The sequence below is a fragment of the Natrarchaeobius oligotrophus genome (genome assembly GCF_003841465.1).
GTDB classification, from domain to species: Archaea; Halobacteriota; Halobacteria; order Halobacteriales; family Natrialbaceae; genus Natrarchaeobius; species Natrarchaeobius oligotrophus.
Window position 1 is genome coordinate 448,999 of record NZ_REFZ01000001.1, and the last position, 55,745, is coordinate 504,743.

The 55,745-nt window shown below is 64.5% G+C and carries 56 protein-coding genes, 1 tRNA gene and 4 pseudogenes (2 of these 61 only partly in view); 33 read left to right on the forward strand and 28 right to left on the reverse strand.

From position 1 onward, the window contains the following. On the forward strand, positions 1-1,237 hold the 3' portion of the coding sequence (locus EA472_RS02255; protein ID WP_124189879.1) for an LVIVD repeat-containing protein. The gene continues 323 nt to the left of window position 1, outside the view; 1,237 of the gene's 1,560 nt are visible here — the last part of the coding sequence; its start codon lies off the left edge, out of view; the stop codon is at positions 1,235-1,237. 73 nt (positions 1,238-1,310) lie between these two features. Further along, positions 1,311-1,676: a NifU family protein gene (locus tag EA472_RS02260; protein ID WP_124189880.1), complete on the forward strand. Its 366-nt coding sequence runs from the start codon at positions 1,311-1,313 to the stop codon at positions 1,674-1,676. A gap of 204 nt (positions 1,677-1,880) precedes the next feature. On the opposite strand, the gene EA472_RS02265 is transcribed toward EA472_RS02260, so the two are convergent. Further along, positions 1,881-2,447: a hypothetical protein gene (locus EA472_RS02265; RefSeq protein WP_124189881.1), complete on the reverse strand. Its 567-nt coding sequence runs from the start codon at positions 2,445-2,447 to the stop codon at positions 1,881-1,883. Positions 2,448-2,666: 219 nt separating this feature from the next. Between EA472_RS02265 and EA472_RS02270 the strand changes: the two genes are divergently transcribed. The 9 genes from EA472_RS02270 (at position 2,667) to EA472_RS02310 (ending at position 9,907) form a co-directional block, all read left to right on the forward strand. Continuing rightward, the gene (locus EA472_RS02270) at positions 2,667-3,254 is read left to right on the forward strand and encodes an amino acid-binding protein (protein ID WP_207891105.1); all 588 of its coding nucleotides are present in this window, start codon (positions 2,667-2,669) and stop codon (positions 3,252-3,254) included. Continuing rightward, positions 3,251-4,198 carry a homoserine dehydrogenase gene (locus EA472_RS02275; protein ID WP_124189883.1) on the forward strand — a complete coding sequence of 316 codons (948 nt, stop codon included), beginning with the start codon at positions 3,251-3,253 and terminating at the stop codon, positions 4,196-4,198. The genes EA472_RS02270 and EA472_RS02275 overlap by 4 nt, the downstream gene beginning before the upstream one ends. A 255-nt stretch (positions 4,199-4,453) precedes the next feature. Beyond that, entirely contained in the window at positions 4,454-5,716 is a 1,263-nt protein-coding gene (tuf, locus tag EA472_RS02280) for a translation elongation factor EF-1 subunit alpha (protein ID WP_124189884.1), read from the forward strand. After that, a complete protein-coding gene (gene rpsJ, locus EA472_RS02285; protein WP_124178671.1) occupies positions 5,717-6,028 on the forward strand; it encodes a 30S ribosomal protein S10 in 312 nt (103 codons plus the stop codon). It begins immediately after the preceding gene. Positions 6,029-6,174: 146 nt separating this feature from the next. Further along, positions 6,175-6,840 (forward strand): rhomboid family intramembrane serine protease, encoded by a 666-nt coding sequence (locus EA472_RS02290; protein WP_124189885.1) that lies wholly within the window; start codon positions 6,175-6,177, stop codon positions 6,838-6,840. Between the two features lie 155 nt (positions 6,841-6,995). Continuing rightward, positions 6,996-7,067 (forward strand) — tRNA-Ala (locus EA472_RS02295). A gap of 252 nt (positions 7,068-7,319) precedes the next feature. Further along, the gene (locus tag EA472_RS22880) at positions 7,320-7,559 is read left to right on the forward strand and encodes a DUF7563 family protein (protein WP_124189886.1); all 240 of its coding nucleotides are present in this window, start codon (positions 7,320-7,322) and stop codon (positions 7,557-7,559) included. 663 nt (positions 7,560-8,222) lie between these two features. Further along, the gene (locus EA472_RS22885) at positions 8,223-8,579 is read left to right on the forward strand and encodes a DUF7845 domain-containing protein (protein WP_124189887.1); all 357 of its coding nucleotides are present in this window, start codon (positions 8,223-8,225) and stop codon (positions 8,577-8,579) included. A 329-nt stretch (positions 8,580-8,908) separates the two neighbouring features. Further along, on the forward strand, positions 8,909-9,907 hold the full coding sequence (locus EA472_RS02310) for an IS110 family transposase (protein ID WP_124189888.1): 999 nt from the start codon (positions 8,909-8,911) through the stop codon (positions 9,905-9,907). 300 nt (positions 9,908-10,207) lie between these two features. Here the strand turns inward: EA472_RS02310 and EA472_RS02315 are convergent. Both EA472_RS02315 and EA472_RS02320 read right to left on the reverse strand, forming a co-directional pair. After that, positions 10,208-11,465 (reverse strand): annotated as a pseudogene (locus tag EA472_RS02315) (magnesium transporter). Positions 11,466-11,630: 165 nt separating this feature from the next. Further along, positions 11,631-12,489 (reverse strand): annotated as a pseudogene (locus tag EA472_RS02320) (IS5 family transposase). Between the two features lie 331 nt (positions 12,490-12,820). On the opposite strand from EA472_RS02320, the gene EA472_RS02330 reads away from it, so the two are divergent. Next, the gene (locus tag EA472_RS02330; protein WP_124189889.1) at positions 12,821-13,582 is read left to right on the forward strand and encodes a restriction endonuclease; all 762 of its coding nucleotides are present in this window, start codon (positions 12,821-12,823) and stop codon (positions 13,580-13,582) included. A gap of 382 nt (positions 13,583-13,964) precedes the next feature. On the opposite strand, the gene EA472_RS02335 is transcribed toward EA472_RS02330, so the two are convergent. Further along, complete coding sequence (locus tag EA472_RS02335; protein ID WP_124189890.1) at positions 13,965-14,783, reverse strand: TrmB family transcriptional regulator; 819 nt, start codon at positions 14,781-14,783, stop codon at positions 13,965-13,967. A 301-nt stretch (positions 14,784-15,084) separates the two neighbouring features. Then, positions 15,085-15,606, reverse strand: a complete 522-nt coding sequence (locus EA472_RS02340; RefSeq protein WP_124189891.1) for an Lrp/AsnC family transcriptional regulator — start codon at positions 15,604-15,606, stop codon at positions 15,085-15,087. A 293-nt stretch (positions 15,607-15,899) separates the two neighbouring features. Between EA472_RS02340 and EA472_RS02345 the strand changes: the two genes are divergently transcribed. Together EA472_RS02345 and EA472_RS22890 are read left to right on the forward strand one after the other, a co-directional pair. Next, complete coding sequence (locus EA472_RS02345; RefSeq protein ID WP_124189892.1) at positions 15,900-16,211, forward strand: HalOD1 output domain-containing protein; 312 nt, start codon at positions 15,900-15,902, stop codon at positions 16,209-16,211. 299 nt (positions 16,212-16,510) lie between these two features. Continuing rightward, a pseudogene (locus EA472_RS22890) lies at positions 16,511-16,765 on the forward strand (DUF7692 domain-containing protein). Between the two features lie 8 nt (positions 16,766-16,773). Here the strand turns inward: EA472_RS22890 and EA472_RS02355 are convergent. From EA472_RS02355 to EA472_RS02365, 3 genes and pseudogenes are all read right to left on the reverse strand, one after another. After that, complete coding sequence (locus EA472_RS02355) at positions 16,774-17,133, reverse strand: hypothetical protein (protein ID WP_124189893.1); 360 nt, start codon at positions 17,131-17,133, stop codon at positions 16,774-16,776. Between the two features lie 78 nt (positions 17,134-17,211). Continuing rightward, positions 17,212-17,590: pseudogene (locus EA472_RS02360) on the reverse strand (hypothetical protein). Between the two features lie 69 nt (positions 17,591-17,659). Then, on the reverse strand, positions 17,660-18,712 hold the full coding sequence (locus EA472_RS02365; RefSeq protein WP_124189894.1) for a PAS domain S-box protein: 1,053 nt from the start codon (positions 18,710-18,712) through the stop codon (positions 17,660-17,662). Positions 18,713-19,531: 819 nt separating this feature from the next. On the opposite strand from EA472_RS02365, the gene EA472_RS02370 reads away from it, so the two are divergent. Further along, positions 19,532-19,744 carry a hypothetical protein gene (locus tag EA472_RS02370; RefSeq protein WP_124189895.1) on the forward strand — a complete coding sequence of 71 codons (213 nt, stop codon included), beginning with the start codon at positions 19,532-19,534 and terminating at the stop codon, positions 19,742-19,744. Positions 19,745-19,845: 101 nt separating this feature from the next. Here EA472_RS02370 and EA472_RS02375 read toward each other — a convergent pair whose 3' ends face one another. The 5 genes from EA472_RS02375 to EA472_RS02400 all read right to left on the reverse strand — a co-directional run bounded on the left by EA472_RS02375 (position 19,846) and on the right by EA472_RS02400 (position 25,003). Beyond that, entirely contained in the window at positions 19,846-20,505 is a 660-nt protein-coding gene (locus tag EA472_RS02375) for a twin-arginine translocation signal domain-containing protein (RefSeq protein WP_124189896.1), read from the reverse strand. A 448-nt stretch (positions 20,506-20,953) separates the two neighbouring features. Further along, positions 20,954-21,781: a class I SAM-dependent methyltransferase gene (locus tag EA472_RS02385; RefSeq protein ID WP_124189897.1), complete on the reverse strand. Its 828-nt coding sequence runs from the start codon at positions 21,779-21,781 to the stop codon at positions 20,954-20,956. A 113-nt stretch (positions 21,782-21,894) separates the two neighbouring features. Next, on the reverse strand, positions 21,895-22,713 hold the full coding sequence (locus tag EA472_RS02390) for a helix-turn-helix transcriptional regulator (protein WP_124189994.1): 819 nt from the start codon (positions 22,711-22,713) through the stop codon (positions 21,895-21,897). A 243-nt stretch (positions 22,714-22,956) separates the two neighbouring features. After that, positions 22,957-24,300, reverse strand: coding sequence for an acetyl-CoA carboxylase biotin carboxylase subunit (locus EA472_RS02395; RefSeq protein ID WP_124189898.1), 1,344 nt, complete (start codon positions 24,298-24,300; stop codon positions 22,957-22,959). 178 nt (positions 24,301-24,478) lie between these two features. Continuing rightward, positions 24,479-25,003 carry an Lrp/AsnC family transcriptional regulator gene (locus EA472_RS02400; RefSeq protein ID WP_124189899.1) on the reverse strand — a complete coding sequence of 175 codons (525 nt, stop codon included), beginning with the start codon at positions 25,001-25,003 and terminating at the stop codon, positions 24,479-24,481. 224 nt (positions 25,004-25,227) lie between these two features. Between EA472_RS02400 and EA472_RS02405 the strand changes: the two genes are divergently transcribed. Beyond that, positions 25,228-25,599: a DUF7857 domain-containing protein gene (locus EA472_RS02405; protein WP_124189900.1), complete on the forward strand. Its 372-nt coding sequence runs from the start codon at positions 25,228-25,230 to the stop codon at positions 25,597-25,599. Next, the gene (locus EA472_RS02410) at positions 25,596-26,306 is read left to right on the forward strand and encodes a MinD/ParA family ATP-binding protein (protein ID WP_124189901.1); all 711 of its coding nucleotides are present in this window, start codon (positions 25,596-25,598) and stop codon (positions 26,304-26,306) included. The genes EA472_RS02405 and EA472_RS02410 overlap by 4 nt, the downstream gene beginning before the upstream one ends. A 46-nt stretch (positions 26,307-26,352) precedes the next feature. On the opposite strand, the gene EA472_RS02415 is transcribed toward EA472_RS02410, so the two are convergent. After that, positions 26,353-27,636 (reverse strand): DUF7125 family protein, encoded by a 1,284-nt coding sequence (locus tag EA472_RS02415; protein ID WP_124189902.1) that lies wholly within the window; start codon positions 27,634-27,636, stop codon positions 26,353-26,355. A gap of 132 nt (positions 27,637-27,768) precedes the next feature. Between EA472_RS02415 and EA472_RS02420 the strand changes: the two genes are divergently transcribed. Beyond that, the gene (locus tag EA472_RS02420; protein WP_124189903.1) at positions 27,769-28,035 is read left to right on the forward strand and encodes a DUF7553 family protein; all 267 of its coding nucleotides are present in this window, start codon (positions 27,769-27,771) and stop codon (positions 28,033-28,035) included. Between the two features lie 198 nt (positions 28,036-28,233). On the opposite strand, the gene thiL is transcribed toward EA472_RS02420, so the two are convergent. After that, on the reverse strand, positions 28,234-29,142 hold the full coding sequence (gene thiL, locus EA472_RS02425; protein ID WP_124189904.1) for a thiamine-phosphate kinase: 909 nt from the start codon (positions 29,140-29,142) through the stop codon (positions 28,234-28,236). A 153-nt stretch (positions 29,143-29,295) separates the two neighbouring features. Then, positions 29,296-30,432 (reverse strand): thiolase family protein, encoded by a 1,137-nt coding sequence (locus tag EA472_RS02430; RefSeq protein WP_124189905.1) that lies wholly within the window; start codon positions 30,430-30,432, stop codon positions 29,296-29,298. 167 nt (positions 30,433-30,599) lie between these two features. Here EA472_RS02430 and EA472_RS02435 point away from each other — a divergent pair, with 167 nt between their 5' ends. Next, on the forward strand, positions 30,600-31,334 hold the full coding sequence (locus EA472_RS02435; protein ID WP_124189906.1) for a DUF5806 family protein: 735 nt from the start codon (positions 30,600-30,602) through the stop codon (positions 31,332-31,334). A gap of 45 nt (positions 31,335-31,379) precedes the next feature. Here EA472_RS02435 and EA472_RS02440 read toward each other — a convergent pair whose 3' ends face one another. Next, positions 31,380-31,916: a DUF7529 family protein gene (locus EA472_RS02440; RefSeq protein WP_124189907.1), complete on the reverse strand. Its 537-nt coding sequence runs from the start codon at positions 31,914-31,916 to the stop codon at positions 31,380-31,382. A gap of 94 nt (positions 31,917-32,010) precedes the next feature. Then, positions 32,011-32,790: a lipoyl protein ligase domain-containing protein gene (locus EA472_RS02445; protein ID WP_124189908.1), complete on the reverse strand. Its 780-nt coding sequence runs from the start codon at positions 32,788-32,790 to the stop codon at positions 32,011-32,013. Between the two features lie 64 nt (positions 32,791-32,854). On the opposite strand from EA472_RS02445, the gene EA472_RS02450 reads away from it, so the two are divergent. Beyond that, positions 32,855-33,769 carry a hypothetical protein gene (locus tag EA472_RS02450; RefSeq protein ID WP_124189909.1) on the forward strand — a complete coding sequence of 305 codons (915 nt, stop codon included), beginning with the start codon at positions 32,855-32,857 and terminating at the stop codon, positions 33,767-33,769. Positions 33,770-34,548: 779 nt separating this feature from the next. Here EA472_RS02450 and EA472_RS02455 read toward each other — a convergent pair. After that, positions 34,549-35,976, reverse strand: a complete 1,428-nt coding sequence (locus EA472_RS02455) for a serpin family protein (RefSeq protein WP_124189910.1) — start codon at positions 35,974-35,976, stop codon at positions 34,549-34,551. Between the two features lie 152 nt (positions 35,977-36,128). Between EA472_RS02455 and EA472_RS02460 the strand changes: the two genes are divergently transcribed. Further along, the gene (locus EA472_RS02460) at positions 36,129-36,614 is read left to right on the forward strand and encodes a PaaI family thioesterase (RefSeq protein ID WP_124189911.1); all 486 of its coding nucleotides are present in this window, start codon (positions 36,129-36,131) and stop codon (positions 36,612-36,614) included. A gap of 87 nt (positions 36,615-36,701) precedes the next feature. Here EA472_RS02460 and EA472_RS22335 read toward each other — a convergent pair whose 3' ends face one another. Beyond that, positions 36,702-36,845: a hypothetical protein gene (locus EA472_RS22335; protein ID WP_165874793.1), complete on the reverse strand. Its 144-nt coding sequence runs from the start codon at positions 36,843-36,845 to the stop codon at positions 36,702-36,704. 106 nt (positions 36,846-36,951) lie between these two features. Then, positions 36,952-37,278, reverse strand: a complete 327-nt coding sequence (locus EA472_RS02465) for a hypothetical protein (RefSeq protein ID WP_124189912.1) — start codon at positions 37,276-37,278, stop codon at positions 36,952-36,954. A gap of 147 nt (positions 37,279-37,425) precedes the next feature. Between EA472_RS02465 and EA472_RS02470 the strand changes: the two genes are divergently transcribed. Then, positions 37,426-37,812 (forward strand): hypothetical protein, encoded by a 387-nt coding sequence (locus EA472_RS02470; RefSeq protein ID WP_124189913.1) that lies wholly within the window; start codon positions 37,426-37,428, stop codon positions 37,810-37,812. Positions 37,813-37,944: 132 nt separating this feature from the next. On the opposite strand, the gene EA472_RS02475 is transcribed toward EA472_RS02470, so the two are convergent. Then, entirely contained in the window at positions 37,945-38,352 is a 408-nt protein-coding gene (locus EA472_RS02475) for a CBS domain-containing protein (protein ID WP_124189914.1), read from the reverse strand. A 139-nt stretch (positions 38,353-38,491) separates the two neighbouring features. On the opposite strand from EA472_RS02475, the gene EA472_RS02480 reads away from it, so the two are divergent. The 5 genes from EA472_RS02480 to proS all read left to right on the forward strand — a co-directional run bounded on the left by EA472_RS02480 (position 38,492) and on the right by proS (position 47,976). After that, the gene (locus EA472_RS02480) at positions 38,492-40,846 is read left to right on the forward strand and encodes a hypothetical protein (RefSeq protein WP_243637751.1); all 2,355 of its coding nucleotides are present in this window, start codon (positions 38,492-38,494) and stop codon (positions 40,844-40,846) included. Next, the gene (locus tag EA472_RS02485; protein WP_124189915.1) at positions 40,843-41,886 is read left to right on the forward strand and encodes a PD-(D/E)XK nuclease family protein; all 1,044 of its coding nucleotides are present in this window, start codon (positions 40,843-40,845) and stop codon (positions 41,884-41,886) included. The genes EA472_RS02480 and EA472_RS02485 overlap by 4 nt, the downstream gene beginning before the upstream one ends. Beyond that, on the forward strand, positions 41,879-45,709 hold the full coding sequence (locus EA472_RS02490) for a UvrD-helicase domain-containing protein (protein ID WP_124189916.1): 3,831 nt from the start codon (positions 41,879-41,881) through the stop codon (positions 45,707-45,709). The genes EA472_RS02485 and EA472_RS02490 overlap by 8 nt, the downstream gene beginning before the upstream one ends. A 47-nt stretch (positions 45,710-45,756) precedes the next feature. Further along, entirely contained in the window at positions 45,757-46,275 is a 519-nt protein-coding gene (locus tag EA472_RS02495) for an 8-oxo-dGTP diphosphatase (protein WP_124189917.1), read from the forward strand. A 219-nt stretch (positions 46,276-46,494) separates the two neighbouring features. Continuing rightward, on the forward strand, positions 46,495-47,976 hold the full coding sequence (proS, locus tag EA472_RS02500; RefSeq protein ID WP_124189918.1) for a proline--tRNA ligase: 1,482 nt from the start codon (positions 46,495-46,497) through the stop codon (positions 47,974-47,976). Positions 47,977-48,255: 279 nt separating this feature from the next. Here proS and EA472_RS22340 read toward each other — a convergent pair whose 3' ends face one another. After that, entirely contained in the window at positions 48,256-48,429 is a 174-nt protein-coding gene (locus tag EA472_RS22340) for a hypothetical protein (protein ID WP_165874794.1), read from the reverse strand. A gap of 29 nt (positions 48,430-48,458) precedes the next feature. On the opposite strand from EA472_RS22340, the gene EA472_RS02505 reads away from it, so the two are divergent. Both EA472_RS02505 and EA472_RS02510 read left to right on the forward strand, forming a co-directional pair. Beyond that, complete coding sequence (locus EA472_RS02505) at positions 48,459-48,839, forward strand: nascent polypeptide-associated complex protein (protein WP_124189919.1); 381 nt, start codon at positions 48,459-48,461, stop codon at positions 48,837-48,839. A gap of 5 nt (positions 48,840-48,844) precedes the next feature. Then, on the forward strand, positions 48,845-49,642 hold the full coding sequence (locus tag EA472_RS02510) for a methyltransferase domain-containing protein (protein WP_394341336.1): 798 nt from the start codon (positions 48,845-48,847) through the stop codon (positions 49,640-49,642). A gap of 42 nt (positions 49,643-49,684) precedes the next feature. Here the strand turns inward: EA472_RS02510 and EA472_RS02515 are convergent, their stop codons facing one another. Next, positions 49,685-49,990: a DUF1467 domain-containing protein gene (locus EA472_RS02515; RefSeq protein ID WP_343205498.1), complete on the reverse strand. Its 306-nt coding sequence runs from the start codon at positions 49,988-49,990 to the stop codon at positions 49,685-49,687. A 375-nt stretch (positions 49,991-50,365) separates the two neighbouring features. On the opposite strand from EA472_RS02515, the gene EA472_RS02520 reads away from it, so the two are divergent. Continuing rightward, on the forward strand, positions 50,366-50,773 hold the full coding sequence (locus EA472_RS02520; protein WP_124189921.1) for a hypothetical protein: 408 nt from the start codon (positions 50,366-50,368) through the stop codon (positions 50,771-50,773). Between the two features lie 15 nt (positions 50,774-50,788). Here the strand turns inward: EA472_RS02520 and EA472_RS02525 are convergent, their stop codons facing one another. After that, positions 50,789-51,589: a mechanosensitive ion channel family protein gene (locus EA472_RS02525; RefSeq protein WP_124189922.1), complete on the reverse strand. Its 801-nt coding sequence runs from the start codon at positions 51,587-51,589 to the stop codon at positions 50,789-50,791. 366 nt (positions 51,590-51,955) lie between these two features. Here EA472_RS02525 and EA472_RS02530 point away from each other — a divergent pair, with 366 nt between their 5' ends. Next, entirely contained in the window at positions 51,956-52,186 is a 231-nt protein-coding gene (locus tag EA472_RS02530; protein ID WP_124189923.1) for a hypothetical protein, read from the forward strand. Between the two features lie 261 nt (positions 52,187-52,447). On the opposite strand, the gene EA472_RS02535 is transcribed toward EA472_RS02530, so the two are convergent. Beyond that, positions 52,448-52,756, reverse strand: coding sequence for a transcription factor S (locus tag EA472_RS02535; protein WP_124189924.1), 309 nt, complete (start codon positions 52,754-52,756; stop codon positions 52,448-52,450). Between the two features lie 170 nt (positions 52,757-52,926). Beyond that, entirely contained in the window at positions 52,927-53,184 is a 258-nt protein-coding gene (locus EA472_RS02540; protein WP_124189996.1) for a DUF5789 family protein, read from the reverse strand. Between the two features lie 117 nt (positions 53,185-53,301). On the opposite strand from EA472_RS02540, the gene EA472_RS02545 reads away from it, so the two are divergent. Continuing rightward, positions 53,302-54,591, forward strand: coding sequence for an MFS transporter (locus EA472_RS02545; RefSeq protein WP_124189925.1), 1,290 nt, complete (start codon positions 53,302-53,304; stop codon positions 54,589-54,591). 84 nt (positions 54,592-54,675) lie between these two features. Continuing rightward, a complete protein-coding gene (locus EA472_RS02550) occupies positions 54,676-55,179 on the forward strand; it encodes a DUF5797 family protein (RefSeq protein ID WP_124189926.1) in 504 nt (167 codons plus the stop codon). A 120-nt stretch (positions 55,180-55,299) separates the two neighbouring features. On the opposite strand, the gene EA472_RS02555 is transcribed toward EA472_RS02550, so the two are convergent. Then, positions 55,300-55,745, reverse strand: partial view of a DUF5787 family protein gene (locus EA472_RS02555; RefSeq protein ID WP_124189927.1) — the final stretch only. 598 nt of this gene lie beyond the right edge of the window; only the last 446 of its 1,044 coding nucleotides appear in the window; its start codon lies beyond the right edge, outside the window; it ends in the stop codon at positions 55,300-55,302.

The following is a 55,745-nucleotide window of genomic DNA, read 5'->3' on the forward strand; positions in this document are numbered from 1 at the left end:
CGGCGACGTGCTGATCGTCCCCGGTCCGGCGAATCGGGCCGCTGACTCGCTCTTTCACGGGTTCCTGCGCTACGACGTGAGCGACCCGGCCGAGCCGGAACTCCTCGGAGAGCCCACCGAAACCGGCTTCCACATCCACAACTGCTATCTCGAGGGTGACTCTCTCTACGTCGTCGCGAACGGCTCCGAGGAGAACCCGCTCGTCGTCTACGACGTCGGCGGCGACGAGGCCGCCGAGATCGGCCGCTGGTCGCTGCTCGAGCGCGAACCGGATTGGGAGGACGTCGACTGGCTGGCGCGGTACCTCCACGACGTCTACGTCCACGACGACGTCGCGTACCTCGCTCACTGGAACGCCGGCACCTACCTGCTCGACGTGAGCGATCCGTCCGCTCCCGAGTACCTCTCACACGTCGCCGACACCGACCTCGAGGAACAGCAAGGGATCGACGACGAGGAGGCGCGGCTCGGACTCCCCGGTAACGACCACTACGCCGCGGTCGACGAGGCGGGCGATCTGCTCGCCGTCGGCCGGGAGGCGTGGGCGACCGGCGGCGACGAGCCGGACGGTCCGGGCGGGATCGACCTCTACGACGTGCGCGATCCGGCCGACCCCGCGTTTCGGGCGTCCATCGACGCGCCGCGGGCGGCGGACGAACGATACTACGGGCCGCTGTGGACGACGGCCCACAACTTCGAGCTTCGCGACGGCGAACTGTACGCGTCGTGGTACCAGGGCGGCGTCACGATCCACGACGTGAGCGACCCGTCGGAACCGACGGAACTCGTCTCGTGGCGCGACCCCGAGGCCGCCGGCTTCTGGACCGCCCGCGTCGCCGATCCGGGCGAGGTCTTCGTCGCGAGCAGCACCGAAGCCATCCCCCACGGCGAGACCGACGGCGCGCTCTATACGTTCCCCATCCGCGCCGGCGAGCAGTCCGACCAGCCGTCGCTCACCGACCTCGACGAGCTGGATCTCGAGCCGGCTCGCGACGACGATGACGACGGCGGCGACGGGGGGGCGTCGACCGACGAGTCCGGCGGACAACCCGGCGACGACGGCTCGAGCGACGGCGGAGCCGTCGAATCCGGCGACGACGGCGGATCGAACGCACTCGATCCGATCCCAGGGTTCACCGCGACCGCCGGAGCGGGCGGCGTCGCCGGCGGTCTCGCCGTCCTCGAGTGGTTGCGCCGGCGCGACGACGGTCCGGGCGATGACTCGCGAGATCGGTAACGTTCAGGGTCGTTCCTGACGATTTCGGGCGTCGGACCAAACCTATTCACCGCTCGAGCACCTAATGCGGCCAATGACCGACTCCGACGCCGACCCGACGCTTCGAGAGCGGGTCGAGAACTGGCTCAGCCGCGAGATGCCGATCATCCAGATGCACGGCGGAACGAGCGCGGTCCGGGAGGCCGATCCCGAGACGGGCGAGGTCGTCATCGAGCTCGGCGGGGGCTGTTCGGGCTGTTCGGTGAGCGACGTCACGACGGGAAACATCGAGGCCGAACTCCTCACGTGGCCGGAGATCGACGAGGTCACCGTCCGCGTCCCCGACGCTCGCGAGAGCCTGGGCGGACCGGAGCAGGCCGAATCGATCATGGGAATCGATCGCACCGAGGGCGGTCGCGGCGACTGGGGCTCCTCGAATCCGGGCAAGGATCACCTCTGAGACGGATCGCCGTCGCTGTCCGGGTGTGACCGCAGATCGTTCGCGGTCGCACTGCACGACTGCGCAATCGACGCGTCGGCAAACGACTGACAGCAGTCCGCGCGACCCTCGCGCCGTCATGCGTGCTCGTCGACGTCGAAGCGGGTTCCGGGTCCGCGGCGGCTCCCGCGCCTCGAGTAGCGCCACCACCGAGGCGCGACCCCGTCAGTCGCGTTCCTCGACGTGTCGTTCGACCAGTTCGCGACAGCCGCCGGATGCCGAGACAGTGAAACGATCGCCCGCCGTCGTGTAGACGGTGACGCCGTGCAGGGCCGCGGGTTCGGGTTCGTTCGGCCCGCCCGGAGCCGTCACCGTCGCGGGCAGATCGTAGACCGTCGTCCACCGTTCTTCGTACACCTCCCCTTCGAGAACGATGTCCGCTTCCCACGAGGCCACGTCCGCGTGGCTGAAATCGGAACTCGACCCACCGAGACGGAGGCGCTTGCAGTGGTCGAACGCGACCACGATCCCGTCGCGGGCGACCACGTTCGCGTCGCCGTCGTCCACCCCGGCCGGAGTCCGTTCCGTTCCCGTCACGGGTTTCGTCTCGGTCGTCTTCGAGTCGACGGTACCGCTGGTCTCGTCACTCGGACCGTCCGGACCGACGCCGACACCGTCGAACGAGTCGTCCTCGTTCCGTGCCAGTGCAGCGCTCGTTGTACCGGCCGCGCCTACACTCGCCGCGACGGCAGCCAGGACGGCACGCCGACCGCTCGGCGACTCGCGATTCATACGCCGACCGTCCACGGTTCGGGTTATATACTCCGCGCGGATTCGCGAACGGTGAGACCGGTCGACCGAGACGAGCCGTCCGCTCGGCGGACGCGTCGCCGCATGGTGTTCGTTGACACCCACGGAGAGTTTTGGGAACGCCTATATGCTTTTACGCGTCAATTGCGGAGTCGTACACAATGACGACGCGTGGACGCCCGCAAGCAGGAGGTGACGTCGATGGTTGACGACCTCGAGGAGACCGTGACGGAGACAGACGAGAGCGGCGAGGACGAGCCGGAGACGGACGGCGGCGTTCGCGCCTACACCGTTCGACTCGAGCTCGTCGACGAACCCGGCGAGCTGCTGCGCGCGCTCGAGCCGATCGCGAACAACGGCGGCAACCTTCTCAGCATCCACCACGAACGCGGCAACATGACACCGCGCGGTCACATCCCCGTGGAGGTCGACCTCGAGAGCCCGCCGGACCGCTTCGACGACATTGTCGGAGCCCTGCGAGACGCCGGCGTCAACGTCATCCAGGCGGGCGCGGAACACTACGGCGAGGAGATCAGCGTCGTCCTGGTCGGACAGCTCGTCGAGAGCGATCTCTCGGATACGCTCTCGCGGATCGAAACCGAGATCGACGCCGTCGTCCTCGACCTCTCGCTCTCGGCACCCGAGGGGACGAAAGCCGTCTCGAGCGCGCGGGTTCGCCTCGCGATCGACTCCGGACGCTCGGACGAAGCGCTCGCGGCGATCCGGGCGATCGGCTCGGAGAAGGAACTCACCGTCGTCGAACCGCTGCTCGGAGGTGATGTCCCGTGAAACTCGCCGTGTTAGGTGCCGGCGACGTCGGCCGGTCGGTCACGGATCTCGCCGGCGAGTACGGCCACGACGTGGTCGCGCTCGCGGACTCGAGTAGCGCCGTGATCGATCCGGCCGGAATCGACGTCGAGCGCGCCCTGGAGCGAAAGGTCGGGGGCGACCCCGTCGGAACGGCCGACCCCGAGTCGGTCTTCGACGCCGACTACGACGTCCTCGTCGAGGCGACGCCGACCACCCTCGACGACGCCGAACCCGGCTTCAGCCACGTTCGGCGCGCGCTCGAGGCGGATCGCCACGCCGTGTTGGCGAACAAAGGTCCCGTCGCCGAACGGTACGACGAGCTTCGGACGCTCGCGGCCGACAGCAGGGGATCGATCCGGTTCGAGGCGACCGTCGGCGGCGCGATTCCCATCCTCTCGACGATCGAAGACGAGACGCCCCAGGCCGTGACCGCCGTGCGGGGCGTGCTCAACGGCACCGCGAACTTCATCCTCACGCGCATGGCCGCGGAGGGACTCGACTACGAGCACGTCCTCGCGGAAGCCCAGGACCTCGGCGTCGCGGAGGCGGATCCGACGTTCGACGTCGACGGCACCGACGCCGCGCTCAAGTTCGTCATCCTCGCGAACGTGCTCGCCGACGGCGGCTTCTCCCTCTCGGATGCGACGGTCGAGGGTATCCAGAACATTCCCGGAAGCGCCCTCGACCTCGCCGCCGAGGACGGCCGCACGATCCGACTCATCGGTGAAGCCTCCCGAGAGGGCGTCCGCGTCGGTCCGCGACTCGTCCCCGAAAACGGCGCGCTCGCCGTGACGGGAACGCGAAACATCGTCCAGATCGAAACGAAACACGCCGGCAGCCTCCACAACAGCGGCCGCGGCGCGGGCGGTCCGGAGACGGCGACGGCGGTGCTATCCGACGTCGGGCGGCTGGCCGAACTGTAGCGTCGGTTCGACTATCTCGGTTTCTCGCGTTCGTTCGACTCGAGGCCGTTCGCGGCCACCGTCACCGACCACCGATCGTCCGGACATCTGACAGGACGGCGACTCGAGTCGCCGCCGGCGCAACGCCGAAAAGCGTGTGTACGAGACACAAACCGCAAGCGGGCGTCGGGTTCGACTGAATACGCTTTCGAAATGGTTTTAACCGCAACGAGCCAAAGAGACCGATATAAGCGCCTCTGCGCGTGAGCTACAACAATGAGCGAACGACACCAGAACCTGGCCATCATCGGCCACGTCGACCACGGGAAGAGCACGCTCGTGGGACGACTCCTCTACGAGACGGGGAGCGTACCCGAGCACGTCATCGAACAGCACCGCGAGGAAGCGGAGGAGAAGGGCAAGGGCGGATTCGAGTTCGCCTACGTCATGGACAACCTCGCCGAGGAGCGCGAACGCGGTGTCACCATCGACATCGCCCACCAGGAGTTCTCGACCGACGAGTACGAGTTCACCATCGTCGACTGTCCGGGCCACCGCGACTTCGTCAAGAACATGATCACCGGTGCGTCCCAGGCGGACAACGCCGTCCTCGTCGTCGCGGCTGACGACGGCGTCGCGCCCCAGACCCAGGAGCACGTCTTCCTGGCCCGCACCCTGGGCATCGACGAGCTCATCATCGGTATCAACAAGATGGACGTCGTCGACTACAAGGAGGACACCTACGACGACGTCGTCGACGAGGTCACCCAGCTGCTCAACCAGGTCCAGTTCAACACGGACGACGCCGAGTTCATCCCGATCTCCGCGTTCGAAGGCGACAATATCGCCGAGGCCTCCGACAACACCCCCTGGTACGACGGCAACATCCTGCTCGACGCGCTCAACGCGCTTCCCGAGCCCGAGCCGCCGACGGACGCGCCGCTGCGGCTCCCGATCCAGGACGTCTACACCATCTCCGGTATCGGTACCGTCCCCGTCGGACGAATCGAGACCGGCGTCATGAACATCGGCGACAACGTCTCCTTCCAGCCCAGCGACGTGGGCGGCGAAGTGAAGACGATCGAGATGCACCACGAGGAGGTCCCGAAGGCCGAACCCGGCGACAACGTCGGATTCAACGTACGCGGCATCGGCAAAGACGACATCCGCCGCGGTGACGTCTGTGGCCCCGCCGACGATCCGCCGAGCGTCGCCGAGACGTTCCAGGCCCAGATCGTCGTCATGCAACACCCATCGGTCATCACGGCGGGCTACACGCCGGTCTTCCACGCGCACACGGCGCAGGTCGCCTGTACGATCGAATCCATCGACAAGAAGATGGACCCCTCGAGCGGCGAGGTCGCCGAGGAGAACCCCGACTTCATCCAGTCGGGTGACGCTGCCGTGGTCACCATCCGACCGCAAAAGCCCCTCAGCATCGAGCCGTCCAGCGAGATCCCGGAACTCGGGAGCTTCGCAATCCGCGACATGGGTCAGACCATCGCGGCCGGAAAGGTCCTCGACGTCAACGAGAAATAAATGCAGCAGGCACGCGTTCGACTCGCGGGCACGAGCCCAGACGACCTAGACGACATCTGCGACGACGTCCGCGAGATTGCGAACAACACCGGCGTCAACCTGAGCGGCCCCATCCCGCTGCCGACGAAGACCCTCGAGGTCCCGACGCGGAAGTCGCCTGACGGCGAGGGTACCGCGACGTGGGAGCACTGGGAGATGCGCGTCCACAAGCGCCTGATCGATCTGGACGCCGACGAACGCGCTCTCCGACAGCTCATGCGCATTCAGGTGCCTAACGACGTCTCCATCGAGATCGTTCTCGAGGATAACTAGATCGCTCGCGGTTTTCGCGATTTTCCGGTCGACAGCCGTCTCGAGTGACGACGCCGCTTTCGCTCCGCACACCGTCGACGGCGCGAGCGTCTCACGCGATGAGCCCACGGCGCAGGCTTTTTGCGCTCGCTCACGGAGTACCCCCCATGCCGAACCGGTCGCGGACGTCGTCGCAGGTCGGATCGGAACCGCAGTCGAGTTCCGACGCCGACTCCGGTTCCAGCGGTCCGATCCTCGAGTTGCTCGTCGTCTTCGTCGCCGTCTACGTCGCCCAGGCGGTCGCCGCGTTCGCCGGCGTCATGGCCGGCCTGTTCGTCCTCCAGCCCCCGCTCGCTGTCAACCCGTGGACGATCGTCACGAGCGTCTACGCCCACGGCGGGCCGTGGCACCTGCTTTCGAACGGCCTCGCGCTGATCGTCTTCGGCTGGCCCGTCGCTCGAGCGACGACCCGGCTCCGGTTTCACACGTTCTTTCTGGTCACCGGCGCGCTCGCGGGCGTCTCCCAGATCGTCCTGACGGAGTTCGCAGCGGCGCTGCCGCTCGTCCCCGGGACGCCGACCCCGGGCGTCCTCGGCGCCAGCGGGGCCGTCTTCGCGCTCCTGGGATACCTGATCGCCTCGAACCGGCTCTCGTCCGGTCTGGCCTCGTTCGTCGACGTCCCGCGCTGGCTGACCGTCCTCGTTTTCGCCGGCCTCGCCGCGGCGGTCACGCTCGCGACCGCCGCACCCGGCGTCGCGCTGATCGCCCACTTCACCGGCTTCCTGCTCGGTGCCGTCGCCGGCCGCGCCCGCGTGCTCAACGTCGGTCGGTGAGCCGGGGTCGTACTGGCGGTACGACGGGACGACTCGAGTGAACGTCGACAGAGACGACTCGAAACGTCGGCGAGACGTATCCGTCCGTGGGTGGTTTTCACGCTCTGCCCGCGAAACACAAGCTACAAATAGAAACCGACGGTAGGATTGCTCGAGGGCTCGTAGATCAGCGGCAGATCGCTTCCTTCGCAAGGAAGAGGCCCCGGGTTCAAATCCCGGCGAGTCCACTTCTTCACGTCGCTTCGCTCGTTCAGTCGTGGACTCGCCGAACATCGCAAACGCTTCGCGTTTGCTCAATCCCGGCGAGTCCATAGCGACACGGGCGTTTCTCGAAGCGTTCCACTAACTGGCTCGAGAGTAGCTGAAGCTGAATTTCACTTCGAAGAGTGTACCGTACAAACCCCCGCTGAGAATCGAAGGACGAACAAATCCGAATCCGCCCCGACGCCGTCTCGTGGTTTTTCCGAGGGAAAACGGGGGTGGTCGGCGTGAGTTCGTCACTTCGAATACAGGTTAGTAAAAGCACCTGTCAGCATTGGGGCACTCACGTTACCGAGCAGCTCGCCCGCGTCTTCGGTGACGATCGCGACCGCGCCCACCACTGCGGGAAGTGCGATAGCTACGCCCGACTAAGTCGAGGCTCTGCTGCCGGGCTCGAGGTCTCGATTCCCGATCCCGAGACGTCGGAAGGTCGTCACGGGGGTGAGCCGGATGCGTAAGCCGCTGTTCGTCCCTGCGAGCGAGTTATACGACGTCGGAAGTCGAACGCCGATCGTCCATCCAGCTCACCAGGCCGACGACGCCGACGTTCACCGTACCATCGAAAATCGAGATGAAACCGCGTGAGCGGCAACTCTACGAGCGGTAGTGAACGAAAAGAGGGGCCAGCTTCTACTATCCGTGATGGATTATGCCCGACTACTACTGTCACTCGTGTAAACGGAACTTCTTCACAGACGCCGAGAACGAGTACGGTACGTACGAGTTCCGTCGATGCTCGCGCTGCGGTAGTGCGAAGACGACGCTCGCACCGTAACCCGATTCCAGCCAGTCCTGGCAGCAGTTACCGCTCACTACACGCGGCTACTGACCGTTCGTTTTCAAAATCTGAGAACTCGAGCGGAAACAGAGGGGATTCGCGATGAGCCGTCTCGTCGATTCTACCGAGTGTGAGCGGTGCGACGAGCCAGTTCCCGCGACGAGTCGCCTCTGTCCGAACTGCGCTCGCGAAGCCCGCCGCGCTCGAGGTGGTCCGCTGTGAGACCGTCGCTTGCGGAGTGTCCGGTCTGCGGCGCTGGAAGCGAGAAGGTGTACCGCTGTTCGGAGTGCGGGCCGATCTCGTCGGTCGATCGAACTCCGAGGACGATCAGGAGCAGTAGCCGATGGCGAATCACGTCGAAACGACGCCCCACGAGGTTGAAGGCCGCTGGAAATGGCCAGACTGGGGTCGCGGTCCGTACGACGCACTCTCGTCGGTCATGCTCGGTCCGGCGTTCGAGGGATACCTCGAGCTGAACGTCGAGATCGACGGCGAGCCCAGGCGCGTTCGAATCGAGGCGATTCTCTCCGAGCTGAAAGCGAGCAGTTTCGAGAACGTGCACACAATCGCCGCTGAAGCCCTCGAGAAGTGGTCGAAGTCAGGAAACGATCCATCGCTACTACGACGAGCGCAGCTGACGTGGCGGACTCCTGGAGGCGGGACCGAAGTCGGGTACGTCGGACCGGTCGCCGATCGCTGAACCGGCCCTGGTAGTGACAACACTATTCCGATACTCTCGTTGTGCAAGTACAGTTGTCTTGGCCTTGTTGAAAGCCTCAGCTGGTGATAGGTTTCAGCGGCCGTGCTGACTCGATGGAAATTCTGCTATCCCATGAGAGCGTGAAACAAGTATGGGACGCAAGAAACCGAGCTGTATTCCGTGTCCAAGAACACGTGGTGCTGACTGGTTCGAGTGCGTAGGAAGCCGAGTCCTGGGCATCACAGCCCGACTGCCGCCGGGAGCGGCAGTCGGGAAAGCCCGTATAGGTGAATCTCTGTTTCACGCACCGGCGTTCCAAGGTGAGTCCAATGTTCATTGGAATCGACGTACACAAACGGTACTCACAGATCGCAGTACTGGACAAAAACGGTGAGATCGTCGAAGAGGTTCGCGTCGAAAACGCGAACCTCGACGACTTCGCCCAGCAGTACGCTGGGTCAAAAGCCGCGCTTGAAGCGACCACTAACTACTACCACATCCATGATACGCTTTCAGCGTATCTGGATGTGACCGTCGCCAACCCCGGCGAACTGAAGTTAATCTCCGACTCGGACAAGAAAACTGACCGCGTCGATGCGAAACAACTCGCTCGGATGGTTCGGTTAGGCTCAGTTCCTGAAAGCTACGTTCCAACCGACGAGGTTCGACAAGCCCGCGCACTTGTGCGCGGGCGCCAGAAGCTCGTCGAGAACCGGACCGAGTACGCGAACAAGATCCATGGCTTGTTGAGTGACCACGGGATCACTCAGGAGGTGAAACCGCTGAGCGTAGAGGGACGAGAGTTCCTGGCGGAACTCTCGCTCCCGGCCCCGTGGGATGCGTTGCTGGAGTCGTATCTGGAACTCATTCAGGTACTCACCGAGCAGATTGAGTCGTTGGAAGTGGAGATCAAGGAACGGGCTGGGTCTCTGAAGGAGACCCAGCTCCTGATGACGATTCCTGGTGTGAGTTACTTTACGGCGTTGACGATTTACGCGGAGTTAGGAGAGATTGACCGGTTTGACCGGGCCAAGGAAGTTGTTAGCTACTTCGGGTTGAACCCGATAATCCGCGAGTCTGGCGACTCGCGGTTTGAGGGAAGCATCTCGAAGCGCGGATCAGGACGAGTTCGGTGGTTGCTCGTTCAAGCGTCATACTCAGCGGTACATACGTGCGAAGACGAGTACCTCAGCCGGTTTTACAACCGGTTAGCTCGAAAAAAGAACTCGAAAACAGCGATTGTAGCAACCGCCCGGAAGCTGCTGGTTTCAATGTATCATATGCTGGACCGTGAGGAAGTATACGATCCACCAGGGGTGAGTGCCTGAGCGCCGCCGGGGCGGCGCTCATTGGCCGGTTGGTGGCAGCGTGAGTGACTGCTCTCGCAATCAAGAAGTCTCCCGCCTGATGGCTGTATCAGTAGCTATCGGTTCGCCGTTTGTCGATTCTTTGCTCAACGAGTAGAGCAAGTCTTCGTACCCCGAAAAATTATCTTGGCAAACGTGGTTTGGTCAGCCAGCAGAATTTCCATAGGTGAATAGAAAGCGCTTATCTCGCATAGAGGGCAGTCGGATTGGTGTTACCAGATTAGTCAAGCACATCTAGCGACAGGAGTTTACCAGCGGCACTTATAACAGGACCGCCTGGGCCAATCCGAGGAAGACAAAAAAAGCCTAGCACATCGGTCGCCGTAGTGATGAAGATCGTCGCAGACGTGGCTGGATCGAATCCCACCCGGTCGAGTAACAGCGGCGTAATGGCACCGAAAAAGCCTGCAATCACGAGATTTGCGACCATTGAGATGCCAATAACGCCCCCGAGTAAGAGGCCAAATTCGCCGAACGAAAAGGCGATAGCGATAACGGCGACAAGCACACCGGTAATCATCCCATTGACGGCACCGGCAACGACTTCGTTAAAGATGACACGCTTGCCGGTGTTGAGTGACACCTCACCGAGTGAAATCCCACGAACCGTGACCGCCATCGCCTGTGTACCAGCATTTCCCCCCATCCCGGCGACGACCGGCATGTATGCTGCCAAGATGGCGACAGCAGCGATGGTTGACTCGAACAACCCAACCACCGCTGCAGCCATAAACGCCGTTCCGAGGTTGAGAATCAACCACTTGTATCGTCGCCGTACCTTGGTACCTGGACCATCGAGAACGCTCTCTTCTTCAGCGACCCCGGTGAACTCGTAGAGCGTTTGCCCCCGCGCCTCTTCGAGTAGCCGCAACAAGTCCTCGGCATGAATCACTCCGAGGATGTCTTCCTCTTCATCGAGGACGGCAACGGAACGCTCGCGGTTTTGCCTGAATACCTCAAGAACTGCTTCGTCATCGCGGTCGTACCGGACGTAGGGCGTCTCTTGAACGTAGTCGCTGATCGTCTCGGTTTCAGGATCGGCTACGGACAGCGCTGCACCGGGGAGTTCGCCTTGTAATTCCCCATCGCCAGTAACAAAGATCGTCGGAACCCGTCCCCTTCTCTCTTCGAACCGACGAACGCGTTCGATCACTTCTGGGAAGTCCCGCGTTTCATCAACGGTGACGTAATCGAGGCTCATTACCCCCGCTGCACTTTCAGGGTCGAACGAGAGTAGAAAGTCGATTTTCTCGCGGCGTTCGCTATCGAGCGTCGCGAGCAGTGTCTCACGTGTTTCCTCGTCAGTGTACCCGAGAACGTCCGTCACCTCGTCCGGATCGAGCCAGTCGATAAATGTCTCCAATTCAGACCGACTCATGTCTACGATGAGATGTTCTTGCACCTCCTCCGGGAGTGCGAAGAACACGTCACGCCACTTGCTTAGTGGCAGGTCTGTGAACGGATTCGACGGCTTCGAAGCCATCGCAATCGTTTCCTGTATATCCGTCTGCTGAGTCATATGCGGAGTATATAAGCCGAGCACTAAATCACGACTGATGGCGCTATCGTAATAGGACCCTCTCAGCAGTGGCTGCTCCGGCGACACTGAACAGCCTTCGATAAACACACAAAAATGAGATTTTCGCTGCTGAATTTATCCTCTGTATTCAGCAGCTTGCTTCTCTCAGAACCCCGAACAATTATACTCCTCGCGTGAAATTTTGAGGCTCCGTTCGAGGTTGTGAACGACGCACTTGATGACGAGTTCGCGGAATTGCTTCCACCAGAGGCGTGACCGTACGAATGCCCCGAATTTCTGTTTGATCGTCGCATTGACTGTCTCGTTCATATTCCGTCGATGATAGAGATCGCTGTCCAGCCGTGCATTCCATGCCTTGTGGAGTGGGGTGAACTCACGATGCTTGATGAGTGGTCGAATATCGTGGTCACGGGCGAGTTGCCGGAGTTTCTGGTCGTCATATCCCTTGTTCACCGGTCAAGACCAAAATCGACGCTGTGTTCCGTTTCACTACCTGTGGCGCAATCTGCGTATCGTGTTTTCGTGTCGTCGTCACGTGGATGTCGAGAACGGCATTGGTCGCCGTATCGACCAATAGTGTTGTCTTCAATTGTTGTATCGTTAGGTTCGTTCGTTTCGTGTAGTGAGTTGATGCATGAGCGCGCTCAAACCCAGAGGCATCGATGCCGGTGACACCGGTGATCGGCAAGTCCGCCAGCGAGACGTTCAGCAAAACCCGCCAGACGGCCATCTCCAAGCGGCCAAATGCCTTGCAGAGTGTCGAAGGTGCGGGAATCGAATCGAGACCGAGGGCGTCACGAATGCGAGGCATCTCGATGAGTTCGTCAACGAGGTCGCGGTACGTGGTCGTTTTCTTCACTTTGAGACAGAGCAGGACGACGTGTTGCCGAAGCGTGAACCGCTTCCGTGAATAGCGTGTCGAGAATCGTGCCACAGCGCGGCGAGCCAGCACTAGAGCCCGTTCAACGAATCGAAGGAGTCGTGATTTCGGGAGAGTATCCATCACCCTCCAGCTACTCACCAGTCATGTTTGCCAGGAAGGGTTTCAACAAAGCCGTTGTCTTGAAACGATGACTTTCCAATTCTGATTGTAGTCCTCCCCTCGAGGGCGGGGGCGGCGACACGATCGTGCCGCCACGCCTGCGGGGTCGTTTCGCGCTTCGCGCGAAATTCCCCTTGGCGAGTGTCCCCGAGGGGACAGAGCCAAAAAATCACACCGCTCCCACCCCGCTTTCGCTCGCAAAACTCCAGGTGAAGCACATGAAACGTCGGTTGATTACAAGCTATCTACCACCCAAAACGTTCAAGCGGATGATGTTCCATTCCTGATTCATATGAGCAAAGGATTTCGGAAAGAGAAATACCTCTCTCACCTCCGGAAGATAGATCCATATGAATTTCAGGAATTTGTTGCCGAGCTATGGGAGTTGCAGGATTATGAGACTACGATAATTCGTGACGAAGGTATCCATATTATAGCAGAAAGAGATGAGGGTGTGATGAAGCAAGGAGTCGCAATTCAAACACGAAGACTGAGCGAAGGATACAAAGTAGATTCAGCCGATATCGCCCAGTTCATTGATGCCCGGCTGCATGACGCTGTGGAATCTGTCGTAGTGGTCACGACTACTGACTTCACTGAAGAAGCAGTCGAGAGGGCTAATCGTGAAGGAATGAAGTTAGTGAACGGAGAGAAGCTGGAAGAGCTGGTCATAGAGCTTGATGCTAGTGATCTTGTCTATAAGTATGAAGGCGAAAAAGAAACCAAACCAGCACCCGCGATATCTGATCTTCCTGCAACAGATACACTCAAGCAGGTAATGGCAGCAACAGGTGCTTGGATGGTAACTTTTGTAACCGCTCTCGTGCTCCCGTTTGTTCTTCCGGACCTTGCGTCTATACTCTTTATAATTGGATTTGGAGCAGGGCTACTCGCATGGTTTGCGATACCTGTTACTCTAAATCGTGATGCACGGAATCTCAACGCTCAAAAAGCGGGTTATCGTCCTTCTCCAACATTATGGGCGATGCTTGGTCTAATCGGAGCAGGAGTTACGTCGGTTTACTATCTCTACCGACGTTTCACAAGGGCATGACTATGCCCCTAAGGGGGCAGGGTAATTGCGCGGCGCGCAGAGCACGCGCCGTGCTAGCGAAAAGTCAGACTGGCCGATTCGAGACGATACAACAGTGCTGCTCCAGCAACAGGAGAGTATGGGACCTCGATAACGAGTGTTGTCGAGTCCGCTTAGGAGGGAAGATTAGACTATGGCCGAGCGGTAAGTACAGCCTGAGTAGTGGGTTGATAGTTCGACAGATTCGACATGAAATAAACGCGCTCGTCGTGCGGACTGTGGCCCTAATCTTCAGCATGGTCTTCGAAACCGATCAACAGTAACAGGCTCCGGAGGCCCGTGATTCCTGGTTCCGGATGGGTTGGACAGCAATACAGGCGGCGAGGCGACAGAGACGGAGTGGCTAGCTGGCCGGGTCCGCCAGGGGGAGCAAGCCTGACGTGAGGACCCGCCGGATGAGCACCACGACGCCGTTGTCCAGGCCGTTGGCGAAGACCGCCTGCTCGTGGGACTGGTCGTGGCCGTCCCGAGGGTAGAACGAGCTGACCAGCAGCTTCGTGCGATCGACGAGTAACAGGCGGCTGATCGCCACCTCACCGTCGTTCACCGGCCCCAGCAACCAGCCGAGATCGGTCTCGAACACCTGCACCGACGGCAGTTCGGATTCGAGCCGCCCGATGATGGCGTCGGTCTCCCCGCCGATGACGACGTCTGCGCCGCGGTTCATCGCCCCGTGTAGCCGGTCGAACAGCTCCTCCGTCAGGAGTTCCTCCTCGACGACCAGCAGGACGACCTCCGACTCCGCCTCGTCGAGGAGGTCGAGCGTCCGGGATTCGATGGCCTCGTGGCCGGTCAGCGACCACACCTCCTGCATCCGGTCGGCCTCCTCCAGCTCGTCAGGAATATCGAGACGGTCGAGCTGCGACTGGAGGGTGTCGATTCGCGTGTCGTACTTCTGGCGGAGCGTCTGGGTGGCCTCCTCGATGCTGACCGCGCGGAACTGCTGGGGGCTGGAGTGTTGGACTTCGACCAGTCCCTGCGTCTCCAGCACGCGGATGGCGTCGTAGACGCGGGTCCGGGGGACCTCCGAGATCTCGTTGATCTCTTTGGCCGTGCCGGCCGGGAGTTGCGTCAGCGCCAAGAAACAGCGTGCTTCGTACTCCTTGAGCCCCAGCTCCTGCAACAAACTCACCGTCTCGGATTTACGTTGCTCGGATGTCATTAGGTGGACCTGTCATGCCCGACTGCTTGAGAGGGAGTAATTCACGCTCGATCGGAATTCGGGTGACTGACTCTCCACACTTTGAGCAGGCGTCCACCTCCTCGCTGATGTACGTTATCTCATAGGTTGATTCGGCCATACCGTGGTGAGGACGTACTAGCGAATAAGCCCTTTCTCTCGCAAAATTGGTATATTTGAAAAATCCAACCTGCACCAGTTATCGGTGGATATATTGAATCCCGAAGGTGGGTCGAGAGCCTATAGGTGCGACTAGATTTGAAAATTTCAAGCAGTTCCCCGACTACCCTTGATCGGTGGCCGACCCGTCGTCGGTGTCGTCGTCCTGATCCGCGTCTGGGCCCGTCCGTGGATAGAAGTGGTCCCATGACTGGACCTGCGTCTCGGAGATAATTTCGGAGCTGTTGATCGTCATGCCCAAGTTCGCCAGGTCGTTGCGGATCTCTTCGATCTCCCTGACCGTGCCGGCGACGACCTCGACGTGGACATTCCGTTCGCCCCCAAGCAAATCGCGGGTGGTCACCACACCCCGAACGTCGAGGATCTGTTCCGCCAGCGTTTCCACCTCATTCGGGTTGACCGTGCAAACGAACATGACGTGGAGGGGGTAGCCCGCTTGTTCGTAGTTGATCTCGGGGTGATAGCCCCGGATCACGCCCTGGTCTTTGAGTTTGTCGAGGCGATTCCGGACCGTCGTTGAGGTCACGTCCACCTTCTCGGCGATCTCAGTATCGGTCTGGCGGGCGTTGAGTTGGAGTTGGTGTAGGATGCGCCGGTCCACGTCGTCAATCGGGTTGTCGTCCATACCGCGTCCTTAGACGGGGCGACTGAAAAGTCCGCACGGGACCTCAGTAAGAGATTGAAGCAGTCTGTCCGATAATTCCGCAGGTTTACTGACCGGCTGATTCAGCAGAGATGTCCGCAACAAACGTAGCCAGTTTGCTGTATTCACTCTCTAACTCGGTCACATCACTTCTGATACTATCTCGGTAGTTCTCATTACTGTTGCTGCATAGAGGGCGCATGCGTGAGGCAATCTGCGGGGGGAAACATCGGCCAATGCAGGAAATAAATTGATTAGCCGATGCCGTTACTCAGATGATCACACTAGCTTTATCCACAGGTATGATGATGGGGGATACTGACACTGGGAAGGAGATGATCGGCAAATCTAACTACAGTTGGTCGAACACAGCGCCGAGTATTGCCGTCATCGACGCCATTGCCGCCATCGAAAATGTTAAATCAAGCGATCTTGAGGGCTCGCTTGATGCCCCTCTGTTCAACTATATCGATCCCGAAGCGCTTGATAGGCTCATCACCAGTGACAGTCAGATCAAGGTTTCATTTACGTTCGATGAATATTACGTTCTGATTGACAGAGACGGGCTGTCGGTCAGTTACGATTAAGATCCCAATCTTAGTGATCAATTTGCACATGTAGTTATCAGGGCGTTCAGTCAACCACTGAGTGAATAGAAGATGGTGAATCACTGTTTCGATCCAACCCCCAGGGGTTGGGTGTCGACAAAACCGGTTTCCCGAATATGCACACGAGACGCGAGACGTCGTGTGCATATCAAAGGTGAATTCGGTCTGGGTGTCAGTGTTCTTCTCCGTTGATCCGAGGGGGTCGGTCGATTTTGGGGCGAAATGGGCCGTTCAGTAAGTCGAAAAAAACTCGGATTACGGGGGTCGTGTGGACGAGCATGCGAATCAGAACCGACGGCGATTACGCGTATCGGCGAAATGCTATCGAACGAGTAGTGGCGTTCTACGACTGTAACAAGACGAAAGCTGTCGTGAGTGCCTGGGACGATATTCCTCATCTCGTTCGGGCTGCATCCCAGATCCTCGAGTAGGACGACCTCACGCTCGAGCAGCGACGGGAGATCGCAGAAACGCTATCGACGCGAGCAGTGACCTTCGAGGTCGAGACCGAGATCGTCGTCGACACCGATTAGAGATGAGACTACGATTCGTCGTATTTCCAATTTCGACCGTTCTCAGGATGATTTGGTGACCGATACCGAAAGCCAGAGAGAGCATTTGAATACGTCACCCATGATCCATCACGGATATGTTCCATAGCACAGCGACCTCTATCGCAATCAACCATCATTCGGTATTCCTTTCCACTTTTTGTCGAGAGATAGACGACTGTCTTGTCCTTCCGTTGATCAGCGTCGCTTTTGCTTGTTCGAGAAATTCGTTCAACATACTCGATCTCGAATGGTTCTGTTCGTTGGAGGGTGTAGATGCTGCCACCTTCTTCAATAACAGCGAGATCGTCGTACATTTCTTCCGGAGTCTTTGGATTATTTGCTTCCATTTTGATGCCAATTTCGTTAGAAGTGTTACACGTAAATATCCATCACATATCTAACTAGTAAGATTGTGAGAAAGTAAGTCAAAAAATCGATTCGATCGAGATTTTTGCCTGTTCAGTCTCGCGGTGATCGCCCCCGCCGTGCCAGCGGAGCAGCGAAAGAGTGTTCGAGCGATCCATCTTGTCGCGAAGGATCGTCAACCCGGATCGGCCGTGCGGTCGGTAGACGACGAAACAGTACCAGCCGTCGTGACGTCGGAGCTTTTCGTGGTACTGGCGATAGGTTTTGAGGTTCCCCGGCTGGCCGTCGGAGTGCTCGAGCATGGTGCTCTTGATTTCGACGGGCGTTCCGTTCTGAAAGCGAGCATCGTGCCACCAGCTCAAGGGTGAACCGCCGCTTCTTCACCATTCGCTTCTCACAGATCGTCCCGAAGTGGTTCGCTCGCTTTGAGCGATTCACGCGGACCACGCGCGACGCGCGCCGATATATCAGAACGATAGCAGAGAATCGGTCAGTGGGGAGGACGGTTTACTGCGTCCCATCTGCGGATAGGCTGGCAGTCGGAAGTGAGATTTGAACGAGGTTTCCACGAGGTTCGTTCTCTTTGAAGGAGAGCGCTCCACCAAGTGAATCAACGCACCATTTCATCACCCACAGACCGACGCCGGAGCCGTGATACGTACTGCTTGCCTTCGTCTCGTCGTCTAAGACATCTACTTCAATATCTGGAATCGGAGGTCCGTTATCTGCGATTTGAACCACCCCCTGGTTGTTCTCCGGGTCGTTTCCTATCATCAGTGTGACTTCTGGCACCTCCTGATCGGTATGCTCAATTGCGTTCTCGATAGCATTGTCGATCGCGTACTGGAGTCCGTTATCAGCGATCACCCAGACGTCGGATGGCGCATCAACTGTCAAATCAACTTCCGAGTAGTCCCTACGAAACTTCGCGGCACGTGTTTGGACGACGGAGCGCAGGTTGGTAGGTTCACGCTGGGTCGCACCCGGTTTGACGATGTTCTCGATCTGATCGAGGGAGTCACTGAGCGTTCCGACCTCGGTAGCGATATCCGAGATCGTTTCAATTTCTTCTTCGAGCTGGTCGTTTTCGATGGCGGTTTTGACCCGATCCGCATACCCCACGAGTAGGTTCATGTCGTTTCGAAGATTATGCCGAATAACGCGATTCAAGAGGTGAAGTAACTGTTCGCGAACTCGATATTCGGTGATATCGGTTATCTGCCCGATCACGTATACGCTTTCGTCGATCGTCGTACGACTCAGGTGGACAGTGACCCATCGAAATTCTCCGTTTTCCCGTTCGATCTGTAGCTCGAAGGACCGTGGTTCTCCACCTGCAGCAGTCCGAATTTGATGACGAATTTCGTCTTTGTCGACCCCTACTGAGACGGCTGTGAAATCCTCGAAGGTCATCCTTCGAAGTTCTTCTTTGGAATACCCGAACAGTTGTTCTACTCGATCGTTCGCATCGAGAAGGTAGTCTGTTTCAGGATCATGCAACGTAACTCCAATAGTGAGACTATCCAACACGGATGTCAGACGTGGGTTTTCACTTCCCATTTTCGCACACATATCCATAGATAGACGTATCATCGATATACTTACTGCCAATAATATTTGGGAGTTCGACTATTATGGGATATTATTCCGCGGTGGTATCTGTCTCCGATGCTATGATGGTGCTTTCGTTCGGGTAACCTCCAGGTGTTACGCGCCGACAGCCTAGATCTCTCAGATCTGTATGCGAGACGCGAGCCGCCGTGGGCATATCGGATCGATATTCGGTCTTTGGATCGACGCTTCTCTGCTGTCCGAAGACCTGTCCAGTTTTGGATCGACGGAGGCCGATCGGAGAACCGAAAAAACGAGAATTTCGGGACTCGTGCGTGCGAGACTGCAAATTCGAACCGGCGGCGAGAACGTAAATCGCCGAAGCCGGTGGGTAGCGAGCGAGTATCTAGCTCCGTCTCACCCCCGTACGCACTCTTCCTTCACTAGACACCAGTAATTATATTATTATCCAGAACAACCATCAGAATGGAAGCCATCGCGCTCCAAAAGCGCAGCCGTGGGGGCATACGGACGAAATGCCCCGGGTGGTCATGACACCCGAGACGGTGGCTTCCAAATCGTCGCGATTTGGCCTGCCATGCTTTCGTTACCGCTACCGAGACAAAAAGGTCTCGCACGACAGCCGAGTATCGCCATCGAACAGCCACAGCGCCGTCCCAGCGGCCGCTCAGCCGCGACTCGAGCCTCGCTCGATTCGAGCCAGCTCCGAGCCCCGCCAAACTCGAGTCGATCCCGGGCCCCGCTCGACTCCCGTCCGCCTCGAGTTACCCGACTCCGGAGCCAACCACGGCCGAGGGGCCAGCGCCGATGAGTTCCAGAACCGACGCCGCCGGGAGCGCCGACGACCTCGCCGACCCCGTCTGCGACCGCTGTGGCGAGCCGATTCCGAACGATCGGGTGATCCGCCTCTCGAGCGAGCCCTGTCCCGCGCTCGAACGGCGGTACGTCGCCGTCACGAAACCGTACTGTCCCGACTGCGTCGCCGCCGTCGGCATGCTCGCGCTCGAGGGCGAGAGCTGAGTACGGGCCGCTGTCCGGTACGTCGCGCCTCGAGATCGCGCGGCGGGGACGGGCTCGATCGAGCGGTCGCTCCCCGATCGACGACGGAACGGGAGCGTCCGTTACTCGTCGTTCTCTCCGTCGTCCATCTCTTCGCCGTTGTCTTCCTCGTCGTCCATCTCGCCGTTCTCTTCTTCGTCGTCCGTCTCCTCTTCGTCGTCCGTCTCCTCGCCGTTTTCGGAGATCTCGATCGTACCGCGCATCGTGGTCTCGTGGGGTCGACAGACGTACTCGGCGATCTCGTCGGTCGCCTCGAACTCGATGAACTGGTCGTCGCCGCCTTCGTCGGATTCGTCGGTCTCGTAGTCGTCGACGACCTCGTCGTCTTCGTCGACCAGCTCGATGTTGTGAACGCTTCCGTCGCCTTCCTCCCAGCCGATTTCGTACTCCTCTCCCTCCTGCAGGGCGAGCGTCGGATTCTCCTCGTCCGCGATCTCGTCGGGCTCGATGCCCACCCAGCCCGGCGTCTGGGCGTCGAGTTCGATTCGGGTACCGGGCTCGATGACCGCTTCCTCGTCGTCCGGTTCGTCGTCAGGTTCCGGTTCCTCGTCGTCGGGTTCCGGTTCCTCGTCGTCTTCCGGTTCGTCGTCAGGTTCCGGTTCCTCGTCGTCAGGTTCCGGCTCTTCTTCGTCGTCGGGACAGCCAGCGAGGAGTGCCGCCGCTCCGACGCCGCCCGTGGCTTTGAGGAGACGTCGGCGGGTCGTGTGATCGAACCTCCACATGTCTGTTACGTAGGAATTGCGGGACCGAAAGTGATACACCAGCGATTGACGGCACGTCGCCGTTAATCGCCGCTTTCAGAGACGAACGTCCGTCACGACTCGAGTCGAACGATCGATTACGGCGACCAACGTCTCACTACACGCTGGACGCCATCGCGCTTGCGCCCGCACTCGAGTGCGATGACGTCCAGCGACGGCTGTACCGTCGCGTATCGTCGATTGCACCCCGTGTGTGAATTCGGCTGTTGTCCCGGCGAATCTATCGGCGATCGTCACCCGGGGCCAATCGGTACGAGTTCGTCTCCGTCCGGGCGACGAACGCGCGTCAGACGTACGGCGTGAAGAGCATCTCCCTGCGTGCTCGCAAACGCTGACGCGAAAAGTATCGGTTTTCGATGCCCGTCGGATACGGGACGCGGAATTCGCGAGGTCGCACCGGTCGCCACTGCTACCGGGTTGCGGCGACGAGGTACGACTCCAGTGGCGAAACGATTCCGTCGTCGTCGGTGTACCGATGCAACGCTTCCGCAACGTCGTGAACCAGTTCGTCCCGTACCGCTCGGTCGACGCCAGCGATCGGTTCGGCTAGCGGCGAGCTTGCTGCCTCGCGGCGAACGAACTCCGTGGCCGACGGATAGCGTACGGAACCGATGTCGATGGTGACCGATACGTCGTCGAATCCCGCATCCTGAACGAGCGTTCGCAGCTCCTCGCCGTTCCAATCGGGAAACGGAGAGCGCATCATAGCCCCGGCCTCGTCACCGACGTGTCGCTCTAACGCGTCGGCCAGTATCACGTACGCGGGCTGGTAATCGAGCGGCCGCCAGACGCTTAGTGCGACGCGCCCACCCGCCGTGAGGACGCGGTCCATCTCTTCGACGACAGCGCCGGGATCGTCGAAGAACTGGAGCGCTTGTTGACAGCAGACGACGTCGAAGGCTTCCTCGGGGAACGGGAGATCGACCGCGTCGCCCTGTCGCCACTCGATCGAGGGATTGCTGTCGGCAGCGGTTTCCTCCGCCACTGCGAGCATTCCGTCGTTGATGTCGAGGCCCACGACGGATCCACTCGTACCGACGCGGGATGCAACCCGACGCGCCACGACGCCGGTCCCGCAGGCAACGTCCAGGACTCGGTCTCCCTCGCGTATACCGGCAGTTTCGACGAGCTGGTCGGCCCGTGGCGCGAAAATCGGCGGCACAAGATACCGTTCGTAGGCTTGGGAGGCGTTCTGTTCGAGCTGCCAGCCGGTCGGTCGATTTGCGTGATTACTCACGTGAACTCACCACGAAAGCAGAGACGCCGCGAACGTATCTATAAATGTCTAGTGAAATATTTCACGCCGTGAACGCGCGGTCGTCGAGACGAATGCGGAGCGGGTGGAGCCGTTCAGTGGAGCGATTCGTCCGAGCGCAGATCGACTGTGTCGTCGAGCGGTCGAGCCTCGTCTCGGAACCGTTCGTAGTAGGACTCCGCCCACGTACGCATCTCGTCGCTTCCGGTATCAACGAGCGACTGCAACGTCCCTGTTGTCGGATCGTAACAGCAGATGCTGACCCGGTCGTCGAACAGGCAGATGCCACACCGGTCGTCGAGTGGGAGCTCATCGTGTAGCAAGACCGTGTAGTTGGGCCGTGCCGCCATCTCCACGACGGTTTCTTCGTCCCACAGGATGAGCTCTTCCAAAACGGTGGTTGGGTAGATGTAGTTACACTCCAAGCCACTTCGAATCTGGTCGAAAAACGGCTCCAAGTTCCCCGACTTGAGTAACGCCATGCCGAACCCCCTCATCGTTTTCGTCGTTGTGATAAGCTCTGTGAGCCGTTCGATAGGCTTGTAGGGGTATCCGGGCCCTGGCTGGGAGACCACGACGTCAGCGAACGAGTCGACACTGAACCCGTCGATTTCGTGCGGCAACCACGGCCAGACCTCGCGGAGTTGCCGCTGATACGTCATCGAATCCCTGAACTCCTCGAACTGGTCGGCAACGAACTCACCCAGGTCGGTCAGTTGGTACGTCTTCTCACTTCGTTCGATCCAGTAGCGATCCTGAAAGTCGGTGAGAATTCGGCTCAGCGTCGGAGACGACGCTCCCGTTTCAGTGCGCAGATCGTTTCGGTCACGCGGACCGTCGGTCAGGGACTCGAGCACCCCCACCCGATGGTCCGAACTGACGAGGAACTCGATGTCGTCGAGTGTCGTATCCATAGTTACGGTATGAGTTGGCAGACAATAATCGTCTAGCCGGACTCTCCGCGAGAGCCAGTTCGAAACCAACTCGTTCTCGAGGAGATGAGCCAGTTCCCGGGTTTGGAGACGTCGTCCTCGCGATATTGCACGCGGTTTCTACTGGATAGGTCAAACGAGGGGGAAGCCACTCCCGCGTGCCCACCACCGCGACCACGCTGTACTTGTACCGGTCCGTCGGTACGACAGACCGGACGAGGGGCGCTACTCGTCCAGTAGCTCCCGTTCGACGTACGTCGTCGTGTGCTCGTTCTCGAGGAAGCCCCGGTCCTCGAGTAGCTCGCGGTGGAAGGGAATCGTCGTCGGCACGCCCTCGATCCCGAAGTCCTCGAGCGCCCGCTTGCCGCGAGCGATGGCCTCGGCTCTGTCCTCGCCGGTGACGATCAGCTTCGCGAACATGGAGTCGTAGAAGGGCGCGATCGAGTCGCCCTGGTCGACGCCGTCCTCGACGCGGACGCCGATGCCGGTCGGGGGCCGAAACGTCGACAGCGTGCCGGGAAGTGGCGTGAAATCGTTGTCCGGATCCTCGGCGTTGATTCGGAACTCGATCGCGGTGCCGCGGGGGTCGACTTCGTCCTGGGCGAACGACAGCTCCTCGCCGGCCGCGACCCGGAGCTGCCACTTCACGAGGTCGATGCCGGTGAGCTCCTCCGTGACCGGGTGTTCGACCTGGATGCGGGCGTTGACCTCGAGGAAGTAGTACTCGCCGTCCTCGTAGAGGAATTCGACGGTGCCGGCGTTTCGATAGCCGGCCTCGGCGACGCCGCGGCGGGCGGCCTCGCAGAGTTCGATCCGCGTCTCGTCGTCCAGCGCCGGCGACGGCGACTCCTCGACGAGCTTCTGCTGGCGGCGCTGGATGGTGCAGTCTCGCTCGCCCAGATGACGGACGTTCCCGTGTCGGTCGCCGATGACCTGCACCTCGACGTGACGCGAGTTCTCGAGAAAGCGCTCGAGATAGACGGCGGGGTTGTCGAAGTACGCCTCGCCCTCGCGTTTCGCGTCCTGGAGTTTGGATTCGATCGTGGACGGCTCGTGGACGATCTTGAGGCCGCGTCCGCCGCCGCCGCCGTCGGCTTTGATGGCGACCGGGTAACCGTACCGGTCGCCGAACGCCTCCACTTCGGACGCCGACGTCACCGGTTCGGTCGTTCCCGGAACGATGGGAACGCCGGCGCGGTCCATGATGGATCGCGCTTTCGTCTTCTCCCCGAAGTCGGCCATCACCTCGCTCGGCGGTCCGATCCACTCGAAGGCGCTGTCCTCGACGGCCACTGCGAACGATTCGCTCTCGGCCAGAAAGCCGTAGCCGGGGTGGATCGCGTCGACATCGGCAGACCGCGCCACGTCGAGGAGGGCCTCTCGGTTCAGGTAGCTCTTTTTCGCCTGCGACCCGCCCACGTAGTACGCCTCGTCGGCCGCGCGGACGTGCTTTGCGTCCTCGTCGGCGTCGCTGTAGACCCCGATCGCCTCGACGCCCAGCTCGCGACAGGCGTGAACGATCCGGACGGCGATCTCTCCTCTGTTCGCGATCAGTACCTTGTCGAACACAGTGTTACTACACGCCACACAGCGACGGATAAGTCTACCTTCCGCGGATCGGTTGGATTTGGTTCACAATCACGAGAAATAGACTGCCGTTCGGTTTGAGACTGCTGCGCCAGCGACGACTCGATCGAGCGGCGACGCCACCGAATCGGCGCTCGAGCCGGCCGTCTCTCCGTCTAGATCACTCCTCGGAGACGGATTCCTCCGAAATCCCCTGTGCCGCAAGCAGCGTCTCGGGTTCGTAGTTCCGGAGAACGGAGACGCCGACGTCCTCTTTGATCGTCGTGATCGCGAACTTCGAACTGGTGCGTCGGATCTCGTCGATCGATTCGTAATCCTCGACGAGCCGTTCGACCATGTCCCGCGAGGTGAGTCTGGCGATGACGACGAAGTCCGTGTCCCCCATCGTGAAGTAGACCTGGTTCACCCCCTCGATCGCCGAGAGTTTCGTTCCGATCTCCTCGTGATACCCCTCACCGTACTCCGCCCACACTTCCGAGATCACCGTGATCGCGAGGCCGATTCGCTCCCGGTCGAGTTCGAACAGGTCGTTCTCGACCACTCCCTCGTCCTTCAGGCTCTGAATCCGATAGTGAACGGTCGACTTCGGAATGTCGGTCGCCTCGTGGATCGTCTCCGTGCTGAACGAGTTGGTCTCGGCGATCGCGAACAGAATGTCGATGTCTCGTCTATCTAGCGTACTCATCGGTATCGCTGTCCGTGTAGGCCCTCGAGAGCGACGGCCAAAAACGTATTCGAATTCGAACACGCTTGCCCGCCACGCGACGTCGTCGCCCGCCTCGAGACGCGATAGCGCCCCCCGCGTTCGATCCGGAGGAGTCGCTGGATCGCACATTTCGCGACCCGGGACCGACTCCCCCGGGTCGTCGAACGCCGTCATTTATATCGGATCGGGCGGCCAGCGGGGACATGGTCTCGGTCGAAACGCGGACGGAACGACGAAACGACGTGACGCTGGTCGGTGCGGTCGTCACCAACTCGCGGACGACGCCCCAGCGGATTCGCCTCGAGAGCCGGTTCGACGGTCCGACGTGGTCGCCGGGTCGAGTCGACGCCCCCGAACCCGAGTGGATCGACGGCGGCTGGGAGAGCGTCGTCCGGCCGGGGAGGCGACGCGGCGTCGGCTTCGCGACGCCAGAGGAGCCGATCCCGACGCCGCTCGAGGTGGCCTCCGTCACGCGAGCGGACCGTCCAGACCGGAGCACTCACGAGGAGGTACTCGCGACGCTCGAGGAATCGAAACCGCCGAGGCGCGTCGTCTCACCGCACTCCGACGGATGATCGTCGCGGTCGGCGGCGGCAAAGGCGGCGTCGGCAAATCGACGGTGGCGACGAACCTCGCCAGGGAGTTCGGGGCGGTCCTCGTCGACGCCGACCTCTCGACGCCGGATCTTCCGCGCGGGACGGGCCCCGGCCTCCAGGAGGTCCTCGCCGGACGGACGGCCCCGGCGGACGCCCTCGAGCGGCGCGGTTCGTTCCGACTGCTTCCGTGCGAGCGGACGCTCTCCGGCGTCCGCGCGTCGGACCGCTCGGCACTCGGGCGAACGCTTCGACGGCTCGAGCGCGAGTGCGATCGAGTCGTGGTCGACTGTCCGGCCGGCCTCGCTCGCGACGTCGGCACCGTCCTCGCGCGTTCGGACCTCGTTGCCCTCGTGACGACGCCGTCCAGGCCCGCGTTGCTCGATGCGGTTCGGACCAGACGACTCGCGCTCGAACTCGAGACGCCGATCGGCGTCGTCGTCCTCAACCGATCGCGAGACGGACGCGGCGAAGCGATCGCCGCCGCGGTCGAATCGCGATTCGAAGCGCCGGTCGCGGTCGTCCCGGAACGACCGGCGATCGACGACGCCCGACGGACACAGCAAGCGCTTCGGGACGTCTCACCAGACGACGACGCGGTCGAGTCATTCGAGTCGATCGCCCGGACGATTCGAGGCTGCGAGCGACGGCCGGCCGGATCCGCCGCGCTCGTTCGCAGTCGGGAGTGAACGCTCTTCGTCGACGTAGCGGGCTCGAGACGCCGCCGAACTTCGATTACCCCGTTACGATCGGTTCGGAGTCGACGTCGACCGGCGGTCGGTCGAACTCGAGGGAGACCGTCTCCGCGGCCCGTCGATTCCCGCGGAGCTTCGAGATCGTGAGCGCGTGTTCGGTGGCCGCCCCGGCACCCGCCGAGTACGAGCGAAGGTCGACGACGCCGTCGACGAGGTGGGTCGTCACCGAGCGGTTCGCCGGCCGATCCTCGCCGATCAGGCAGTGACAGATCGCAACGCCGCCGACCTCGTCGATCCGGTCGACGAGGCCGTTCAGGAACTCGCGGTACGTGCGGCGATCGGTTCGCTCGAGGGCGTTCATCGAATCGACGACGAGATTCGCGCCCTCGGGGAGCTTCCCGATCAGTTCGCCCGCCCGCGAGAGCCGATCGTCGCCGGCGACGCGTCGAACCGTCGGATTGCCGAGTCGACCCGGTGCTGCGGCGATCGCGCGTTCGACGTTCGCCCGAGATCGATCCGTGGTGAGATAGAGCGTCCCCCTGGTCTCCGTGAGGTCGTAGAGGAGGTGTTCGGACTGGCTCGCGGGCGCCGCGGTCAGCGCGACGACCGAGCCGGCGGACAGTCCTCCGCCGAGGGCCGCGTCGAGGGCGTCGACGCCGGTCGACAGCAGGTCGCCGTCGACCTCGTCTCGAGTAGTCGTCCGAGAGCCGGACAGCGTCGCGGCGAGGGAATCGAACGCGGCGCGCGTCGCCTCGGCGGGTAGCGGTGGACGTCGTTCGGGAATCGTTCCGAGCACCGGAACGCCGAGCGCCGATTCGAACTCGCCGGTGACGCCGTCGCTTCGGGTGACGACCGCGCCCGCGACGGGAACGTCGAGCCGGCGGGCCATCTCGATCGTCGTTCGCGCCGCGTGCGTGCTGCGGTCGGTCTCGGTCGTCACGACGAGAACGGCGTCGGCGACCTCGAGCGGCTCCACGACGTCGGGGCCGCCGCCGGAGGGACAATCCAGCAGGACGCCGACGTCCTCGCGGGCGAGTCGGTCGAGCGCGAGTTCGAAGTCGATCCGGTCGGAGGACTCAGGGGCCGAGATCACGCCCGCGCTGGACGATCCCGAAAGCGCCTGGACGGCCGCGTCGACGCCGTCGTCCTCGAGGGCCGCGAGCGTCGGCGTCCGGTCGACGTCGGCGACGGCGTGCAAGTTCGGGAGCTGGCGATCCGCGTCCACGGCCACGGTGGGCTCGCCGGCGCGCGAGAGCGCCCTCGCGAGACCGACCGTCACCGTCGTCTTTCCACAGCCGCCTTTGGCACCGGCGATAGCGATCATGCCCGCTCTGGTCGCGTCTTCCCTTATGAACGTGGGGAGCGGCGAGCGCGGTCGGATCGTGCGGCGACCGACCGACTCGCACGTTGCGCCAGCCCGGCCAACCGTTATGGGGTCGTTCGTGGACGGACGGATATGTCGGATCGACTGCGCGAGGCCCGACGAGAACTCGAGCGAGCGGCCGAAACCGCCGGCGACGACGTCCGCGAGGACGTCGACGACGTCGCGGATGCACTCGAATCGTACGCCGACGGGAACCGCGAACCCGACCACGCCATCTTCGACGACCACCTCAACCGGCTCAGACAGGCGCGCGAACGCGCCGACGACGAGACCCGCGATCGAATCGACAGCGCGCTCGAGACGGCCGAATCGTATCGCGAGGAACTGGAACAGGCGTAAGCCCCGCTGGGTCGATAGCGATCAGCCGGCCGCCCGCCAAGCGGCGCTCACCGCTCGCGGGGCGATCGGTCGGATAACGTCCCGTCGGCGTCCGTCGCCGCGTCTTCGTCGGTGTCGGTGCAGTCGCGGAGCCGCACGAGCCGAGTGCAGCGGACCGATTTCACGGACGGACTCGAGAACCGGTCCGGCTCGACCGTCTCAGCCGTGCGTGAACCCTCGGTCCGGAAGCTCCTCGCCGTCGATCGTGATCCCCTCGTCGCGATCGACGACCCTTCCGATTGGCGAGATCGGGACGTCGGTCGCCGCCCGGACGTCCGCGAGGGCGTTCGCCGGGAGCGTCGCGATCAGTTCGAAGTCCTCGCCGAACGTCGTCGCGCGCTCGAGCGCCCCGTCTTCGTCCGCCAGCTCGGCGAGTCCGTCGTCGACAGGCACGTCGGCGGCGTCGATCGCGAACCCGCAGTCGCTGGCCTCGCCGAGCTGGTGGAGCGAGCGCGCGAGCCCGTCGCTCGAGTCCATCCCGGCCGTGGCGTGCGGGGCGAGCGCGAGCCCGGCGTCCACCCGCGGCTCGAACCGAAAGTAGTCGTTCGCCCGCTCGCGAAGCTGCTCGGCTTCGGTCGACGAGTCGGCGTCGCTCGCCCGCTCGAACAGCTCGAGCGCGGCGGCGCTGCGCCCGAGGGTTCCGGTGACGCAGACGAGATCGCCGGGGCGCGCGCCGCTGCGCCGGATCGGGTCGTCCGTCCGGCCGAGCGCGGTCGTCGTGACGGTGAACTCCTCGTGGCCGTCGAGGTCGCCGCCGACGTACTCCGCGCCGACGAGTTCGCAGACGTCGCTCGCGCCGCGGACGAACGCCAGCAGCTCGTCGCGGTCGAACGACGGTGCCGCGTAGACCGCGACCGCGGCCGTCGCTCGCGCGCCCATCGCCGCCACGTCCGAGAGGGACGCGCCGACGGCCCGCCAGCCGGCCGTGTAGCGCGTCGTCCCCGGCGGAAAGTCCGTCCGCTCGTGGAGCATGTCCGTCGTCACCACGAGCCCGTCGACGACTGCGGCGTCGTCGCCGGCGGCCTCGAGTTCGTTCTCCAGGAGCGTCAGTGCGGCCCGTTCGTCCATACCGCACCGTTTCGACTCGAGAGCGAAAAGCGGTCCGAAGAGCGTCGAAAGCGGCGACGGGTACCGAATCCGGCCTAACGAACCGTGAGCGGCGCGGACGATCCGACCGGGAGGCGTCGGGGCGATGTGATCGGCGGACGTCGCAGGTGGCGCTCAGTAGACGTCGAACTCGATCGCCGCACCCTGGCCGAAGCCGACGCACAGCGTCGCCAGCCCCTGGCCGCCGCCGCGCCGGCGCAGTTCGTTGATCAGGGTCACGGGAAGGCGAGCCCCCGAAGCGCCCAGCGGGTGTCCGATGGCGATCGCGCCGCCGTTGACGTTGAACCGCTCGGGATCGACGCCGAGTTCGTCGCGCGAGTAGACCGCCTGGCTCGCGAAGGCCTCGTTCAGCTCCACGAGGTCGTAGTCGTCGATCTCCCGGCCGTTTCGCTCGAGCAGTCCCCGCGTCGCCGGGACGGGGCCGATCCCCATCACGGTCGGGTCGACGCCGGCGACGGCGTTCGCGCCGACTTCCGCCAGGATCTCGAGGCCGTGATCTTCGGCGAATGACTCGCTGGTGACGAGTACCGCGGCCGCGCCGTCGGAGATCTGCGAGGCGTTGCCGGGCGTGACGGTGCCGTCTGCCTTGAAGACGCTCGGCAGTTCCGCGAGCTTCTCGGGGGTGGTTCCGGGCCGCAGTCCTTCGTCCTCGGAGACGGTTCCGTCGTCCGTCTCGACCGGGACGATCTCGTCGTCGAACCGGCCCTCTTCGGTGGCCTCGACGGCGCGCTGCTGGCTCCGTGCGGCGTACTCGTCCTGTTGCTCGCGGTCGATGCCGTACTCCTCGGCGACCGTCTCGGCGGTCATCCCCATCTGGAGTTCCCCGACGTTGTACAGTTCGGCCATCCGCGGGTGCACGTTCGTCGTGTTCTCGCCCATCTGGACGCGGCTCATGCTCTCGACGCCGCCCGCGAGGATCGCGTCCCGGTTGCCGACAGCGATCGCGTCCGACGCCGACGTGATCGCCTGCATCGAGGAGGCACACCAGCGGTTGATCGTCGTCGCCGGCACGCCCTCGCCGAGATCCGAGAGCAACGCGATGACGCGAGCCAGGTTGTTACCCTGTTCGCCGCGCTGCTGTGCACAGCCCCACATCAGGTCGTCGATGTCCTCGCCGGAGAGGCCAGTTTCGGACAGAATCTCGTCGATCAACGGTATCGAGAGGTCCTCGCTGCGGAGATCCGCGAACGCGCCGTCCTCCTTGCCCTGTGGCGTCCGTACGGCCTCGACGACGACCGGTGTCTGTGTCATACAGTAGCGAACGCCGTTCACGGACTTAAATCCGGTCGAACTCGCGAAAACACGGAAGGGGTTTATCGTTTCCCGACGGCGACGCGCCGGCCGAACTCGGTCCGCCACAGCGCGAATCGGCGACGTCGAGAACAACCCTTATCCCCCGGGTCTCGGAATAGGCGGCCATGAACGACGGATCGGATGCACCGGAACCGGAGCCGCCGTCCGACGCTCCCGCGGACACGGACGACGAGCGCAACGGTCGGCCGTCGGCCGTCGAGACCGACACCTCGAGCGAACCCGAGACGGGCGAACCCGGCGACGAACTCGATGCCGACGCGGACGCCGGAAACGCGGACTCGAGTAGTGACGCCGACGCCGGGGCGGCGATGCCGGGCGTCCCCGACCCCGAACCCGAGGAGTCCGACGTCCCCGAAGACGTCCAGAAGTACGCTCGATTCAAGAAGATGGACGGGGCCCAGTACGACCGGGTCAACGAGTTCCTCCGCGATCGAACGTACGTCACGGCCCGCGAGTGGGCCATCGCCCGGCTCTGTTCGGATTTCCGGACCGAAACCGGCGTCGAGATGACCAAGATCGGCGAGAATCTCCCCGAACTCGTTCCCTTCATGACCGACACCTACACGCCGCAGGCGGTCAACCAGGCCCGATCCTCCTTCGAGGAGAAGGTTCGGAAGGCCGGCGCGACGTTTCTGTACGGTGCGATGTGTGACTTCTTCACCGCCGAGGAGCTCGACGACGTGATGTACGAGTCGACCGAGGTCGCGAAATTCCTGCTCGAGGTCGAGGGAGTCGACCTCTCCGTCGAGGAGGAACTCGAGGCCGAAGAGCGCATCTCGAGCGTGATGCGGGAAGTGCGAGAAGCCAGCGACGAGCTTCGCGAGCGCGACGACGAGTAGGCGGATCACCGCCGACCGGATTCGACGTCTCGGCCGTGACGGCGGCTACTCGTCGCTCCACTCGCGCAGGTCCGACTCCTCGAGAAACAGCGACGGATCGTCGTGCGAGAAGGTGACCCACCGATCGACGTCGGCGCTCCCGGCGTCGGAAGCGACGTCCTCCGCGTCACCGCCGGGGCGAACGTGAGCGAGCAACTCCTCTTCGAGCAGCGCTCGCTCGAGGACCGTCCGGGCTCGCGAGACGGAGTACGTCAGCGGCAGGAAGACGGCCGTCTCGACCGATTCGTCGCGTTCGACGACGAGCGCGTAGCGCCTGTCGTCGCCGTCGGGCGGTCGGTAGTACACCTCGGCGTCCGCGAACGCGACGTCCTCGTTTTCGACGAGGGTCTCGACGACGTCGTACTCCTCGTCGCTGACGCGGACGTCGAGGCCGAAGCGCTCCTCGCGCTCGCTCGGCGAGACGTCGACGGGCTCGAGGACGACCGCGTCCCAGCCGGCGTCGCGGTACTCCGCCGCGATCGCCCCGGCGTGCTCGAGCAGCTCCGTCCAGATCGCCTCGCTCGTCGGCGCGTCGGCGGTCATCGGTGCCCCTCCGGTCTCGATCGGGTCATCATATTCGAAGACGACGGGACGGAGCCCCGAAAACGTTACTTCACGCGACCGCCGACCGCTCGAGTCACCGGTCGTCGACGGCCGCGGAATCGTCGAGGAGGTCCGAAACCGGTCGCACCGTGACCGATTCGTCGCCGGCCAGTTCGGTCTCGAGGGCGTTTCGAACGGCGGCGGTATCCGCCGGGCCGCCGGCGGTCGCGATCGAGCCGACGGCATCGGGCTCGAGCGAGAGTCCGAGCGCGTCGTAGACCGCACCGAGCACGTCGGCGAGTTCCTCTCGACCGTCGACGACGACGATTCCGGCCGTGACCGCCGCCTCCTGGCGAACCCGCTGGGCGATGCCGACTACTTTGCGGGCGTTCGCCGTCTCTCCCGGCGCCGGATCGCCGTCCGTTCGAGCGCCCTCGGACCGGGTGGCGTTCGCGACGAGCGAGAGCGAGCGCGCGCCCGGACAGAACGAGTCCGGCGGCTCGTCGCGGATCGTCTCGAGGCCCAACTGCGAGAGCGCGCGCTCGACAGCAGCGGTGGCTCGCTCGTAGCGCTCGTCGAGGCCGCGCCTGGGATCCGCGACGGGGTCGGCGCGGGCGAACGCGAGCGTCGTCTCGCCGTCGTAGGCGACGGCCCGGCCGCCGACGTCGCGTTCGATCGGCGGAAAGCCAGCGAATCGGGCGGCCTCGCGGGCGCGGTCGTAGCCGTTTCGGGCGACGTCCCGCCGGCCGAAGGCGACCTGCCGGTGGGGCCGCCAGACGCGCACCGCGGGCTCGTCCCCGGCGCTCGAGAGGAGGCGACGACTCGCCAGTCGATCCGCCTCGATCGTGGACGCCCGACCGCGGAAGAGTCGCATACGCGACGTTCGGGTCGACGGGCCTAAACGCTCCCGGCACGGATACGCAGGCGAGCCCGATCCGATGGCCGTCACGCTTCCCGACTCCCTGCTCACGCGGTACGCGCGATTCTCGCTTTACAACTCGCCGTACGCGGCCCACGACGACGGGTGCGCGGTCGACCTTTACCCGGGAACGCTCGCGGACGGCCGGACGACGGACGCACTCAGTCCCGTCGGCGGCGTCGTCCGCGAGAGACACGTCGTTCGCGCACCCGCGAAGCCGTACGCGCCGGTCCACGACGTCGTTCTCGCACTCGAGTGCGACGATCCGCCGGAACTCGAGGGGCTGGTCGCTCGCGTTCTCCACGTCGATCCGTCGGTCGAGGTCGGCGAGCGCGTCGAGCGGGGCGAGTCGCTCGGCAGCCTGTTGCGCGCGGGCTTTTTCGCACCCTGGGTCGACAACCACCTCCACGTCGGCTTTCGACGACCCGATCAAAACATCCGGCGGGCGTCGGGGTCGCTCGCGCTCGCGCTCGAGAGCGAGGTCCGACCGCTCGAGTGGGACGGGACCGGAACGGTCGTTTCGACGGACGAGACGTACGCCGTCCTCGACGCGCCGTCGCACCCGAACCCGGGCGAGGAGTTCGTCGGTCTCGGCGTCGAGCGGCGGATCGACGGGTCCCAACCGGTCCGCGGCGTGCTCGACGGCGGGCTCCCCCACTACGACGGCGGCGGCGTGTACGTCACGGGCGGCAAACGGGCGCTCGAGGGAGCGGCGTCCGTCCACCTGAACGGCGTTCGACTCGGATCGGTTTCCCGAGTCGACGGCCGGACGGTCGATTGGGACGACGCGGTCGTGACCGTCGACGGCGAGCCGGTCACGGGCCTGTCGGCGTTCTGCGCTCGAGACGGCGACTTCGGCGCGAAGCTCGTCTGTCCGGATCGCGAGTTCGCGGTCGGCGAGCGCGTGCGAGTGCGCGTTCGTCGACGGCCGTAAGATACGACGATGGCGCGCGTTGGATTGCGGTGAGTCGCCGACGAACCGCAGTCCGACGGCGCGCGAGGGTGAGCGAGAGAACGTAGCGACCGAGCGAATCGGCTGGAGAGGGCGAGGAAACCCCCCCTCGTCACGATAGGAGAACGCTTCCGTTCACACCGTTTCGTATCATCCTACCGATTGCGACCTTACGACGGACGGCGGCAACGTCGTTCGACGTCGGGTCGATCCACGAGACGGCGGAGCTGCCGGCGTTTCCGCGCCCGGTATTTACCCGAACAGAAGTAGAAAGAATTACATAGTAAACTCCCGTATTCAACGTCGGGGAGACGGTCCCCGCCCCTGGCGGACAAAAGACGCGCCGTAGCGCTCGACGCCGAAGGCCACCGGCGAAGGTAAACGACCAAGCCCAGTTCGACCCGGACCGGTCGTGGTGGGCGTCGTCCGAGCCGAGCCCGACGCCGACAGGTATCGGACCGCCGGCGCGTCCACTGGAAAGCCCCCCAGGGGCCACGCGCGAGACCGAGGCTCGAGTATACCGCCGTCAGGCCGAAGTCGAGTCGAAGGGGTCGCGCGGAGATCTCTCGAGAGATCACCGATTTCCGTCGACGCGCGCTCCGTCCGGGGGCGCGCGTCCCGGGATCGGGGTCGCGGGTCGGAGTCGAGGCCCCCGGATCCGCGGCGCTCGGTCCGCTTTTCGATGCCCGCTGTCGATCGGTTAACTTCGACATCCGCCGGCGATCACTTCGCTGACCGACGCGGATGGATTCGGACCGCGGTCAGCCCGCCGACAGCGAGTCGCCGTCGACGACCCGACCGAGAAACAGCGGCGTCTCCGTGGGGCGATCCCGAACGTAAAACAGGAACGGCCGGTCGACGGTCATCGCGACTCGTTCGGGTGGTTCGGTCTCGGCCGTCTCCACGACGACCGCCGTGGCCGCCGCCGCCTCGGTTCCCTCCTCGTCGACCGAGACGAAACTCTTGTGGCGGATGTCGTCGACGAACAGATCGTCTTCCTCGCCGTCGACCATTCCCTCGAACTCGGCATCGGATTCGAACGCCCGCTCCATTCCGAGCTCCCGCATCGCATCGACGAGGCTGAACTCGGATTCGATCTCGAACGTCGGCAGCGCGAGGTCGACCTCCGAGCGGGACGTCTCCTCGAGCATGATCGCGAGCCGGTCGACCGAAAACGACTTTTCGAACGACTCGAACTCGCCTTCCGCGGGGAGGATCACGATCATGCTGGTGTCGCCGTTGGCGTAGGGGAGTTCGACGAGCTGGTGTCCCTCGACCTCGGCGTATCGGAGCTCCGTCGACTGGCGCATCAGCTCCACCTCCGTCTCGCTCCCGTCGAGGGCGGTGAACGTCTCCGATTCGGTCGCGGACGGGTCGAAGTCGTGCTCCCAGGCGGCGAGGAAGTAGACCGCGTTCGTCAGGACCATGCGCGTCATCTCGTCGACCGAGCCGTCTGGAAGCAGGTCATCGATCCGGTCGTTCGTTCGGTCTTCGACCCACTCGTTGATCTCCAGACGCGCGCCGTCGGGGTCGCCCGCGAAGTCGACGGTACGCTCGCCGGCCCCGTAGGAGTCCGCGAGCACCTCGAGGTACGTCTCGTCGAACGGGTAGCCCGCGTCGGTCCAGACGGCGTTCGCGCTCGAGAGCTCGAATCCCAGATCGTCGTCCTCGTCGTCCTCGTCGTCCGACCACTCGCCGGTCTCGACCGTTTCTCCGTCCTCGTTTCGCCGTTCGAACTCGGCCTCGAGCGCGCCGAAGGCGTCGTGGAGATTCTCGCCCTCGAGCTCGTAGCGCAGGGCCTCGGCCATCTCCGAAGCCGTCTCGCCGCGCGCGCCGGCGTAGGTCATCGCCAGCGCGACCGAGATGCTGTACGGCGAGAAAAACAGGTTCTCGTCGGGGTCGTCCTCCCGAAGCCGGGCGAGCGCCTCGAGCGAGAACGCGACGTTGGCGCGGATCTGCTGGGCGAGCGGATCCTCGCCGACGTTCGGATCCGTGACGAAATCCAGCCGCGGAAACGCCGGCGGCTCCGTATCGAACGCGCCGTTCCCGGCGCTTCCGATGGCGTCGTCGCCGGTCCCGTCCGTGTCGTCTCCGTTCGATTCGTCGGCCGGTCCGTCGCTCGTACAGCCCGCAGCGCCAGCGAGGAGGGCTCCCGAAAGCGCGAGCAGAGTTCGTCTGTTGGTCGACATATTCGGTCGGTCATCCGGCGGGGATAAACGCTTTCTCCTGAGTGAAACGGCTCTTTGAGCGAATCGTCCGAGCGTCGACTGCGAATAAACGCTCGACAACTGAAAGCGCGGGAAGCGCAGCCGTCAAGGGTCTCGCCGGCGGACCGGAGGCCATGAGCGACGAGCTGCGAGCCGCGATCGCCGAGTTCGACGACCTCGAGGACCTCGTCCAGTACTTCATCGACGAGCACCAGGAGTTCCTCTCGTGGATCGGGACGACCGTCGACGACGTCGGCGACGGGACGATGACCCTCTCGGTGCCGTACGACGAGAAGCTGACGAACACCCGACCGAGCGCCCCCGAGGGACGGCGGCCGGACATTCACGGCGGCGTCGCGGCGACGCTGATCGACACCGTCGGCGGCCTCGCGCTTCGAACGGAACTCGAGGACCCGTTCGCGGCGAGCATCGCGACCATCAACCTGAACGTCAACTACCTTCGTCCGGCGACCGGTGACCTCGCCGCCACCGCCGACGTGATCCGCGCCGGCACGAGCGTCGGCGTCAGCGAGATCACCGTCGAGAGCACGACGCCGGACGGCGAGACGCGCGAGGTCGCGACCGGACAGGTGGCGTATCGGATCTTCCGCGAAGGGTGAGGTTCGCGACGCTCGCGTATCGGTTCCGACTCGAGTCGGCGTTCGACGGGATCGTGCCGGTTCTCGGCGCGTCGAGGGCCGACGTCGTTACTCGGCGTGTCGGGCGTCGCCGAATGCGCCGCGGCGACGACGGCCGAACCAGCATCGAAGGAGGAGGGCGCAGCCGACCGCGGCGACGACGACGAAGTAGAGGTAGATCGCCAGTTCGACGGTCGTGGGAACCGGTTCCATACTCGAGCGTTCGTCTCCCGGCACGTACCGTCTCGGCTGAACGATTCCGCGCTCTAAGTGGGGGCGGACCGACCGTGACGGTCGCAGCCGAACGTCGTCGGTTCGCTCAGCGTTCGCCCTCGAGCCACGCACACAGCCTCGAGACGAGGGCGACGGCGACGGCGTCTGCGATTCGGTCGGGCGCGTCCGTCAGATCCCAGACGTACTCGCCGGTGCGGGTGACGGTCACCCACTCGACGTACGACCTGCGGTCCAGCTCGAGGAGGAGCTCCTCGAGGTCGTCCTCGTCGAGGCGGCAGTCGAGCGATCGCTCGACGGCCGCGACGAGTTGGGCGGTGGTCGCGAGGACGCGCTCGTCGGATTCGATTCCGGCCGACGCGGTCGGCGTCGGCGCGGGCCAGCAGGGAGAGGGCGACGGCGGCTGATCTGTCATCGTCGCTCGCAGGTTGCGAGCCGACGACCATCACGTTCGGCGTTAATTCGCACAGCGTTCAAAAGCGGGAGCGATCGCGTCGCCGACCGCCGGTGGATCGACCCGCGGGACGGTACACCCAAGGCTCGGGCCGTCCAACGGACGGGTATGGCGGAGGACACCGATCCCGACGACCGCTCGCCGCTCGCGGACGATCCGACCGATTCGTTCGACCTCGAGTGCGCCCAACGGGTGCGAGTGGGCGTCACCCGCGGCGAACACGACCTCGAGATGGGACCGCCGCGGGACTATCCGGACCGCGCCGACGTCTCGGTTCGACCCGAGAGCGACGACGGGGGCCGGGTGGTCCTGAGCGTCGACGCGATGGCGGGCGATCACGCCACCGGCCACGCGGACGTCGAACTGACGCCCGCCGAAGCCGACGCGCTGTGCGAGCGACTCGAGGAAATCCTCCGCTGGATGCCGGAGTCGGCGTCGGCCGGGACCGGAACGGACGACGAACCGGACGAACCGGACGGGGAAAACGACGGCTAACGCCGTCGCCAACGCGTTCGTCCGCGCAGTCCGGTTCGGTCGGGGCGTCTAGTGGCGTGTCGGGCCCGAACTGTCGAGTGAAATCACGCGGTGAGGTCCGATTTCACTCAGCAGTCGACGCTTGGGAGGGTACTAGCTCTCCGGACTCGGCGTCTGCGCGTGCGAGAGGTACGACGTCAGATCGGTCGTGGTGACGATGCCGATCACTCTCTCGTCCTCGTCGACGACGGGAACGTGTTTGAACCCGTGCTCGACCATCACGTCCGCGACGTCGCGGACGCTGTCCTGTGCGGACGCCGTGATGACGTCGGTGCTCATGTACCGCGAGACGGTCGTCTCGGCTTTCGGCTGGCTCTGTGCGACGATGTTGACGAAATCGGTCGTCGTCAGGATTCCCTCGAGGTGTTCTTCCTCGTCGGTGACGATCACCGAGCCGATGTCGTTGTCGAGCATCAGCTGTCCGGCGTCCTCGACGAGCGTTTCCGGGTCCACGGTGACGACCGACGGAGACATGACTCGTGCGACGAAAACGTCTTCCATACGTCAGTCTTTGACTTGCACTCTATAATGGTTGTCGAACCGTCGCGATGAGGCGACCGCGACTGCAGACCGTGACGGGCGGCGAACCCGTCGCATAGCTTTAAATACGAAATCGGACATACACGGTGACGTACCAGTGATGTCGCCCGACGCGTCCCTCGAGGGAACCTGTAAGCTCCTCCCCGCACCCGACGACGGCCTGTTCGACGCCATCACCGGCGAGTACGCCGCGCTCGCGGACGAGTACGGTCCCCGAAACGTCCTCGTCTGCAAGCGTCTCCCGGCCGGCATCGACCGGCTCGAGGAGGCGCTCGCGACCGTCGACGCGACGAACGGCACGCCTCGATCGCCACGGGTCGAGTCGCTGCCCGAACACGCCTCGAAGGTGATCGAAGCCCACGATCCGACGCTCGACCGCCTCGAGTACGAAGAACGGATCGAACTCATCTCGCTCGTCGTCGACGGCGCGAGCCGATCGATCCCCGACTACCTCGAGCGCGCGTCGGTCCACGAGAGTTTCGCCCGCGACGTCGGACAGCTCCTGCTCGAGGCGACGCGCCAGCGGATCGACGCGACCGCTCTCGAGGGCGAAGACGGCGGCGTCGGTCGCGATTGCCTCGCGTTTCTGTACGCGACGAACGACCGGTTCCACGACGAGCTCGACCGGCGCGGCTACGTCGAACGGGCGGACGTGATCCCGACGGCCGTCGAGTTGCTCGAGGACGACGTCGACGGGCTGCGAGGGCGAGTCACGTCGTCGTTCGACGCCGTCCTCGCCGTCGAGTTCGAGGAGTTCCGCCGGCTCGACAGGCGCTACCTCGCGGCGCTGTCGGCCGACGCCGAACTCGTCTGTCTGGGCGAGCGCCACGCGAGCGTCGAGCGGACGCGCGTCGAGCCGGGACGCATCGAGGACCACGTCGGGGACGGACTCGAGATCGAGCGGCTCGAGCCGGGCGGCTCTCGAGCGACGGACTCCCGCGAGAGCGGGGAGCGACCGCTTCACGACGGGATCACGCGGTTTCTCGCGACGGGCGTCCCGCCCCGACTGAACGACGGCGGTGACGATCCGTCGACCGCGAACGGGGACGGGACGCTTGCCGGAGACGACCGGCCGCTCGCTCGAGCGCGACGCATCCGGACCGCGACCGCCCGCGAGCAGGTCAGGGCGGTGGCGACGGAGATTCAGGCGCTTCGGGACCGCCACGGCTGGGAGCCCGACGCGTTCGCCGTCGGCGTCCCCCGGATCGAGCGCGTTCCCGAGACGCGACGCCTGCTGCGCGACGCCGGGATACCGACGGCGACGATCGGAACGCCCTCGCTCGCGGAAGATCCGGCCGTCAACGAACTGTACGCGTTCGTCACGCTCCAGTGCGACCGCCGCGCCGACGAGGCGGCGGTCGACGGCGGCGAGCGCCGCCGCGACCGCGACCGCGAGGCCGCCCGCGAGCGGCTGCGGGCGCGCACAGATGCGTTCTCGAGCGCGTTGCTCGCGGAGTGTGACGGCGCGAGCGTCTCCCGGTCGCTCGAGCGGTGGATCGCCCGCACCAACCTGAAGGGCCGGATCGCGAGCGAGGAGGAGTGGGTCGACGCCCGCGAGCAGTACGAAGGGATCCGTCGGGTCCTCGAAATCGCCCGATTCGTCGAGGAGACCGACCTGGTCGGACCGGACTGGCAGGGGTTGGGTCGGATGCTCCGGCGGACGATCCGGTACGACGCGCCGTACGTCCACGCCGTCGAGACGCGAGCCCCGTCGGGTGGCGTGACGGTCTGTCCCGTGGACGACCTCAAATACGCCTCGCACGAGGCCGTCTTCCTGCTCGACCTGGTCGACGAATCCTACCCCGGCGAGCAGTTTCTCACCAGGCTGTTTCCGACGGCGTGGCTCCGGGAGCTGCCCGCCTATCCCGCCGTCACCGATCCCAGTCGTAAGCAGATCGCGGCGACGTTTTCGACGGCCCCCGAGACGGACGAGATCGGCGATCGCTTCGAGACGTATCACGCCCAGCGGTCGCGGCGACGGCTCGCGCTCGGAGCTCGGGCGGCGCGAAGCGTCCTCTACTGCTGTTCGTACGAGCGGGGTTCCGGCGGCCTCCGGCGAACGTACGACGAGTCGCGGTATCTCGAGCTGATCGAGGCGACGCCGGGACTCGAACTCGAGGACGTCGACGCTTCCCGTGGGGGTGCGGTCCGCGGCCGTGCGAACGCCCTCGAGGCGATCCTCGACCAGCCGCGGGGCGAACTCGAGCGGGTGCTGCGCGAGGCCAGCACCGGCGGCGAGGCCGACCTCGGCGAGACGGAGGCGCTGTTCGAAGAGATCGCCGTCGTCCTCGAGTCGGCGGCGATCGACGACGAACTCGCGGAGGCGGTCCGGTCGCAGTTCGAGTTCGCCGCCGGGGACGTGGTCCGAACCGGCGGCCGCCGAGGAAAGCGGGCCGACGAACGGTCCCCGAAGCGAAGGGCGCGGCGGCCGACGGAGGGGGAACGGTCGGAATGACCGACGCGATCACCGTCGGCGGCCTCGAGACCTACCTCGCTTGCCCCCGTCAGTACGAATTCGCCCACGTCTACGGACTCGCGGGCGACGACGACGCGGAGGCCGACCGGATCGATCTCCTCCGGCGGGCGATCTGTGCGGCGCTCGAAGCGGACCCGACCGAGCCCGACGCGCTCGTCGAGACCGCTCGAACGCGCCTGGCCGCGCTGTGGGACGACCACGACGAACGATTTCACTCCCGCGCCCAGCGCCGTCACGAGCGGCGGGTGCTCGAGGCGACCCTCCGGGCCTACGCCGACCGCGTCGGCCTCGAGCACGCACGCGGCGTCGAGCGGCTGCGCGCGGCTGCCGAGGGCGACCCGGAACTCGTCGGACCCGGTCGCACGCTCTCGTGTACGGTGTCGGCTCCGGTGGCGGAGTCCGAACCGGGGGACGGGACGGACGCGGATCCCGGAGGGGAGAAGACGATCGAAGCGAACGTCGACTACGTCTACGCCGCGGAATCGTCGATCGTCGCCGTCAGGTTCGTGCCGACGCTCGCGCCGCTTGGCTTGTTGCGGTACCGATCGGAGTGGGACGGCGACGTCGAGACGCTCTTTGCCGATCACTTCGACCCCGACGCGGACGTGTTCGAGCCGTCTCCGATCGCGGCACTGTTCGAGACGGCCGTCGTCCTCGACGGACTCAGGGGCCTCCGTGATCGACTCGGTCTCGAGAGACGGACCTGTCGGTACGTCCGGATCCCCCTCGCCGATCGGTCGGGAACGTCGGTCAACTGGGTTCGGAATTCAGTCGAGGCGAGCCTCGAGATCGTCGATCTGACGGACGTCTACGTAGACCACCACACCTACGGGATGACCCACGAACACCGCAACGCGACGGTCGACGGCCGCCTCGAGCGCGTCGTCGGCCGGCTGATTTCGGGCGCGTTCGATCCGTCCGACCGGTGGGAGCGGATCGAACGGCGGATCTGCCCCCGGTGTGAGTACGCCGTCTGCTGTCAGGAACGCATCGAGCGGGAGGTCCGGTTCGATGGGTGAGATCGACCGGAAGCGCCTCGAGCCGAGAGGAAACCAGCGTGCGGTCATCGAGAGTCGGGCGGCGTGTACGTCCGTCGACGCCGGCGCCGGAACGGGCAAGACGACGACGATGCTGTTGCGAATCGAACGTGCGATCGACCGCGGCGAGGTCGACCCCGACGACGTGCTCGTGTTGACGTTCGCCAACGAGGCTGCAGGGAGCATCCGGGATGCGGTCTCGCGGCGGCTCGATCCCGACACCGCGGCGGCGATCGACGTCTACACCTACCACTCCTTTTGCTACCGGCTGGTCAGGGAGTACGCCTACCACCTCGGCTACTCGCCGGAGTTCGAGGTCGTCACCGAGCGGCGGCGCCGCCGGATCGTCGGCCGGCTGCTCGCGGACAACGAGTACGACTTCGCGGCCGCCTCGGCGACCGGCGACGGATCGACGGCCGACCTCGTCGACTCGATCGATCGGTTCATCCGGGCGATGAGCCAGGAGGGAATCCGGCCCGAGACGCTCAGAGCGGAGCTTCCGGGCGTTCGAACCCTCGAGTTGCTCTCGGAGTTCGTCCTCTGGCTCGAACGTCGGGCCGACGAGGAGCTCTCGTTCGACAACGAGGCGCTTCGGTACTTCTCCGACGACGATCACCTCGAGTCGGCCCGCGAGTCGCTGGTCGAGTACGGCACGCTCATCACCTACTGTCGCGAGAAGATCGCGGAGGCGCCGGCCGAGTTCCGCGAGGACGCGGTGGTTCGCGACGTCGATCGGTACCTCCGGGTGCTCCAGGAGTGCGTGACGAACACGATCGAGGCGCTCTCGCTCGAGGAGCCGGCGACGAAACAGCTCCCTCGCGCGCTGTTTGGCAACGAGATCTGGCGGACGGCGACGGACCGGATCGAGCAGAGTCCGTTCGGTCGGCTGAAACACTACGTCGAGTTCCTGCGCATCGCGCGCCACTACGCGGAGGTGTACGCGGACTACCACGCCCGCCTCGAGGGCGATCGGACGCTCGACTTCGACGAACTGGTGCGGACGGCGACCCGGCTGCTCGCGGACGGCTCGAGTCAGGACGCGGACGCAACAGACGAGTCGGGCGGTGGGACGGCCCGGCGGTCGGTCGCCGAGGAGATCACCGGCCGGTGGGAGCAGGTCTACTGCGACGAGTTCCAGGACACCGACGAGACGCAGTTCGCGCTGATAACCGCGCTGACGGACGGTCCGGATCGGCCGGACCTGCTCGCGATCGGCGACAAAGACCAGGCGATCTACGGCTGGCGCGGCACCGACCGCGAGGGACTCGACAGACTCGCCGCGGTGTACGACGACCACGAGTCGATCGAACTCGAGCTCAACTTCCGCTCGCGACAGGAGATCCTCGATCTGACGAACCACTGTGACTACGGGCCACAGTCCTCGAAGACGCTCCGGGAGGTCGACCGAAATCGGGGCGAGAGCGAAGCTGGAGCCGGCGCGATCGAAACGGGGAAGCCCGAGGACGGGAGCGTCGTCGGACGCGACGGTGACGGACGCGGGACGAGCGGCGACGAAAGCGACGACCGCAGACGGGAGGCGAACGCCGACGAGAGCGAGGACGAGCGGTCGCCCGACCGCGTCGTCAAAGTCGAGAGCGACGAGATCGAACGATCGACCGCCGAGCAGGTCTCGACGACCGTCTCGCGGCTGCTCAACGGCGAGTGCGAGAACGTGCCGCGGCGGTCGCTTGGCGACGTCGCGGTCATCGTGCGAACCAACCGCCAGGCCCAGGCGATCGCGGACGAGCTCCGGGACGAGCAGATCCCGTACGAGATCTCGGGGTCGCCCCGCGGCGAGATTTCTCCCGGCGTGCGGACGGTGCTGTCGTACCTCCGGGTGCTGGTCGATCCCGACGCGGACGCCCACCTCCGGCGGGTGCTGCTCTATCGCTACCGGCTGCCCGGCGACGACCTCGAGACGCTCCAGCGAGCGGACGGGTCGCTGTACGACGCGACGTTCGACGCCGAACGGTCGACCCTCGCGAAGCCCGACCGCCTCGAGCGGGCTCGCGAGGACCTGGCCGCTCTCGAGCGGCTGCGGGACGTCTACCCGCTTTCCGGATTCGTCCGCCGGTTCCGCGAGCGGACGCGCATCGGGTGGTTTCTCACGGACGACGAGCGCGCCGAACTCGACCGCCTCGAGCGAGTCGTCGAGGCCACGGACACTGACGCGGCGTTCAGAGCGCTCTCGGACGGGGTCGTCGACGCGCTCGAGCGGACGATGCGGGGAAGCGAGCGCGAGCGCACCCGCGGCACTCGATCGGACGACTGCGTCGACGTGATGACGGTCCACCAGGCGAAGGGACTCGAGTTCGACACCGTCCTGGTGGCGTATCTCTCGGACGAGGAGTGGTGCGTCGAAACCGACTACGCCGAACGGGCACGGTACCGGCTGCTCGCCGCCACGCTGTCCGACGACGTCGACTCCCCGTTGCTCGCCGATCTGGCCGCCGAGACCGTCGGCGAGGAGTGGCGGGTGCTCCACGTCGCGCTCACGCGCGCCGAGAACCACCTGTTCGTCTTCGGCGCGGAGTACGACTACGACGGCGACGACGACGAACTCGGGGTCTCGACCGCGTCGACCTGTCTTGCCGACGAGATCGAGTGGTCCGTCGCCGGCGAGCGGATGAACCTCTGGTCGGCGCTGACCGACAGCTTCGAGCGCGTCCGCGAGCGCTACCCGGAGACCGTCGCGGACCGGACCGACGAGATCGCGCTGTCGGCCGACGCCAGGCCGGGGACGATCACCTACGATTACGACGCCGAAACGTCCCTCGAGCCCCGCGACGCCATCGAGACCGTCCACCGACTCGGGCGACTGCTTCGAAACGGGACGCTGTTGCCCGCGGCCGACGCCGCCCCGCTGCTCGAGCCCGACGACGTCGACGGGGAGCGCATCCGCCCCGTGCCGAGCGGCCGTCGTCCGTCCGCGCTGACGACCGACGCCACCCGCTTTCCGGTCGACGCGCTCTCGAGTGCGACCGACGTCCCGGTGGCGATGCGCCACAGCTACTCCGCGGTCGAGACGTACGCCGCCTGTCCGCGAAAGCACTACCTGGATCACGTCGTTCGCGCGATCGACGATCCGGCGGGCGGCGACTCGAGGGGGTGGACGACGGACGGATCGATACCGGGCGCGGATCGGCGGACGGACGGGAGCCAGCGCGTCGTCGGCACGGTCTTTCACGACGTGGCCGAGGAGGCCTTTTACAGGGGGTACCGCACCCGCGAGGAGTGGCGCGCGGCGGCGGTCCGACAGCTCACGGCCCGCGGCCTCGAGTCCTATCGAGAGGACGTCCTCGCCTGCGTCGACCGGTTCTTCGATGCGACGTCGTCCGGCGGCGACCCGGTCGCCAACTGGGAGCCGCTCGCGGCCGAACTCCCGTTCTCGCTGTCGGACGTCGACGGCGTCGGCGGGGAGGTCGTGGGCTACGTCGACTCCGTTCGGCGGCGTCCGGCGGGCGGCGGCCTCGTCGTCCTCGACTACAAGGCGACGGCCGAGCGCATCGAGCCGGCGGACGCCGTCCAGCTGGCGCTGTACGCGCGGGCCTGCGAGCGGCTGATCGAGGAGCCGATCGCGGCCGCGGGTTACGTCTACGTCGGCGAGGGGGCGGGACCGGGCGTCGACCTGTTCGACCCCGACGAACTCCCGTCGTGGTCCGCGGTTCGCGAGTCGCTCGAGGGGGTCGACGACCCGGGCTACGCGGAGACGACGCCCGGAGAACACTGCCGGTACTGTTCGCACCGGTCGCTGGGCTGTGCGCCCGAAGAGTACGCGCCGGCCGCCCGGGCGGACGACGACTGAGCGGACGGAACGGGCGAACTTTATCCGTCGGCGCTCGAACGCGGCGTATGCTCGAGGCGACGCTGTGTTTTCCACTGCGAGGCGGTGAGACGACGGCCGACGAGCCCGGCGACCGGCGGGAGGTTCTCCTGATCGAAAAGCGTCGGGGGCTCGGCGAGGGCTGGTACAACGGTCCCGGCGGCAAGCTCGAGGACGGCGAGACCCCCCGCGAGTGTGCCGTCCGCGAGACGCGCGAGGAGGTCGGCCTGCAGATCGATCCCGACGACCTCGAGAAAGCCGGCGAACTGACGTTCCTGCTCGACGGCGCGGTACACACGTTCTGTCACGTCTACCGGACCGCGGCGTTCGCCGGCGAACCGATCGCCACCGAGGAGGCCAGACCGGAGTGGTTCGCGCTCGAGGACGTCCCCTACGACCGAATGTGGGAGGACGACCGCCTGTGGCTGCCCGGCGTCCTCTGCGGGCGAACGGTCCGCGGCGAGTTCGAGTTTTCCGGCGGAAAACCGCTCGACGAGGCGGCGTTCGTCGACCACGATCTCGAGTGGGACGTCGCCGTTCACGACTGAGCGGCGGACGCCGACGCGTCCTCGAAACGAACGGAGCGTCTCGACGCCACTCCAGATCCGCTCGACCGATAGTTCGATACTCGAAGATACTTCGAACTGGGAAGTAACGGCGGAGGTGGGGGCCTCGAGCGATCCGATCCGCCGACGGCGGCGTCCGACTACCGCTGTGGGATCCGCTCTTCGCATGCTTTAAGCCCGCGCTGGCAGAGTGTCGAACTAATGAGCGACGAGAGCCAGGAACTCGGGATCACCGAGTCGAAATCGCACAAACCCGGCGAGTGGTACGCGGAGGTCGTCCAGAAGGCCGGCCTCGCGGATTACGCACCGATGGGCGGATTCATCGTCACCAGGCCGCGGGGCTACGCCCTCTGGGAGCGGATCCAGGAGACGCTCGACGGCTGGTTCAAAGACAGCGGCGTCGACAACGTCTACTTCCCGATGTTCATCCCCGAGAGCTTCCTCGAGCGCGAGAAGGACATCGTCGAGGGCTTCGACCCCGAGGTCGCGTGGGTGACCCAGGGCGGCCACGACGAACTCGAGGAGCGACTCGCGGTGCGTCCGACCAGCGAGTCGATCATCGCGCCCTTCATGGCCGACTGGACGCGCAGCCACCGCGACCTCCCGCTCCGGCTGAACCAGTGGTGCTCGGTGGTCCGCTGGGAGGCCACGGAGACCAAACCCTTCTTCCGGACCAAGGAGTTCCTCTGGCAGGAGGGCCACACCGCCCACGCGACCGACGAGAGCGCCTGGGAGGAGGTCTGGACCCGGCTGTCACAGTACGAACGCGTGTTCGAGGAACTGCTCGCCGTCCCGGTGATGCGCGGCAAGAAACCCGAACACGACAAGTTCCCCGGCGCGAAGACGACGACGACCGTCGAGGCGCTGATGCCCGACGGCAAGTCGGTCCAGAGCGCGACCAGCCACCACCTCGGTCGGAGCTTCGCCGAGGCGTTCGACATCACGTACGCCGACGAGGACGAAGCGGAGCAGACCGCCTACACGACCTCGTGGGGGCTCTCCTGGCGCGCGCTCGGGGCGCTCATCATGACCCACTCCGACGACCAGGGGCTCGTGCTCCCGCCGACGATCGCGCCCACGCAGGTCGTCGTCGTCCCGATCTGGCAAGAAGACACCAAAGCTGACGTCCTCGAGTACGCCGAAGCGCTCACGGCGGACCTCGAGGAGGCCGGCTTCCGGGTCGAACTCGACGACCGCGACGAGCGTAATCCCGGCTTCAAGTTCAACGAACACGAACTCAACGGCGTCCCGCTCAGACTCGAGATCGGACCGAACGAGGTCGAAGACGGCGAGGCGACGTTCGTCCACCGACCGGACAACGAGAAGGTCGTCGAGGACCGCGACGGACTCGTCGACGCCGTCGACGACCACCTCGAGACGATCTTCGAGAAGCTGTACGACGCCGCAGCCGAGAACCTCGAGGAGAACGTCCGCGAGGCCCACAGCCCGGAGGAGATCCTCGGAACGATCGGTAAACACGGCGGCTACGTGAAGACGCCGTGGTGTGGTGACGAGGCCTGCGAGGAGGCCATCAAGGAGAAGATCGCCGCCGAAATCGTGATGCAGCCGCTCGAAGACCAGGGCGGAACGACGGCGGGCGACGTCGTCGAGCCCGACCGCGACGAGTGCGGCGTCTGCGGCGACCCCGCCGACGAGGTCGCCTACTTCGCGAAGAGCTACTGAGACGGACTGGCGTCCGCCGGTTCCGAGAGGGCCGCGCCGGGTCTGGTCGCTCTCGAGCGACTCGGGCGACGGATCCCGATTCGACCCATCGACCCCGTGATTCGTCCCCGTTTGTCGTGAATGGGTATAACTGTCGTACCTAATCGTTTAACCAAAGAGTGCTTACGGATGCGCTGAGAAGGAGTTGGTGGTGTTCACTCCGGTGGTGAACACTATGTGTCTCTGACAACTACTGTCCTCGCTGGGCCAGCCCGAAGCCGAGCGAGGGCGGGTCGTTCTCTATCGCAGCTCGCAGACGACGCGAACAGACGACGAGAGCGTCGGCTCCGAGTTCCCCGACCGCGACCGATCGTCCCGGTCGCCCGGCGGGATCGGCACGCGAGCGGATCGCGTCTCGCCCCGGCGTCCCAGCGTCGCGGCGCTCGAGGCGAAACCGGTGACAGACCGCAGCATAAAAGGTCGCTGGTAGCGACGTGGTGAGTATGTTCGGAGGAGGCGGCGGACTCAACCCGCGCAAGATGGAACAGATGATGAAACAGATGGGGATCGACGTCGACGAGATCGACGCCGAGGAGGTCATCATCCGGACCGACGAGTACGACCTCGTCTTCGGCGACCCCGACGTGACCAAGATGGACGCCCGGGGCCAGGAGACCTACCAGATCATCGGCTCCCCCGAGGAAGTCGAGGCGGGTAGCGCCGGAAGCGCCGGCGAGGCTGCGGCCGACGACGCCGGCTCGGCGATCCCCGACGACGACATCGAACTCGTCGCCGAGCGCGCCGGTGTCAGCGAGGACGAGGCCCGCGAGGCGCTCGAGGCGGCCGACGGCGATCTCGCCGCGGCGATCGGCGAACTCGAATAACTCGCGTGAGCGACGATACCGATCCGGCGGAAACCGAATCGACCGGCGAGGGAGACGGCGGACGAGCCGGTCGCGTGCCGGTGCTGGTCGTCCGCGACGACCGCGAGTTTCTCGTCCAGCCCGGCGAGGAGATGGGAACCGACCTGGGCGTCCTCGCGGTCCCCGATGACGTCGAGCCGGGCGACGACCTCGAGACGCACCTGGGTGAGGCGTTTACGGTCCGGAGACTCCGAGGCCCGGACCTGTTTCACCACTTCGAGCGGACGGGCGCGCCGATGGTCCCGCGCGATATCGGCCTGGTGATCGGGGAGACGGGGATCGCCCGCGGCGACCGCGTCCTCGACGCCGGCACCGGAACGGGAGTGCTCGCGGCGTCGATGGCCCGCGCCGGCGCGTCGGTCGTCAGCTACGAGCGCGACCCCGAGTTCGCCGAGGTCGCCCGCGAGAACATGGAACTGGGCGGCGTCGCCGACGCCGTCGACGTTCGGACGGGCGACCTGCGCGAGGCCGTCGACGACCTCGAGCCGTCGTCGTTCGACGTCCTCACCCTCGACACCGGCGACGCGGCGGACGTGGTAACTCACGCCCCCGACCTGCTGGTCGACGGCGGTTTCGTCGCGGTCTACAGTCCGTTCATCGAGTCGACGCGCGCGGTCGTCGAAGCGGCCCGCGAGGCCGACCTGTCGAACGTCCGCACCCGCGAGACGATCCAGCGCGAGATGCAGTTCGACGACCGCGGCTCGAGACCCTCGACGGCCCCCGTCGGTCACACGGGCTATCTGACGATCGCCCGGAACGTGTGAGACCGACGAGAGTCGTCGGTTACGTCGAATCGATGGGAACCGTTACTCCTCCCGATTCTCGTTCAGAACTCGTTCTTCGGGAGTAGGCCGTCCCGGATGTATGCCGTACGTCGCGAACCAGTAGAGCACCGTCACCGAGACTGCAGCGAGCACTGCCGCTCCGGCGACCGCCTCGAGCGCGGCGGTGGCGACTGGACCGGAGAGCACGTCGCCGACGGCGTCGGCCCGTTCGCTCGACGGTGCAGTCGCGAGGGCGTACGGGAGAAATGCGACGAAAGCGAGCGCCCACCACCGCCTCGCGGCCGACCGGAGCGCGTCGATCGGTCGATCGCGCACGGAACTGGTCACGCCGAAGAGACCCACGGCGATCAGCAAGAGAGCCGGAACCGTTCTGGCGGACGGAACGAAACCGTCGTTAACTGCGATACCGAGCGCCACGAATCCGGCGAAAACTGCGAGGGAAAGCGGTGACGATGTGAGACGGGTGTGACGCATACTGATTCCTGGTTCCGGGTGATCGTACAAAGCTCTCGCGAACGACGAACGGTCGCTGACGGTGACGAAACAGATCGTTGACCTCTGTCGGCGGACAACAAAGAACGTATTACCCACCTCGCCAAGGGTAGCGTAAGAACGTATGCGGCAGGTCACGACCCCGCTTTCGAACCAGGATACGGCGACCGACCGGTCGGATCGTCCCGCCTCGACGCGGGTGCGATAACGATGTTGCGCCGCCTCTGGAAGCGCCACGTTACGGGCCGCCCCGACCAGTACCAGGCGTACGTTTCGTTTCCACCGACGACCGACGGAACGCCCGTCGCCAACGCCCACGACTGGATCGAAGAACTCGAGTACACCTTCGAGGGCCGTCTCGACGTCTACGCTCGATTCCAGGGTATCGCGGTCGTGACGGACCGCGTTCCGGCGGACGAGTTCGACGCGGCCACCTTCGAGACGATTCTCGATCGGCTCGAAGATGCGTACACGGGGACGCACCGACTCGTGCGCCTCGAGAAGTGGCGACCGATCGACGACAGCCTGGTGAGGTCGTACGTCGTCGTCCCGGTCAAACCGCTCTTTCCATCCGATTCGGCCGAACGGCCCGAAATGGCACCTTCGTCGACCGAGTGACCGATCGAACGACGTTCAGTCGTCCTCGGCACTCGGTCCGGGTTCGGAGCCCGTATCGCGACCGGAGCCACGCGACTCGCTGCCACGAGCCGGTTCGTTTCCTGCCCGACTCTCGGTCGGCGTGACGGAGCTGGTCCGCCCCATCCACCGATCGATGTTTTCGGCGACGTAGTCCTTTCCGCCCCAGCCGAAGGCGATTCCCGCACCGATCGCGACGGCGGCCGCCAGCCCCCACGCGAGCGCTCGAGCGAACACGTACAGAATTCCGACGTCGATTCCCATCGTGTCCAGGCCGATGACGATGGCGGTAAAGTAGAGGAACAGCCGAGCGCCGTTCGCGAACCACGATGCGTACGCCGTTTCCGCCGCCGCTCGCGTGCGCTCGATGACGTCACCGATGAAGTCGGCGACGACGAACCCGAGAACGATGACGAGCAGCCCCGCGATGAACGCGGGCAGGTACGAGACGGCCGTCGAGACCCACTCCGAAAGCGTCGGGATCGCGAGCGCGTTCGCGGCCGCGAGGATGGCGAGACCGTAGACGAACCACTTTCCTAGCTTCCCGAACGCGCCCGAAACGGCACGTTCGGTTCCGCCGAGAATTCGTCCGAGCGGCGTCTCGAGAACCATTCGGTCCAGTTCGACTCCGTCGGCGATCCGACGCACCACCCGCGCGGTAAACCGGCCGACGATCCAGCCGACGAAGAGGATCACGAGCGCTCCGACCAATCGAGGTAGGAACGTGACCAGTTCGGCAATCGGATCTTGTAACCATTCGGGGACTTGTACTTGCTGGATCGGTTGGAATCGAACCATGCCATCGAATCACATCCCATCGTTCTTCTCTATTATGCATGATATGGAAGAGAAGAAAGAAATTCGATTGGTCGAAGGATCGATACGACGTGTGAACTACACATTACCACTAATTATCGGGCGGTCAAACAGTTCGATCTGAAATATCATTTTTAGAACTAGTCGCTCGCGATGGTCGTGAGCCACGACCGAGTGCCGCAGTCGGGTGTCGATAACAAACGGTTGAGTGAGTTCGACAACTTCGGCGGAAATCACCCCACTCTACTCCGACGGTCCGTATCGACAGTGATCCCGGAAACGTGACGATTTCGGTTACCTATCCGAACACAGTTCTGTTGCTGTTCGTCGAAATCGGCACGTCTCCGCGTGCCTCACCGACAGGTGCTGAATCACGCTCGAACGGCCGAGCCGTCGTCGTCCACCGTCCCGACGCTCGAGGCCGGCGACGCGAACGATCGGATGGCAGACGCGGTCGTCGGTGCTGATCCGTCGACCGTCCGCATTCGCGAGCAGACTCGTCGTGAGAGACGCGACTCGAGATCCTCGACGGCCCCCGTCGGTCACACGGGCAATCTGACGATCGCCCGGAACGTCTGACCGGCGGCCGAGAATCCACTCCGGTAACCTCTCGACTTTCGCGTCGACGACACCCGCCGCGTAGCGAGGCCGGTGGTCGAACGCGCGCATCTGCCGCGAAACCTCCGCGGCCACCGAACGAACGAGCGCGTTCGACCGACGTGAAAGGGAACTCCTCGAGCGCCTGACACGGAGCGAGGTGACTACCGATCGACTTTTCAGAGAGACGTTGCGCTTGGGAGCGCCGCCGCCGGGCGCGATAGATCGCAGCGTAAAACGTCGTTAGTTGTCGTCCTCCCGCCACTTGTACTCGCACTCGGTGCAGATGAAAAACCGCGTCTCGGACTCGTCGGCCGAGCGGATCTGTTGCATGTACCAGTAGGCGCGGTCGTTGCCGCACTCGGGACAGAGTGCGTCGGTCTCGGGGAGCGACGTCTCCTCGGAGGACTCGATGATCTCGCTAACCTCCTGTCCTTCCGTCACCGTGTACTGATCGGCGTCGCCTTTTGGTTTGGTGAATCCGCAGCTCCCACACTCCCAGACGCCGTCCTCGGCTTTCATCATCGAACCGCATTCGTCGCAGAACTCCATCGGTGTGCGGGTTACGTCGACCGAACGACTTAAGGGACGCGTTTGTCGACTGCCTCGCGGGCCGCCGCTCGAGGCCGCCGGAGCCCGAAAAATCCCGGATCGACCGCCGAAACACCCCCGGCTCGAGGTGGGCTATCCTCGTCTTCCGGCAGGGACGACTCGCCGTCGTACTACCCCTCGCCTTCCGACTGGTACGGCTCACCGACGGCCTCGCGGGGCAACACGTTGTGCAGTTCCGCCTCGAGATCTCCCGCCGACTCGAAGCGATCGCTGCCGCTCGATTCGACGAGCGAGCCGAGGTTTCGCTCGCCGTCGGCGAGCAACAGCGTCACGTCGTCGAACTCGCTCGCGGCCTCGTCGTTCGTCGCCGGGTACTCGAGGGACTCGAAGAGGTTCTCGACTTCGTTGAGTTTGATCTCCGACGCCATGTGGGGAGGAACGGCCACCAGGTGCTTGTAGTTCGTGACGGGTTCGACTGACACTCACCACCACGTATCGTTTCGGTTCGAAACGCTAATCGGCCGGGCCGGTTCAGTTACGCACCGATGCGGGAACTCGGCCGCCGGATCGTCGCGCAGTTCGTGGTCGATCGGCGAGTGCTCGCGCTCGCGTTCGCGCGGATGGCCGACGGCGTCGGCAACTCGTTTCTGATCATCGTCATCCCGCTGTACGTGGCGAGCGACGTCGTCGGCGGCGCGACGTTCGGGCTCGAGGAGGCGATGATCATCGGCATCATTCTCTCGCTGTTCGGCTTTCTCAACAGCAGCGTCCAGCCGTTCACCGGACGGCTGTCCGACCGGCTCGGCCGACGAAAGCCGTTCATCCTGGTCGGCCTCGGCGGTCTCGCCGCGACGAACGTGGCGTACGTTTTCGCGGAGTCGTACCTCTCGCTGGTGGTCATCCGCGGCCTGCAGGGCGTCAGCGTCGCGTTCATCGTTCCGGCGTCGATCGCGCTGGTGAACGAACTGGCGACCACGCGCGACCGCGGCGGAAACATGGGCGTCTACAACACGTTCCGCCTGATCGGTTTCGGGGCGGGGCCGGTCGCGGCCGGCGCGGTCGTCAATCTCGGCCCGTACGAACTCCCCGGTGGCGCGACGATCAGCGGATTCGAGGCGGCCTTCTACGTCGCCGCGATCACCGCGGCGATCAGCTACGCGATGGTGACCGTGCTGATCTCGGACCCCGACTCGACGGAGGCCAACGCCGGAGCCGACCTCTCGATCGCGGTTCGAGACCGGAACGGTCCCCACCTGCTCGATCCGATCTTCACCCTCGGGCTCGCGTCGCTGTTTATGGCGGCGGCGATCGCGCTGTTCGCGACGATCCAGCCCCAGGTCAACGCCCGCCTCGAGCAGGGCTCGACCTGGTTCGGCATCCAGTTCGCGGCGTTCATCGTCGCCCAGATCGTCCTGCAGACGCCGATCGGCCGGGCCTGCGATCGGTACGGCCGGCGGCCGTTCATCGTCGGCGGAATGCTGTTGTTGATCCCCGCGACGCTCGTCCAGGGGTTCGTATCGAGTTCGGAGACGATGTTCCTGGCCCGACTGATCCAGGGGATCGCAGGCGCGATGGTGTTCGCGCCGTCGCTGGCGCTGGCCGGCGACCTCGCGGGAGAAGGCGAATCCGGCTCCAAACTCTCCGTGCTCACGATGGCGTTCGGCTTCGGCATCGCCATCGGACCGTTCGCTTCCGGCGCGTTGATCGGCTACGGCTTCGAGGTGCCGTTCGTCTTCGGCACCGTCCTCGCCGCGTTCGGATCGATCCTCGTCTACACGCAGATCGAGGAGACGCTCGAGACCGCCGCTCCGGTGCCGATCGTCGGCGGGGATTGACGCCGCGTCCGGCCATACCGGCGTCGACTCCGGATCGGGGACGGGACGCAACGCAAAAGTAGCGGATCCGCATACGATTCGACGATGACTCTCTCGGAGGAGGCCAGAGAACGGCTGGCCGACGTGGTGGAGCTACAGCCGACGAAAAATTCCGAGCTGCAGGATCGGTGGGGGATGGAAAGCGGCAGTGAAGTCCACCAGTACCTGGAGGGGGAACTCGGCGACTACTACTTTCGCGACGACAACAGCCTGATCCGGGCGACCGCGGAGGCGGCGGACCTCGTGGACGTCGAACCCGGAATCGAAACCGATCCGGACGAGGAGGGCGCACCCTCGAGAATCCGCGTTCCCGAACGTCAGGCGCAGATCGTCGAGGTGCTGGCCGGCCCCGACGAGCGCTCCGAAAGCGTCGTCTCCGTGTTGCACAAACTCCGGGATCGGTTCGACGTCGACCACGACGCCGAAGACGTCCGCTCGGACCTCCAGAGTCTGCGACGCAAGGACGTCGTCGAGGTCGAGTACCGGACCGTCCCGACGTTCCGACTCGCGGTCTCGCGGGACGACCTCGAGGTCAGCGTCTCGGACTGAGCGGGTCGACGCCGAGTTCGGGACGTCCCGTGGTCACAGACCGACAGGCCGTTAGCGTCCGGATTTGCCGTCGCTTACAGATCGGATCGGTAGGCCGATACCGCCCGGATTAACCGTCGCCTACAGCCCGGGACGGCGGTCGGATCGTCGGTCCTCGAGCAGCCGTCGGCAGCGTTTTCCGGGCCCGCCTTCGATCGGCCAGCCGCGGGTGCGCCAGGCGGGCGGCTCCGGCTCGAACTCCGGGCAGGAACCGGAGCACTCCGTCGCGGTCTGACGGCATCCCGTCGCGTCGCAGTGCGGCACGAGCTGATTTCCCGCGTGCGAACGTAACTGGAAGTGCCGACAGTCGGGGCGCATCGTCTCGACGAACGACCGCCAGCCGCGCTCGTAGGCGCGTTCCGCGATGGCGAGTCGCCGTTCGGTCTTCTCGGCCGGATCGACGTACTCGAACCGGGCCGCAGATCCGTCCCGCTCGCCGCCCGCCGGTTGCTCGAGGATGCGCGTCCCCGGATCGTCCACCGGCAGCGATCGGGGATACCACTCGACTTCGGCGATCAGCGAGTCGG

Bases quoted from the DNA above. Each gene is read 5' to 3' on its own strand.
- EA472_RS02260 (WP_124189880.1), top strand. From the start codon at position 1,311: ATGACCGACTCCGACGCCGACCCGACGCTTCGAGAGCGGGTCGAGAAC.
- EA472_RS02265 (WP_124189881.1), bottom strand. From the start codon at position 2,447: ATGAATCGCGAGTCGCCGAGCGGTCGGCGTGCCGTCCTGGCTGCCGTC.
- EA472_RS02270 (WP_207891105.1), top strand. From the start codon at position 2,667: ATGGTTGACGACCTCGAGGAGACCGTGACGGAGACAGACGAGAGCGGC.
- tuf (WP_124189884.1), top strand. From the start codon at position 4,454: ATGAGCGAACGACACCAGAACCTGGCCATCATCGGCCACGTCGACCAC.
- rpsJ (WP_124178671.1), top strand. From the start codon at position 5,717: ATGCAGCAGGCACGCGTTCGACTCGCGGGCACGAGCCCAGACGACCTA.
- EA472_RS02290 (WP_124189885.1), top strand. From the start codon at position 6,175: ATGCCGAACCGGTCGCGGACGTCGTCGCAGGTCGGATCGGAACCGCAG.
- EA472_RS22885 (WP_124189887.1), top strand. From the start codon at position 8,223: ATGGCGAATCACGTCGAAACGACGCCCCACGAGGTTGAAGGCCGCTGG.
- EA472_RS02310 (WP_124189888.1), top strand. From the start codon at position 8,909: ATGTTCATTGGAATCGACGTACACAAACGGTACTCACAGATCGCAGTA.
- EA472_RS02330 (WP_124189889.1), top strand. From the start codon at position 12,821: ATGAGCAAAGGATTTCGGAAAGAGAAATACCTCTCTCACCTCCGGAAG.
- EA472_RS02335 (WP_124189890.1), bottom strand. From the start codon at position 14,783: ATGACATCCGAGCAACGTAAATCCGAGACGGTGAGTTTGTTGCAGGAG.
- EA472_RS02340 (WP_124189891.1), bottom strand. From the start codon at position 15,606: ATGGACGACAACCCGATTGACGACGTGGACCGGCGCATCCTACACCAA.
- EA472_RS02345 (WP_124189892.1), top strand. From the start codon at position 15,900: ATGATCACACTAGCTTTATCCACAGGTATGATGATGGGGGATACTGAC.
- EA472_RS02355 (WP_124189893.1), bottom strand. From the start codon at position 17,133: ATGGAAGCAAATAATCCAAAGACTCCGGAAGAAATGTACGACGATCTC.
- EA472_RS02365 (WP_124189894.1), bottom strand. From the start codon at position 18,712: ATGGGAAGTGAAAACCCACGTCTGACATCCGTGTTGGATAGTCTCACT.
- EA472_RS02370 (WP_124189895.1), top strand. From the start codon at position 19,532: ATGAGTTCCAGAACCGACGCCGCCGGGAGCGCCGACGACCTCGCCGAC.
- EA472_RS02375 (WP_124189896.1), bottom strand. From the start codon at position 20,505: ATGTGGAGGTTCGATCACACGACCCGCCGACGTCTCCTCAAAGCCACG.
- EA472_RS02390 (WP_124189994.1), bottom strand. From the start codon at position 22,713: ATGGATACGACACTCGACGACATCGAGTTCCTCGTCAGTTCGGACCAT.
- EA472_RS02400 (WP_124189899.1), bottom strand. From the start codon at position 25,003: ATGAGTACGCTAGATAGACGAGACATCGACATTCTGTTCGCGATCGCC.
- EA472_RS02405 (WP_124189900.1), top strand. From the start codon at position 25,228: ATGGTCTCGGTCGAAACGCGGACGGAACGACGAAACGACGTGACGCTG.
- EA472_RS02410 (WP_124189901.1), top strand. From the start codon at position 25,596: ATGATCGTCGCGGTCGGCGGCGGCAAAGGCGGCGTCGGCAAATCGACG.
- EA472_RS02415 (WP_124189902.1), bottom strand. From the start codon at position 27,636: ATGATCGCTATCGCCGGTGCCAAAGGCGGCTGTGGAAAGACGACGGTG.
- EA472_RS02420 (WP_124189903.1), top strand. From the start codon at position 27,769: ATGTCGGATCGACTGCGCGAGGCCCGACGAGAACTCGAGCGAGCGGCC.
- thiL (WP_124189904.1), bottom strand. From the start codon at position 29,142: ATGGACGAACGGGCCGCACTGACGCTCCTGGAGAACGAACTCGAGGCC.
- EA472_RS02430 (WP_124189905.1), bottom strand. From the start codon at position 30,432: ATGACACAGACACCGGTCGTCGTCGAGGCCGTACGGACGCCACAGGGC.
- EA472_RS02435 (WP_124189906.1), top strand. From the start codon at position 30,600: ATGAACGACGGATCGGATGCACCGGAACCGGAGCCGCCGTCCGACGCT.
- EA472_RS02440 (WP_124189907.1), bottom strand. From the start codon at position 31,916: ATGACCGCCGACGCGCCGACGAGCGAGGCGATCTGGACGGAGCTGCTC.
- EA472_RS02445 (WP_124189908.1), bottom strand. From the start codon at position 32,790: ATGCGACTCTTCCGCGGTCGGGCGTCCACGATCGAGGCGGATCGACTG.
- EA472_RS02450 (WP_124189909.1), top strand. From the start codon at position 32,855: ATGGCCGTCACGCTTCCCGACTCCCTGCTCACGCGGTACGCGCGATTC.
- EA472_RS02455 (WP_124189910.1), bottom strand. From the start codon at position 35,976: ATGTCGACCAACAGACGAACTCTGCTCGCGCTTTCGGGAGCCCTCCTC.
- EA472_RS02460 (WP_124189911.1), top strand. From the start codon at position 36,129: ATGAGCGACGAGCTGCGAGCCGCGATCGCCGAGTTCGACGACCTCGAG.
- EA472_RS22335 (WP_165874793.1), bottom strand. From the start codon at position 36,845: ATGGAACCGGTTCCCACGACCGTCGAACTGGCGATCTACCTCTACTTC.
- EA472_RS02465 (WP_124189912.1), bottom strand. From the start codon at position 37,278: ATGACAGATCAGCCGCCGTCGCCCTCTCCCTGCTGGCCCGCGCCGACG.
- EA472_RS02470 (WP_124189913.1), top strand. From the start codon at position 37,426: ATGGCGGAGGACACCGATCCCGACGACCGCTCGCCGCTCGCGGACGAT.
- EA472_RS02475 (WP_124189914.1), bottom strand. From the start codon at position 38,352: ATGGAAGACGTTTTCGTCGCACGAGTCATGTCTCCGTCGGTCGTCACC.
- EA472_RS02480 (WP_243637751.1), top strand. From the start codon at position 38,492: ATGTCGCCCGACGCGTCCCTCGAGGGAACCTGTAAGCTCCTCCCCGCA.
- EA472_RS02485 (WP_124189915.1), top strand. From the start codon at position 40,843: ATGACCGACGCGATCACCGTCGGCGGCCTCGAGACCTACCTCGCTTGC.
- EA472_RS02490 (WP_124189916.1), top strand. From the start codon at position 41,879: ATGGGTGAGATCGACCGGAAGCGCCTCGAGCCGAGAGGAAACCAGCGT.
- EA472_RS02495 (WP_124189917.1), top strand. From the start codon at position 45,757: ATGCTCGAGGCGACGCTGTGTTTTCCACTGCGAGGCGGTGAGACGACG.
- proS (WP_124189918.1), top strand. From the start codon at position 46,495: ATGAGCGACGAGAGCCAGGAACTCGGGATCACCGAGTCGAAATCGCAC.
- EA472_RS22340 (WP_165874794.1), bottom strand. From the start codon at position 48,429: ATGCTGCGGTCTGTCACCGGTTTCGCCTCGAGCGCCGCGACGCTGGGA.
- EA472_RS02505 (WP_124189919.1), top strand. From the start codon at position 48,459: ATGTTCGGAGGAGGCGGCGGACTCAACCCGCGCAAGATGGAACAGATG.
- EA472_RS02520 (WP_124189921.1), top strand. From the start codon at position 50,366: ATGTTGCGCCGCCTCTGGAAGCGCCACGTTACGGGCCGCCCCGACCAG.
- EA472_RS02525 (WP_124189922.1), bottom strand. From the start codon at position 51,589: ATGGTTCGATTCCAACCGATCCAGCAAGTACAAGTCCCCGAATGGTTA.
- EA472_RS02535 (WP_124189924.1), bottom strand. From the start codon at position 52,756: ATGGAGTTCTGCGACGAATGCGGTTCGATGATGAAAGCCGAGGACGGC.
- EA472_RS02540 (WP_124189996.1), bottom strand. From the start codon at position 53,184: ATGGCGTCGGAGATCAAACTCAACGAAGTCGAGAACCTCTTCGAGTCC.
- EA472_RS02545 (WP_124189925.1), top strand. From the start codon at position 53,302: ATGCGGGAACTCGGCCGCCGGATCGTCGCGCAGTTCGTGGTCGATCGG.
- EA472_RS02550 (WP_124189926.1), top strand. From the start codon at position 54,676: ATGACTCTCTCGGAGGAGGCCAGAGAACGGCTGGCCGACGTGGTGGAG.